Annotated in this window: 52 protein-coding genes and 1 pseudogene (1 of these 53 only partly in view); 31 read left to right on the forward strand and 22 right to left on the reverse strand. The window is 73.1% G+C overall.

Annotated features, from left to right (window positions below):
• The 3 genes from ACZ470_RS21625 to ACZ470_RS21635 all read right to left on the reverse strand — a co-directional run.
• Nucleotides 1-366 carry the 5' portion of an NHLP family bacteriocin export ABC transporter peptidase/permease/ATPase subunit gene (locus ACZ470_RS21625; protein ID WP_468429419.1) on the reverse strand. 1,857 nt of this gene lie to the left of the window's left edge, so the window shows 366 of its 2,223 coding nt (coding positions 1-366); the start codon lies at nucleotides 364-366; its stop codon lies beyond the left edge, outside the window.
• Nucleotides 363-1,169 carry a hypothetical protein gene (locus ACZ470_RS21630; RefSeq protein ID WP_468429421.1) on the reverse strand — a complete coding sequence of 269 codons (807 nt, stop codon included), beginning with the start codon at nucleotides 1,167-1,169 and terminating at the stop codon, nucleotides 363-365. The genes ACZ470_RS21625 and ACZ470_RS21630 overlap by 4 nt, the downstream gene beginning before the upstream one ends.
• Before the next feature lie 111 nt (nucleotides 1,170-1,280).
• Nucleotides 1,281-1,496: a type A2 lantipeptide gene (locus ACZ470_RS21635; RefSeq protein WP_190162488.1), complete on the reverse strand. Its 216-nt coding sequence runs from the start codon at nucleotides 1,494-1,496 to the stop codon at nucleotides 1,281-1,283.
• 567 nt (nucleotides 1,497-2,063) lie between these two features.
• On the opposite strand from ACZ470_RS21635, the gene ACZ470_RS21640 reads away from it, so the two are divergent.
• On the forward strand, nucleotides 2,064-3,305 hold the full coding sequence (locus ACZ470_RS21640; RefSeq protein ID WP_468429422.1) for a S1 family peptidase: 1,242 nt from the start codon (nucleotides 2,064-2,066) through the stop codon (nucleotides 3,303-3,305).
• Nucleotides 3,306-3,452: 147 nt separating this feature from the next.
• Here ACZ470_RS21640 and ACZ470_RS21645 read toward each other — a convergent pair whose 3' ends face one another.
• Nucleotides 3,453-5,594 carry a SpoIIE family protein phosphatase gene (locus ACZ470_RS21645; RefSeq protein WP_468429424.1) on the reverse strand — a complete coding sequence of 714 codons (2,142 nt, stop codon included), beginning with the start codon at nucleotides 5,592-5,594 and terminating at the stop codon, nucleotides 3,453-3,455.
• 177 nt (nucleotides 5,595-5,771) lie between these two features.
• Here ACZ470_RS21645 and ACZ470_RS21650 point away from each other — a divergent pair, with 177 nt between their 5' ends.
• From ACZ470_RS21650 to ACZ470_RS21680, 7 genes are all read left to right on the forward strand, one after another.
• Nucleotides 5,772-8,216 (forward strand): SpoIIE family protein phosphatase, encoded by a 2,445-nt coding sequence (locus ACZ470_RS21650; RefSeq protein ID WP_468429426.1) that lies wholly within the window; start codon nucleotides 5,772-5,774, stop codon nucleotides 8,214-8,216.
• Nucleotides 8,217-8,280: 64 nt separating this feature from the next.
• Nucleotides 8,281-8,700, forward strand: coding sequence for a CBS domain-containing protein (locus tag ACZ470_RS21655; protein ID WP_468429428.1), 420 nt, complete (start codon nucleotides 8,281-8,283; stop codon nucleotides 8,698-8,700).
• 135 nt (nucleotides 8,701-8,835) lie between these two features.
• The gene (locus ACZ470_RS21660) at nucleotides 8,836-9,015 is read left to right on the forward strand and encodes a hypothetical protein (RefSeq protein WP_468429430.1); all 180 of its coding nucleotides are present in this window, start codon (nucleotides 8,836-8,838) and stop codon (nucleotides 9,013-9,015) included.
• Between the two features lie 101 nt (nucleotides 9,016-9,116).
• Nucleotides 9,117-10,184: a glucose-1-phosphate thymidylyltransferase gene (locus ACZ470_RS21665; protein ID WP_468429432.1), complete on the forward strand. Its 1,068-nt coding sequence runs from the start codon at nucleotides 9,117-9,119 to the stop codon at nucleotides 10,182-10,184.
• Nucleotides 10,181-11,161, forward strand: coding sequence for a dTDP-glucose 4,6-dehydratase (gene rfbB / locus ACZ470_RS21670; protein ID WP_468429433.1), 981 nt, complete (start codon nucleotides 10,181-10,183; stop codon nucleotides 11,159-11,161). Before ACZ470_RS21665 ends, rfbB begins: the two co-directional genes overlap by 4 nt.
• Nucleotides 11,158-12,045, forward strand: coding sequence for a dTDP-4-dehydrorhamnose reductase (gene rfbD / locus ACZ470_RS21675; RefSeq protein ID WP_468429435.1), 888 nt, complete (start codon nucleotides 11,158-11,160; stop codon nucleotides 12,043-12,045). Before rfbB ends, rfbD begins: the two co-directional genes overlap by 4 nt.
• Nucleotides 12,032-12,835 carry a class I SAM-dependent methyltransferase gene (locus ACZ470_RS21680; protein WP_468429436.1) on the forward strand — a complete coding sequence of 268 codons (804 nt, stop codon included), beginning with the start codon at nucleotides 12,032-12,034 and terminating at the stop codon, nucleotides 12,833-12,835. Before rfbD ends, ACZ470_RS21680 begins: the two co-directional genes overlap by 14 nt.
• Before the next feature lie 287 nt (nucleotides 12,836-13,122).
• Here ACZ470_RS21680 and ACZ470_RS21685 read toward each other — a convergent pair whose 3' ends face one another.
• Entirely contained in the window at nucleotides 13,123-15,060 is a 1,938-nt protein-coding gene (locus ACZ470_RS21685; protein ID WP_468429438.1) for a glycosyltransferase family 2 protein, read from the reverse strand.
• Nucleotides 15,061-15,194: 134 nt separating this feature from the next.
• On the opposite strand from ACZ470_RS21685, the gene ACZ470_RS21690 reads away from it, so the two are divergent.
• Entirely contained in the window at nucleotides 15,195-15,695 is a 501-nt protein-coding gene (locus tag ACZ470_RS21690; protein WP_468429439.1) for a metallophosphoesterase family protein, read from the forward strand.
• A gap of 189 nt (nucleotides 15,696-15,884) precedes the next feature.
• On the opposite strand, the gene ACZ470_RS21695 is transcribed toward ACZ470_RS21690, so the two are convergent.
• A complete protein-coding gene (locus tag ACZ470_RS21695; RefSeq protein ID WP_468429440.1) occupies nucleotides 15,885-16,994 on the reverse strand; it encodes an XdhC family protein in 1,110 nt (369 codons plus the stop codon).
• A gap of 229 nt (nucleotides 16,995-17,223) precedes the next feature.
• Here ACZ470_RS21695 and ACZ470_RS21700 point away from each other — a divergent pair, with 229 nt between their 5' ends.
• Both ACZ470_RS21700 and ACZ470_RS21705 read left to right on the forward strand, forming a co-directional pair.
• The gene (locus ACZ470_RS21700; RefSeq protein WP_468429441.1) at nucleotides 17,224-18,882 is read left to right on the forward strand and encodes a multicopper oxidase family protein; all 1,659 of its coding nucleotides are present in this window, start codon (nucleotides 17,224-17,226) and stop codon (nucleotides 18,880-18,882) included.
• A 165-nt stretch (nucleotides 18,883-19,047) separates the two neighbouring features.
• The gene (locus tag ACZ470_RS21705) at nucleotides 19,048-21,021 is read left to right on the forward strand and encodes a GTP-binding protein (RefSeq protein WP_468429443.1); all 1,974 of its coding nucleotides are present in this window, start codon (nucleotides 19,048-19,050) and stop codon (nucleotides 21,019-21,021) included.
• A gap of 21 nt (nucleotides 21,022-21,042) precedes the next feature.
• Here ACZ470_RS21705 and ACZ470_RS21710 read toward each other — a convergent pair whose 3' ends face one another.
• From ACZ470_RS21710 to ACZ470_RS21720, 3 genes are all read right to left on the reverse strand, one after another.
• The gene (locus tag ACZ470_RS21710; protein ID WP_468429445.1) at nucleotides 21,043-22,302 is read right to left on the reverse strand and encodes a YncE family protein; all 1,260 of its coding nucleotides are present in this window, start codon (nucleotides 22,300-22,302) and stop codon (nucleotides 21,043-21,045) included.
• Between the two features lie 101 nt (nucleotides 22,303-22,403).
• On the reverse strand, nucleotides 22,404-23,306 hold the full coding sequence (locus ACZ470_RS21715) for an SDR family oxidoreductase (protein ID WP_468429447.1): 903 nt from the start codon (nucleotides 23,304-23,306) through the stop codon (nucleotides 22,404-22,406).
• Nucleotides 23,307-23,357: 51 nt separating this feature from the next.
• Entirely contained in the window at nucleotides 23,358-24,368 is a 1,011-nt protein-coding gene (locus ACZ470_RS21720) for an alcohol dehydrogenase catalytic domain-containing protein (RefSeq protein WP_468429448.1), read from the reverse strand.
• 229 nt (nucleotides 24,369-24,597) lie between these two features.
• Between ACZ470_RS21720 and ACZ470_RS21725 the strand changes: the two genes are divergently transcribed.
• The gene (locus tag ACZ470_RS21725; RefSeq protein WP_468429450.1) at nucleotides 24,598-25,494 is read left to right on the forward strand and encodes a LysR family transcriptional regulator; all 897 of its coding nucleotides are present in this window, start codon (nucleotides 24,598-24,600) and stop codon (nucleotides 25,492-25,494) included.
• Here the strand turns inward: ACZ470_RS21725 and ACZ470_RS21730 are convergent.
• Nucleotides 25,491-25,841, reverse strand: coding sequence for a hypothetical protein (locus ACZ470_RS21730; protein ID WP_468429452.1), 351 nt, complete (start codon nucleotides 25,839-25,841; stop codon nucleotides 25,491-25,493). The two genes, ACZ470_RS21725 and ACZ470_RS21730, sit on opposite strands and share 4 nt — an antisense overlap.
• A 129-nt stretch (nucleotides 25,842-25,970) precedes the next feature.
• Between ACZ470_RS21730 and ACZ470_RS21735 the strand changes: the two are divergent.
• A pseudogene (locus ACZ470_RS21735) lies at nucleotides 25,971-26,276 on the forward strand (CU044_5270 family protein); the annotation flags it as partial.
• Between the two features lie 18 nt (nucleotides 26,277-26,294).
• On the opposite strand, the gene ACZ470_RS21740 reads toward ACZ470_RS21735, so the two are convergent.
• Entirely contained in the window at nucleotides 26,295-26,660 is a 366-nt protein-coding gene (locus ACZ470_RS21740; protein WP_468429453.1) for a nuclear transport factor 2 family protein, read from the reverse strand.
• A gap of 119 nt (nucleotides 26,661-26,779) precedes the next feature.
• The gene (locus ACZ470_RS21745; RefSeq protein WP_468429454.1) at nucleotides 26,780-28,534 is read right to left on the reverse strand and encodes an ABC transporter ATP-binding protein; all 1,755 of its coding nucleotides are present in this window, start codon (nucleotides 28,532-28,534) and stop codon (nucleotides 26,780-26,782) included.
• A gap of 135 nt (nucleotides 28,535-28,669) precedes the next feature.
• Between ACZ470_RS21745 and ACZ470_RS21750 the strand changes: the two genes are divergently transcribed.
• The 7 genes from ACZ470_RS21750 to ACZ470_RS21780 all read left to right on the forward strand — a co-directional run bounded on the left by ACZ470_RS21750 (nucleotide 28,670) and on the right by ACZ470_RS21780 (nucleotide 34,270).
• Nucleotides 28,670-29,758: an S-(hydroxymethyl)mycothiol dehydrogenase gene (locus ACZ470_RS21750; protein WP_468429456.1), complete on the forward strand. Its 1,089-nt coding sequence runs from the start codon at nucleotides 28,670-28,672 to the stop codon at nucleotides 29,756-29,758.
• The gene (locus tag ACZ470_RS21755) at nucleotides 29,758-30,387 is read left to right on the forward strand and encodes an MBL fold metallo-hydrolase (RefSeq protein ID WP_468429458.1); all 630 of its coding nucleotides are present in this window, start codon (nucleotides 29,758-29,760) and stop codon (nucleotides 30,385-30,387) included. The genes ACZ470_RS21750 and ACZ470_RS21755 overlap by 1 nt, the downstream gene beginning before the upstream one ends.
• A gap of 104 nt (nucleotides 30,388-30,491) precedes the next feature.
• On the forward strand, nucleotides 30,492-31,406 hold the full coding sequence (locus tag ACZ470_RS21760) for an SDR family oxidoreductase (protein ID WP_468429460.1): 915 nt from the start codon (nucleotides 30,492-30,494) through the stop codon (nucleotides 31,404-31,406).
• A 49-nt stretch (nucleotides 31,407-31,455) separates the two neighbouring features.
• Nucleotides 31,456-32,265, forward strand: coding sequence for an SDR family NAD(P)-dependent oxidoreductase (locus tag ACZ470_RS21765; protein WP_468429461.1), 810 nt, complete (start codon nucleotides 31,456-31,458; stop codon nucleotides 32,263-32,265).
• A gap of 101 nt (nucleotides 32,266-32,366) precedes the next feature.
• Nucleotides 32,367-33,062, forward strand: a complete 696-nt coding sequence (locus ACZ470_RS21770; RefSeq protein WP_468429463.1) for a L,D-transpeptidase family protein — start codon at nucleotides 32,367-32,369, stop codon at nucleotides 33,060-33,062.
• A 142-nt stretch (nucleotides 33,063-33,204) separates the two neighbouring features.
• Complete coding sequence (locus ACZ470_RS21775; RefSeq protein ID WP_030863721.1) at nucleotides 33,205-33,390, forward strand: hypothetical protein; 186 nt, start codon at nucleotides 33,205-33,207, stop codon at nucleotides 33,388-33,390.
• Between the two features lie 55 nt (nucleotides 33,391-33,445).
• Complete coding sequence (locus ACZ470_RS21780; RefSeq protein ID WP_468429464.1) at nucleotides 33,446-34,270, forward strand: EamA family transporter; 825 nt, start codon at nucleotides 33,446-33,448, stop codon at nucleotides 34,268-34,270.
• Between the two features lie 21 nt (nucleotides 34,271-34,291).
• Here the strand turns inward: ACZ470_RS21780 and ACZ470_RS21785 are convergent, their stop codons facing one another.
• Both ACZ470_RS21785 and ACZ470_RS21790 read right to left on the reverse strand, forming a co-directional pair.
• Entirely contained in the window at nucleotides 34,292-35,671 is a 1,380-nt protein-coding gene (locus tag ACZ470_RS21785; protein WP_468429465.1) for a S1 family peptidase, read from the reverse strand.
• A gap of 132 nt (nucleotides 35,672-35,803) precedes the next feature.
• Nucleotides 35,804-36,853: a hypothetical protein gene (locus tag ACZ470_RS21790; RefSeq protein ID WP_468429467.1), complete on the reverse strand. Its 1,050-nt coding sequence runs from the start codon at nucleotides 36,851-36,853 to the stop codon at nucleotides 35,804-35,806.
• Between the two features lie 24 nt (nucleotides 36,854-36,877).
• Between ACZ470_RS21790 and ACZ470_RS21795 the strand changes: the two genes are divergently transcribed.
• Genes ACZ470_RS21795 through ACZ470_RS21805 form a run of 3 tightly spaced genes read left to right on the forward strand, consistent with a single transcriptional unit; the run spans nucleotide 36,878 to nucleotide 39,202 of the window.
• Nucleotides 36,878-38,077 carry a MalY/PatB family protein gene (locus ACZ470_RS21795; protein ID WP_468429469.1) on the forward strand — a complete coding sequence of 400 codons (1,200 nt, stop codon included), beginning with the start codon at nucleotides 36,878-36,880 and terminating at the stop codon, nucleotides 38,075-38,077.
• Nucleotides 38,070-38,801, forward strand: a complete 732-nt coding sequence (locus tag ACZ470_RS21800; protein ID WP_468429470.1) for a class I SAM-dependent methyltransferase — start codon at nucleotides 38,070-38,072, stop codon at nucleotides 38,799-38,801. The genes ACZ470_RS21795 and ACZ470_RS21800 overlap by 8 nt, the downstream gene beginning before the upstream one ends.
• Nucleotides 38,802-38,821: 20 nt before the next feature.
• The gene (locus ACZ470_RS21805; RefSeq protein ID WP_468429472.1) at nucleotides 38,822-39,202 is read left to right on the forward strand and encodes a PPOX class F420-dependent oxidoreductase; all 381 of its coding nucleotides are present in this window, start codon (nucleotides 38,822-38,824) and stop codon (nucleotides 39,200-39,202) included.
• 32 nt (nucleotides 39,203-39,234) lie between these two features.
• Here ACZ470_RS21805 and ACZ470_RS21810 read toward each other — a convergent pair whose 3' ends face one another.
• A complete protein-coding gene (locus ACZ470_RS21810) occupies nucleotides 39,235-39,651 on the reverse strand; it encodes a Zn-ribbon domain-containing OB-fold protein (protein ID WP_468429473.1) in 417 nt (138 codons plus the stop codon).
• Nucleotides 39,652-39,815: 164 nt separating this feature from the next.
• Nucleotides 39,816-40,538: a TetR family transcriptional regulator gene (locus tag ACZ470_RS21815; protein WP_468429475.1), complete on the reverse strand. Its 723-nt coding sequence runs from the start codon at nucleotides 40,536-40,538 to the stop codon at nucleotides 39,816-39,818.
• Nucleotides 40,539-40,665: 127 nt separating this feature from the next.
• Here ACZ470_RS21815 and ACZ470_RS21820 point away from each other — a divergent pair, with 127 nt between their 5' ends.
• Together ACZ470_RS21820 and ACZ470_RS21825 are read left to right on the forward strand one after the other, a co-directional pair.
• Entirely contained in the window at nucleotides 40,666-41,511 is an 846-nt protein-coding gene (locus ACZ470_RS21820; protein WP_468429477.1) for an ATP-grasp domain-containing protein, read from the forward strand.
• Nucleotides 41,512-41,585: 74 nt separating this feature from the next.
• Nucleotides 41,586-42,218 carry a peptidoglycan-binding domain-containing protein gene (locus tag ACZ470_RS21825; protein ID WP_468429479.1) on the forward strand — a complete coding sequence of 211 codons (633 nt, stop codon included), beginning with the start codon at nucleotides 41,586-41,588 and terminating at the stop codon, nucleotides 42,216-42,218.
• A gap of 4 nt (nucleotides 42,219-42,222) precedes the next feature.
• Here ACZ470_RS21825 and ACZ470_RS21830 read toward each other — a convergent pair whose 3' ends face one another.
• The 3 genes from ACZ470_RS21830 to ACZ470_RS21840 form a co-directional block, all read right to left on the reverse strand.
• Nucleotides 42,223-44,619: a SpoIIE family protein phosphatase gene (locus tag ACZ470_RS21830; protein ID WP_468429481.1), complete on the reverse strand. Its 2,397-nt coding sequence runs from the start codon at nucleotides 44,617-44,619 to the stop codon at nucleotides 42,223-42,225.
• Nucleotides 44,620-44,755: 136 nt separating this feature from the next.
• Nucleotides 44,756-45,124, reverse strand: a complete 369-nt coding sequence (locus tag ACZ470_RS21835; protein WP_468429483.1) for a hypothetical protein — start codon at nucleotides 45,122-45,124, stop codon at nucleotides 44,756-44,758.
• Nucleotides 45,125-45,419: 295 nt separating this feature from the next.
• The gene (locus ACZ470_RS21840; protein ID WP_468429485.1) at nucleotides 45,420-46,337 is read right to left on the reverse strand and encodes a MurR/RpiR family transcriptional regulator; all 918 of its coding nucleotides are present in this window, start codon (nucleotides 46,335-46,337) and stop codon (nucleotides 45,420-45,422) included.
• Nucleotides 46,338-46,507: 170 nt separating this feature from the next.
• Between ACZ470_RS21840 and ACZ470_RS21845 the strand changes: the two genes are divergently transcribed.
• Nucleotides 46,508-46,669, forward strand: coding sequence for a hypothetical protein (locus ACZ470_RS21845; RefSeq protein ID WP_468429486.1), 162 nt, complete (start codon nucleotides 46,508-46,510; stop codon nucleotides 46,667-46,669).
• Nucleotides 46,670-46,725: 56 nt separating this feature from the next.
• Nucleotides 46,726-47,142: a DUF3662 domain-containing protein gene (locus tag ACZ470_RS21850; protein WP_468429488.1), complete on the forward strand. Its 417-nt coding sequence runs from the start codon at nucleotides 46,726-46,728 to the stop codon at nucleotides 47,140-47,142.
• A gap of 193 nt (nucleotides 47,143-47,335) precedes the next feature.
• Here the strand turns inward: ACZ470_RS21850 and ACZ470_RS21855 are convergent, their stop codons facing one another.
• Genes ACZ470_RS21855 through ACZ470_RS21865 form a run of 3 tightly spaced genes read right to left on the reverse strand, consistent with a single transcriptional unit; the run spans nucleotide 47,336 to nucleotide 48,692 of the window.
• A complete protein-coding gene (locus tag ACZ470_RS21855) occupies nucleotides 47,336-47,461 on the reverse strand; it encodes a hypothetical protein (RefSeq protein WP_468429490.1) in 126 nt (41 codons plus the stop codon).
• 36 nt (nucleotides 47,462-47,497) lie between these two features.
• A complete protein-coding gene (locus tag ACZ470_RS21860) occupies nucleotides 47,498-48,013 on the reverse strand; it encodes a GNAT family N-acetyltransferase (RefSeq protein WP_468429492.1) in 516 nt (171 codons plus the stop codon).
• A gap of 16 nt (nucleotides 48,014-48,029) precedes the next feature.
• Nucleotides 48,030-48,692: a nucleoside/nucleotide kinase family protein gene (locus ACZ470_RS21865; protein WP_468429493.1), complete on the reverse strand. Its 663-nt coding sequence runs from the start codon at nucleotides 48,690-48,692 to the stop codon at nucleotides 48,030-48,032.
• A 93-nt stretch (nucleotides 48,693-48,785) separates the two neighbouring features.
• Between ACZ470_RS21865 and ACZ470_RS21870 the strand changes: the two genes are divergently transcribed.
• From ACZ470_RS21870 to ACZ470_RS21885, 4 genes are all read left to right on the forward strand, one after another.
• Complete coding sequence (locus tag ACZ470_RS21870) at nucleotides 48,786-49,523, forward strand: HAD family hydrolase (RefSeq protein ID WP_468429495.1); 738 nt, start codon at nucleotides 48,786-48,788, stop codon at nucleotides 49,521-49,523.
• A 219-nt stretch (nucleotides 49,524-49,742) separates the two neighbouring features.
• Complete coding sequence (locus ACZ470_RS21875; RefSeq protein WP_468429726.1) at nucleotides 49,743-51,239, forward strand: hypothetical protein; 1,497 nt, start codon at nucleotides 49,743-49,745, stop codon at nucleotides 51,237-51,239.
• 84 nt (nucleotides 51,240-51,323) lie between these two features.
• Nucleotides 51,324-52,169: a proteasome subunit beta gene (gene prcB, locus ACZ470_RS21880; protein WP_468429497.1), complete on the forward strand. Its 846-nt coding sequence runs from the start codon at nucleotides 51,324-51,326 to the stop codon at nucleotides 52,167-52,169.
• 118 nt (nucleotides 52,170-52,287) lie between these two features.
• Nucleotides 52,288-52,770 (forward strand): DUF5709 domain-containing protein, encoded by a 483-nt coding sequence (locus ACZ470_RS21885; protein ID WP_468429498.1) that lies wholly within the window; start codon nucleotides 52,288-52,290, stop codon nucleotides 52,768-52,770.
• The last annotated feature ends 101 nt before the right edge of the window (nucleotides 52,771-52,871 follow it).

The following is a 52,871-nucleotide window of genomic DNA, read 5'->3' on the forward strand; positions in this document are numbered from 1 at the left end:
GCCCATGCCGTCGTAGACGACGTAGTGGTTGAACTCCCAGAACAGGATGGCCGGCGCCGTCACCTCGGCGAGGGCGGCCAGGTCCATCTGCATGCCCTTGGCGGTCAGCCCGTAGCTCCGGGCCGCCTTCAGCAGGTTGCTGGCGCGCGAGCCGTCCCGCGAGACACCGCAGGCGATGCGCAGCTCCTCCAGCGGGACGTGGCGGCCGTAGTGGCCGAGCACCATCGCGAGGGAGGCGGCGCCGCACTCCACGGCCTCCATCTGGAGCACGGTGGGGGTACGGACCGTCTTCGCCCGGGACGTGGGCACCTTGCGCTTCGGCGGGGCCGCCCGGCGTCTGCCGCGGGTCTCCTGGGCGGTGCTCACGGCAGCAGCCAGTCGACGGGACGCCGGTCGGCCAGCCGGATCGAACCCGAGGCCAGGGTCATCGAGGTCAGCTCGAACGGCGGACCGTCCGCGGAGGACCACTCGTAACCGCTCTCGGTGCCGGAGGACTTCTTCAGCTCGACCGTGACGGCCACCGGCCGGCCCTCCTTGGTGAACTCCTCGCCGAGCTGGCTGTCCCCGAGGAACGCGGCGATCTGCTGCGCGGACTGGGCCGCGCGGTCCACCGACTTCACCTCGCCGTGCAGCACGCCGTACTCGTCGCTCGGCACCGACTGCACGGTCAGGTCGACGGAGGCGTGCGCGGGGATGCCGGCGGCGCTCTCGGCGGGGACGTACACCGTCGCGTACAGCGGGGCCCGCTCGCGGGCGACCTTCTCCACGGCGGCGACGTTCGCGCCGGTCTGGACGATCTGCCCGGCACTGGCGGCGAGCGCGGTGATCCGGCCCGCGTCCAGGGTGCGTACGACCGTGTCGCCGCGCGCGGTGCGCACCTTCAGGACGGGGGAGCCGGCCGGGAGGCGCTCGCCCTCCTTCGCGAGGACGGCGGTGACCTGGCCGGCGACGGGACTCTGGAGGACGTAACTGCCCTGCCCGTACGTGAGGATGGCGGGCGCGCCGACCGTGGACGACACCGATCCGGTGACCGCCCACACCGAGGCCGCGGCCATCGCGATGACCGTCACGGACAGCACCAGCCAGCCCTGGGGGCGGGCGAAGCGCACCGGGAGGTCGAGTTCCTCCGGTGACTGGAGCTTGGCGAGGGCCTGTTGGCGGAACTGCACGGGTCTTCCCTCACCTGCGTGAGCTGTGCGACGTGACTCGGGAACCGGTGACGCGCCGCGAAGTCCCGGAGCCGGCGGGCGGCTCCGGGACTTCGCGGCACAAAGGCGCGATCAGAGACCGGCGACCAGGTTCGTGACCGGGGCGGTGTTCAGACCGGTGACACCCTCGACGGTGCCGACGGCCGTGTCGACCAGGGCGGAGACCGGGGCGATGCTGTCCACCGCGCCCGTCAGGGTGTTCACGGCGTTCACGGACAGGCCGCCGGAGACGTTGTCGAGGTCGGCGTCGGAGATCTCGACGGTCTCGACCTGGGGGGTGGAGTTCATGATGGAACTTCCCTTCGTATGGATATTTCACAAGGGGGGAGCGGCCCCCTCTGGGGACAGATGAAGGCCGCGACCGCGGGCGCCGAACGCCCGTCGCCGGGAGCCCGGAACGGCCTTGCGGTGCGATGGATCAAAGCACGCGGCGGGCACGGGCTTCCAATCAACCAAACGTCTCACCAGGCAACTTGTGCCCCGCGCGGGGCCAAGCGTGCAGACGAGGGCACGGCTCGGCGGCGACTTCTTCACATGCCCCACCGCATCGACCCATCCGGCCACTTGCGCCCCGGTGGCCGGAATCCGGCACACCGGCCCAAAGGCGTGCCCCGGTCCGCCGGCTTGTGGACGAACCCCGGATCCGGTGACCGGGTTGGGCATTGGATGTGCAGATTCGCTGAAGCCGGGATTCCGCTCGCTGCTCGCCACCGACCGCTCACGGCCGGTCGCTGACCGTGATGTGCCACGGGGGATTGAACGCCCCTCGCGACACACGCGTACCAACAGCCATCCAGGCGCCCCACAGCTGCCGAACGTCGGCGCGACTCCGGTCCCCCCAGGAGGTCGAGAAGTTTGAGTCACAAGCGAATTCCGAAGCGCAAGGCCGCGATGGCGGTGGGCGGTGCGATGGCGCTCGGCGCCGCCGCGATCCTGCTCCCGAACGCCAACGCGTCACAGGACGGCGCGTCGGACGACGCCGCGGCGGCGCCGAGGACCCTGAAGGCGGGCGATGCCTCGGACCTCGCCTCGCGGCTCGCCGGGCTCCTCGGCGACGCGTTCGCCGGCTCCTACTACGACGGTGACAACCAGCAGCTCGTCGTCAACGTCGTGCCGGGCGACAACAACAACGTGATCGTGCAGGCCAAGAAGGCGGGCGCGGCCGTCCGCGAGGTCGGCAACAGCATGACCGAGCTGGAGGCCGGGGCGCGGACGCTGAGGACGCAGGCGACCATCCCGGGCACCTCCTGGGCCGTCGACCCGCGCACCAACAAGATCCTCGTCACCGCCGACAGCACGGTGACGGGGGAAAAATGGGACCGGCTGGAGTCCACCGTCGAGAGCCTCGGCTCCGGCATGGCCACCATCAAGAAGTCCGCGGGCACCTTCAAGACGTTCGTCTCCGGCGGTGACGCCATCTTCTCCGGCGGGGCGCGCTGCTCGCTCGGTTTCAACGTCACGGCGGCCGACGGCGGTCCGGCGTTCCTGACGGCCGGTCACTGTGCGGCCGGGGGCGACCAGTGGTCCGACGCCCAGGGAGGACAGCCCATCGCCACGGTCGACCAGGCGGTCTTCCCCGGCGAGGGCGACTTCGCGCTCGTCAGGTACGACGACCCCGCCACCCAGGCGCCGAGCGAGGTCAACCTCGGCGACCAGACGCTCGCCATCTCCCAGGCGGCGGAGGCCACCGTCGGCCAGGAGGTGTTCCGGATGGGCAGCACCACCGGGCTCGCCGACGGCCAGGTCCTCGGTCTGAACGCCACGGTCAACTACCCGGAGGGCACGGTCACCGGGCTCATCCAGACGAACGTCTGCGCCGAGCCCGGCGACAGCGGCGGCTCGATGTTCACCCAGGACGGCCTCGCCATCGGCCTCACCTCGGGCGGCAGCGGCGACTGCACCTCGGGCGGCGAGACCTTCTTCCAGCCGGTGACCACGGCCCTGGAGGCGGTGGGCGCGACCCTCGGCGCGGAGGGCGCCGGCGACGCGGACGCCGGCGACCAGGCAGGCGGCGAGGAGGCCGCGCCCGGTGAGGACACCGCGGCCGGTGACGCGACGGACCAGGACGCCGCGGACGGCACCGGTCCCGCCCACTGACACCACCGCACCCGGGCACCAGGGGGTGTCGTTTGGGTCAGGCCGGCTCCGGGCGGCGGCGCCTTGTCAGCCGACGCGACCCCGGCAAGATCCAAACGACACCCCCCGGGCGGCCCCGCCACCCACCGGTGGCGGGGCCGTCCGCCGTCAGTCGCCCGGCAGGGCCCGCAGCAGGAGCAGTGCGATGTCGTCCCGGCGGTTCGCCGCGTCCGCGCCCTGCCCGACCAGGGCGTCGGCGATGGCGTCCAGGGGGAGGTCACCGAGGTCGGTGAGACGGCGCCCCAGCTCGGCGAGGGCCTCCTCGAAGTCCGTACCGGGCGATTCCACCAGACCGTCGGTGTAGAGGACGAGCAGCGAACCGGGGGAGAAGTCGACCTCCGTCGACGGATACGCCGCCGAGCCCTCGATGCCCAGCAGCGGGCCACCGGCCAGATCCAGCACCCGGACCCGCCCGTCCGGCCTGCGCAGCAACGGCGGCGGATGACCCGCGCGGGACATCACGGCCCGCCCGCGCGCGGGATCGAGCCGCATGTACAGACAGCTCGCGAACAGCTCCGAACCCAGGTCCAGCAGCAGCCGGTTGGTGCTGCGCATCACCTCCTCGGGCGGCTGCCCGACGGCCGTGTACGCGCGTACCGCCGTACGGAGCTGCCCCATCAGCCCGGCCGCCGTCACGTTGTGCCCCTGTACGTCCCCGATCACCGCCGCCGCCATCCCCTGCGTCGGCACCAGGTCGTAGAAGTCGCCCCCGATCTCCATGCCCTGAGTGGCCGGCAGATAGCGCGCCGCCGCCTCGATCCCGGCCAGCGACGGCAGCGTGTGCGGCAGCAGCGCCTCCTGCAACCCGTGCGCGAGCCGGTGCTTGGCGTCGTACAGCAGGGCCCGCTCCAGCGCCTGGGCGATCAGCCCCGCCAGACTGGTCAGCACCGCCCGCTCCTCCGTCGCGAAGTGGTGCGCCCCCGCGTACGACAGCACACACGTCCCCACCGGCCGCCCCGAGGCGATCAGCGGCAGATACGCCCACGCCGAGAACTCGGAGGGATTCACCAGCAGCGCCGGATACAGACGTTCGATCTCCGCACGGCTCTCGAAGAAGGCCGGCACACCGGACCGCAGCACCTGGCTGCCCGGCGTGGGCTCCGACAGCGGCATCCCGTCGAACCGCTCCACGACCCGCGCGTCCGCGTACCCCCGGTACCCCAGCACGCGCAGCCGGCCCGCCCGGGACCCGAGCAGCACCAGCCCCTGACTGCCCACCGCCGGCACGATCTCGTCGGCGACCAGCTGCACCACGTCGTCCACCCCCACCGCCTCGGTCAGCGCACCGGCCAGGCTCAGCACCTGGCTGATGGTGACCAGCCGCGGCCGGCCCTGGCCGGGTGGCGGCGCCGCCCGGTTCATCTCCGCCACCGCCCGCGCCCGGCTGATCCGCACACTGAGTCCGTTCGTACTCGGATACAGACGGAACGACAGCCACTCGTCGGGCGGGCGCAGTGCCACGAACGAGGTGACGTGCTGGCTGAACAGCGCGGCCCGGTACCGGTCCTCGTACACCGGATCGTTCAGCCACGGCACCGACGCCCACATGTGGGCCCCGAGCAGCCGGTTCGCCGGGACGCCCAGCAGTTCGGAGGCGGCGGCGTTGGCGAAGCCGACCCGCCCGTGCAGATCGAGCGAGCACAGCCCGTACGGCAGCCGGGACACCATCCGCGCCGCCTCCACCGTGCCGAGCGTGCCGGCCATGCCGCCCACCACCGGCGCCGCCAGCAGATCCGGCTCCGGTGCCAGCGGCAGGCTCCGCTCGGCGGCCCGCTCCAGCCGCACCGCCAGCCGGTCGCAGGCGGCGGTCAGATGATCGCGCTCCCAGTCGGACAGCTCCGGTGGATGCGTACCCGGCCAGGTCACGAAGACCGCCCCGTACACCTTGGCGGCCGTCGCCACCGGCAGCGCGGCCAGCGAGAAGGGGTAGGGCAGCACCATGGCGATCCGGGGATAGTGGCGGGCCATCTCCTCCTCGCCGCCCACCCAGACCAGCCGCCGCTCCCGCGCCGCGTCGGAGACCGGGATCGGCGCGCTCAGCGCCACCCGCTCCCACGGCGCCGCGAAGGCGCGGGGCAGCCCGGCCATCACCGCCATCTCCAGCACCGGCTCGTCCGAGGAGAGCACGTACACCGCCCCGGCGTGTGCGTGCACCTCGTCCATCATCGAGGCCAGCGTCAGCGACAGCAGCGGACGGCCGACCGGCGCCCGCGCACCCTCCGCCCGCGCGGACGTCTGCCCCTCGGACACGCCGACCACCTCCTCGCACGGCCGTGCCACCGACCCCGGGACCCAATCTCCCCCCTGCCGGGCCGTCGCGCACGACGAGCGGCGGGGGAACCCCCCGAACCCCTCCGCGCCCTCCCGCGCACGCCGGGAGCCGCCGAACGCGCACAGGGGCTGCGCAGGTGTCCCATAAGCGCTGTAATGGCCAACGTGGTCAGTGAGGGCGCTGCGGGACGCAGCACGAGAACGCCGCGTGCGGAAGGCGCCCTGAGGTCGATCGCAGCCGACCAGGAGTCACCCGAACGGGTGCGCCGCATCCTGGAGCAGGCCCTCGTCTTCGCCGGTGCCGCGTTCGCCGGCGTGTACCGGCCCAGCGCGGACGGCGAGCTGCTGTACCTGGCGGAGTCCGCCGGACTGCCGAGGACCCTGTGCGGCGTGCGGGACAGCTACCCCGCCGCCGGACGTGCCCCGGTGGCCGAGGCCCACCGCGGACGGCCCGTGTGGCTGGGACCGGACGACCTGGCCGCTCAGGCGCAGTCACGGCGCGTACCCAGCCGCGACTTCCACCTGGCGGCGCTGCCCGTGAGCGGCGACGGCGGCTGTCTGCTCGCGGTCGGCGAGCGCGCCGGCGGCTTCGACGCCGACGACCGCGCCTGCCTCGGCCTCGTCGCCGACGCCCTGGCCTTCCCCGCGCCGCCCGCCACCGCGGAGGGCACCGACCTGCGTGCCGGGGACTTCAGCCTCGCCATGGACACCGGGCGGGTCCGGGTCGGCGAGGACATCCTGGAGCTGTTCGGCATCGACCCGGACGACTTCGACGGGCGGGTGGAGACCCTGCTGAGTCTGACGGTGCCGGAGGACCTGCCCTCGCTGATGTCCGTCGTCGAGGCCGACCACATGACGATCGGCGACCGCGAGCTGGAGTTCCGGGTGCTCCAGCCCGCCGGCCCGCCCAAGTGGCTGCGGCTGCGCGGCCGGCTGGTACCCGGCGGCGAGGGGCGCCCCGCCCGGCTCGTCGGCTCCGTCGCCGACGCCTCCACGCTGCGCTCCGACATCACGGACGTGGCGCGCGTCCAGCGCCTCGCCGCGGCCCTCGCCACCGCGGTCACCGTCCACGATGTCGGCAAGGCCGTGGTCGCCGCGCTGCGCCGGCCGCTGCGGGCCGACCGGATCGCCCTCGCCGAGCTGGAGAGCGAACGGCTCGTCGTCACCGTCCTCGATCCACCCGAACCGGAGGCCTGGCCGGAGCTGTGGCGCGCGGAGTGGCGCACCGAGTGGCCCGACGCGCCGGTGCGCACCATGCCCACCCTCGCCGCCGCCCTGCGCGAGGGCCGCGCCGGCATCTGGCCGGCGGGCTCCCCGCTGGAGACCGCCCTCGCCGAGGTCGGCCCCGGCGGACTGGCCGTGCTCCCGCTGCCCGCCGGGAACCGCATGGCCGGCGCCTGCCTGATCGGCTGGGACGCCCCGCACGACTTCGGCCCCGACGAACGCGCCCTGCTCACCGCCGCCGCGGGCCTCGCGGGACAGGCCCTGATGCGCGCCCGCGCCTTCGACGCGGAGCACGAGCTGGTCGGCATGCTCCAGCGCCAGCTGCTGCCGCGCCGCCTGCCCCGGCTGCCCGGCGCGGTCGCCGTGGCCCGCTATCTGCCCAGCACCGCGGGTCTGGAGCTGGGCGGCGACTGGTACGACGTGATCCCGCTGCCGGACAACCATGTCGCCCTCGTGATCGGGGACGTCCAGGGCCACAGTGCCGGCGCCGCCACCCTCATGGGCCAGATGCGCACCGCGCTGCGCGCCTACGCCGTCGAGGGACACCCCCCGGACGTGGTGGTGTCCCACGCCAACCGGCTCCTCATGGACATGGAGACCGACCTCTTCGCCACCTGCTGCTACGTCGACGTCGACATGGAGGAGGGCTTCGCCTGGTGCGTCCGGGCCGGCCATCTCCCGCCGGTGCTGCGTCACCCGGACGGCCGTACCGAGATCGCGGAGGCCGAGGGCGGCCCTCCGCTCGGCGTGGTGCGGCAGAGCGACTTCCCCATGAGCCCCCTGAGGCTACAGCCCGGCACGATGGTCGCACTCACCACGGACGGCCTGGTCGAGTCCCCCGAGTCCGACATCGACGAGGGCATGGACCGCTTCGCCCGGCAGCTGGCCGCCGCCGACCCCGCCCACCTCGGGCCGGTCGCGGACGCCCTGCTCGGCAAGGCGCCGCGCAGCGACGACGTCGCCCTGCTGCTGTTGCGCTACGACGGCATGGCCTCCCGCCCGCTGCGGGAGAGCTGGACGGTGTGGCGGGTGCCCCAGGCGGTCGGACACGCCCGCCGCTTCACCCGGCGCACCCTGCGCTCCTGGGGCGTGACCGAGGACATCGACGCCCCGCTGCTGGTCGTCTCCGAACTGGTCACCAACGCCCTGGTGCACACCGACGGCCAGGTCCGCCTCGACATCTCCCTGGTCAACGACCGGCTGCGCCTCGCGGTCGCCGACGCCTCCCCCCGCACCCCCGTGAAGCCCACCAGCATCGGCTGGGAGGCCACCGGAGGGCGGGGCATCCTGCTCGTCGAGGCCGTGTCGGCGGCCTGGGGAACCCTCCCGGTCAGCGGGGGAAAACAGGTGTGGGCCGAGTTCGTCCTGCCGCACTGACATCGGACGGCTCCACCGGGTACCCAGGACACCACCCGGAACGGAACAGGAGGGAGGCACACTCATGGCACAGCACGTCCGCGACATCATGACCGGCCCACCGGTGACCGTGGGGCCGCAGACGTCCGTCGCACAGGTCGCCCGCATCATGCGCGACCGCGACCTCGGGGCCGTCCTGGTGACCGACGGCGACCGGCTGCGGGGACTGGTCACCGACCGCGACCTGGTGGTGCGGTCGGTCTCCCGGGGCGACGACCCCGAGGACACCACCGTGGCCGGCGCGTGCAGCGACGACCTGGTGACCGTGGCACCCGACGACGACCTGGACCACGCGGTGCGGCTGATGCGCGAACACGCCGTGCGCCGCGTCCCGGTGGTCGAGGGCGGACGCCCCGTCGGCGTCGTCACCTTGGGCGACACCGCCATGGAGCGCGATCCGGAGTCGGCCCTCGGTGACATCAGCGTGGCCCGGCCCAACACCTGACCAGCCGGGCCGGACGGGAACTCCCCGGCCGGGCCCGGGCGTTGAGGACACCCGAACTCCGTACGGCGGCCGGTGGTTTGGCCGGCGCGCCGGCGGGGACCCGCAGGGGAGCGGATCAGAAGGAAGATGATGGGCGTGACCTCGGAGACCAGTGACGAACCTCGTCCCCGCCGGCCGGAGACCGGCTGGGCGCGAGCCCGGCGACTGCGCGGCGGGGACCCGCTGCGGACCTGCCTGCCGGCCGTGGACCGCGACACGACCTCCACCACCTCGAACACGCGCGTGGAGGGAAACATCGTGAGGGGTGAGGATTAGCAGGTGACCGGGTGACTCACCGGTCCTTTCACCGGGTTTTCGTAATGAACGAGTAAAGCAAATGATGTTCCGGCTGCCGGAACCCGACTATGGTGAGTCAGATGAAGGCTCTCGTGCTGTCCGGCGGTGCCGGAACCCGGCTGAGGCCGATCACCCACACCTCGGCCAAACAATTGGTGCCCGTGGCCAACAAGCCCGTGCTCTTCTACGGGTTGGAGTCCCTGGCGGACGCGGGCATCACCGATGTCGGAATGATCGTGGGCGACACGGCCGCGGAAATCGAGGACGCGGTCGGCGACGGATCGAAATTCGGTCTCCAGGTGACCTACATCCCCCAGGAACAACCCCTGGGGCTGGCCCACGCCGTGCTGATCGCCCGCGACTGGCTCGGCGACGACGACTTCGTGATGTATCTCGGCGACAACTTCATCGTCGGCGGCATCAACGGCCTCGTCGAGGAGTTCCAACGGAACCGGCCCGACGCGCAGATCCTGCTCACCCGCGTCGCCGACCCCCGCTCCTTCGGAGTCGCCGAACTCGACGCCACCGGCCAGGTGATCGGCCTCGAGGAGAAGCCGGACGAGCCCAAGAGCGACCTCGCCCTCGTCGGCGTCTACCTCTTCACCCCGGCCGTCCACGAGGCGGTGCGCGCCGTCAAGCCCTCCTGGCGCGGCGAACTCGAGATCACCCACGCCATCCAGCACCTGATCGACTCCCGCGCCGACGTGCGCTGCACCGTCATCCAGGGCTACTGGAAGGACACCGGCAACGTCGTCGACATGCTGGAGGTCAACCGGTCCGTCCTCGAAGGCGTCGAACGCCGCATCGACGGCCGGGTCGACGACCGCTCGGAGACCATCGGCCGGGTCGTCGTGGAGGAGGGCGCGCGGATCGTCAACTCACGCGTCGTCGGCCCCGCCGTCATCGGCGCCGGCACGGTCGTCAGCGACTCCTACGTCGGCCCCTTCACCTCCGTCGCGGAGAACTGCCGGATCACCGACAGCGAGCTCGAGTTCTCCATCGTGCTGCGGGACTCCTCGATCGACGGCGTCGGCCGCATCGAGGCCTCGCTGATCGGCCGGCACGTGGAGGTGACTCCCGCCCCCAGCGTCCCCAGCGCCCACCGACTCGTCCTCGGCGACCACAGCAAGGTGCAGATCCATTCATGAACCTCCTCGTCACCGGCGCCGCCGGCTTCATCGGCTCCCGCTACGTCCGCGGGCTCCTCGCCTCCGACACGCCCGACGCGCCGCGGATCACCGTGCTGGACGCGCTCACCTACGCCGGCACCCTCGACAACCTCGAACTCGGGCACCCCCGGCTGGAGTTCGTCCAGGGCGACATCCGCGAGGCCGACCTCGTCGACACACTGATGGCCCAGGCCGACCAGGTGGTCCACTTCGCCGCCGAGTCCCACGTCGACCGCTCCATCCGCACCGCGTCCGACTTCGTGCTCACCAACGTGGTCGGCACCCAGGTCCTCCTCGACGCCGCCGTCCGCCACGACGTGGGCACCTTCGTGCACGTCTCCACCGACGAGGTCTACGGCTCCCTCGCCGTGGGCTCGGCCACCGAGGAGCACCCGCCGGCGCCCAGCTCCCCGTACTCCGCCTCCAAGGCCTCCTCCGACCTGCTCGCCCTCGCCCACCACCGCACCCACGGCCTGGACGTCCGCGTCACCCGCTGCTCCAACAACTACGGGCCGCACCAGTTCCCCGAGAAGGTCGTCCCCCTCTTCGTCACCAACCTCCTCGACGGCAAGAAGGTCCCGCTGTACGGCGACGGCCTCAACGTCCGCGACTGGCTCTACGTCGACGACCACTGCGCCGGCATCGAACTGGTCCGCACCAAGGGCCGCGCGGGCGAGATCTACAACATCGGCGGCGGCACCGAGCTCACCAACAAGGAACTCACCGGCCTGCTCCTGGAGGCCTGCGACGCCGGCTGGGACATGGTGGAGTACGTCGAGGACCGCAAGGGCCACGACCTGCGCTACTCCGTCGACTGGACCAAGGCCCGCGACGAACTCGGCTACCGCCCGCGCCACGACTTCCGCGAGGGCCTCGCCGAGACCGTCGCCTGGTACCGGGACAACCGCGCCTGGTGGGAACCGCTCAAGCGGCGCATCACCGGGGAGCGGACATGAGATGGCTGGTCACCGGCGCGGGCGGGATGCTCGGCCGGGACGTCGTCGCCGCACTGACCCGGCGCGGTGAGCAGGTCACCGCCCTCGACCGCACCGCCCTCGACATCACCCGCCCCGGCGCCGCCGACCGGGCGCTCGCCGGGCACGGCCCGGACCTGGTGGTCAACTGCGCCGCCTACACGGCCGTCGACGACGCCGAGACCGACGAGGAACGCGCCACCCTGGTCAACGGCGAGGGACCCCGCCTGCTCGCCCGCGCCTGCGCCGCCCACGGCGCCCGCCTGATCCACGTCTCCACCGACTACGTCTTCTCCGGCGACACCCGCACCGCCCCCTACCCCGAGAACCACCCCACCGACCCCCGCACCGCCTACGGCCGCTCCAAGCTCGCCGGTGAACGGGCCGTACGGGAGGAACTGCCCGGCGAGAGCGCGATCGTGCGCACCGCTTGGCTCTACGGGGTGCACGGCGCTAACTTCGTGCGGACGATGATCGGTCTCGAAGCTCGCCGCCCCACCGTCGACGTCGTCGACGACCAGCGGGGGCAGCCCACCTGGAGCGCGGACGTCGCCGAGCACCTGGCCGACCTCGGCCCCCGCCTCGGCGACGGCACGCACGGCGTCTTCCACGCCACCAACTCCGGCGAGGCCACCTGGTACGACCTGGCCCGGGAGGTGTTCCGACTGATCGGCGCCGACCCGGAACGGGTACGGCCGACCACCACGGCGGCCTTCCCGCGGCCCGCGCCGCGCCCCGCGTACAGCGCCCTCGCGCACGACCGCCGGCAGGAGATCGGCCTGCCCGCACCGCGCGACTGGCGTGCCGCCCTGCACGAAGCACTGCCCCGCATCCGCAAGGAGAGTCCCCTTCGTGAAACGCCATGAGTTCCTCCGGGAACTGCACAAGGTCAGCGCCAACCGCAACTACCTGGAGATCGGCGTCAACGACGGCCGCAGCCTGCGCCTGTCACGCGTCCCCAGCATCGCGGTCGACCCCGCCTTCAAGGTGGTCTCGGAGCTGAAGTGCGACGTCCACCTGGTGAAGGCCACCAGTGACGACTTCTTCGCCCGTGACAACCCGCTGGCCCACCTCAAGGGCGGCCGGCACCCCCTGCGCAATCTGCGCCGGGGCCGGAGCCCGATCGGGCACTGGCGCCGCACCACGCTCGACCTGTCCTTCATCGACGGCATGCACCTGTTCGAGTACGCCCTGCGCGACTTCATGAACGTCGAGAAGCACTCCGACTGGTCGAGCGTGATCGTCCTCGACGACATGCTGCCGCGCAGCGTGGACGAGGCCGCCCGGGACCGGCACACCACCGCCTGGACCGGCGACGTCTACAAGATCACCGAGGTGCTGGCGCGCTACCGCCCCGACCTGGTGACCGTTCTCGTCGACACCCAGCCCACCGGCCAGCTCGTCATCTTCGGCGCCGACCCCGCCAACACGGTGCTGCACGACAAGTACGACGAGATCATGACCGAGTACAAGGTGCCCGACCCGCAGAAGGTGCCCGAGGCCATCCTGGAGCGGGCCGGGGCGGTGCCCCCGGAGGCGCTGCTGGAGGCCGGGTTCTGGCGGGCGCTCGCCCCGGCCCGCAACCGCGGCCTGCCGCGACGCGTGGGCTGGGAGCCCCTGCGCCGTGCCCTGGAACAGGTCGGCGTCAGCCACTGAGCCCCCTGCCGCGCGGCCCCTCGGGGCCCGCGCGGCAGCTCTCGCACGAGGACGGCGGGCCCAGGGCGTGTCCGCACAGTCGCGCCTGCCCCGGGACGGTGGCACGCCCTCTCGCCGCACCGGGCGGACACCCGAGTACGACCAGTACGCGGGCGTCCGCCCGGTACTTCCCCAGCCGTCGGTCGGGGGACCCCTGGAGCACGCACCAGACGCCGCGAGGCCCGCCCTCCGGGCGGACGACGCGACTTGCGGACACTCCTATGGGCGCTCCGCCCCGGCCCGCCCCGTCACCGCATTCGGCCGACCAGCGGGGACACCCTCGCACGGGCGGCACGCAGTGCCCGTCGGGCGGTCCGTACCAGTTTCCGCACCGCGCCGGGACGCGGGACGGGCACCACCAGCATCCTGCCGCCGGCGGCGCGCAGCGCGAACGGCAGCGCCGCCGGGCCGGGGCGCGCGGCATCCGGGTCCAGGCTCAGGGCGACCCGCCAGATCCCCCGGGACAGCCCCGCGGGCAGGGTGACCTCCAGCAGGGAACCGGGTCCGTCCGGAGCGCCGCTGAGCGTGCCCGGCGCGTGCAGCGCCCTGCCGGAGGAGCTGAACCGGACCCCCACCCGGGCACTGCCCGAAGCGTGCAGCGGCAGTCGGGCGCTCAGCCGGGTCCCGGAGACGGTGACATGCGGCCGCCGCACACCGTCCAGGCCGATCCGCCTGCCCCTGACGCCCGTCTCCAGCGACAGGTTCCCGTGCGGTTCGGTCCAGTACGGCAGGACCGCGCGGCCGCCGGCCACACCCGCGTACGGCTCGGGACGCGTGGCACGCGGGGCGGGGCCCAGCCGGCACTCCTTGGTCCAGCCGCCGAGCTTGACCCGCACGACGGCGTCCCACACCCCGTCGCCGGGCAGCCCGGCCGGATCGACGGTCGCGGTGGCCCGCAGCACCAGCCGCACCCGCTCGCCGCCCTCGACGGGAACCGTCTCCCGGGTGAACTCCACGGGCTGGAAGTACTGGGCGGAGCTGGACCGTTCACGCAGCAGCAGATCGGCCGTGGCCTGGGGGAACCGGGCCGCGGTCTCCGCGCCGACCCACGCCACCGCCTCCTCGACGTCCTTCGGCGGGTCGGCGAGCGGGGTGCGGGCGGCGTCCGCGGGGAAGGTCATCGGCTCGCGCGCGGAGGTGTACTCGGCGGTGAATCCGAGGTGCAGCGTGCCGTTCCGCCACTCCACGCCCGTGGGTGTCGCCGTCGGGGCGACACCGGCCTCCCACTCCGCGAACGCCACCACGTCGTCGTACCGGTCGGCCTCGGTGAGGGCGGCGACGACCTGCTGCGTCGGCTGCAACCCGGCCGCGACCCCCGGGCCGAACCGTTCGACGACGACCTCGTGGATCTCCGCGAACAGCTCCCTGCGGTAGTCGTCCGGCAGCCCCAGCAGCCGCCGGGCCCGCAGCCGCTCCACCATCTCCACCCGCAGCCAGCGGCGGAACAGCCGGTCCCGCACCGGCCCCGGCTCGGTGTACCGCTCGACGACGTCGAGCGCCTCCCGAAGGTTCTTGAAGTACCCCACCGGGTCGAAGCGCTGGAAGCCGGCGTTGGAGGCGTCGTCGCGCCGGATGTGGTAGTAGCAGACGTAATCACTGAGCACGGACACGTTGTCCGCGCGCAGGAACGCCTCGGTGACGAAGACGTGGTCCTCCAGCCGTCGCCGTCCCTCGGGGAACCGCAGCCCGATACGGTCGAGGAACTCCCGGCGGAACATCTTGTGCGGGGTGAGGCTGTCGATCAGTGGCGCGTTCGCGACCGTCGCCCGCGGATGGTTGCGGCGGAACAGCTCCACCGGCACCCCGCGGTTCTTGCCGGCCATCTTCCCCACGACGACATCGGCGCCGTTGGCCACGCCGTAGTCGTACATCCGCTCCAGGGCCTCGTCGCCGAGGTAGTCGTCGTTGTCGACGAACATCACGAACTCGCCCCGCGCGGCGTCGATCCCCACGTTGCGGGGCTTGCCCGACCAGCCGGAGTTCTCCTGGTGGATCACCCGCATCCGTGAGTCCTCGGCGGCGAGCCGGTCGAGCCGGGCCGGTGTCCCGTCCGTGGAGCCGTCGTCGACGAAGATCGCCTCGTACTCGTCGGGAGGCAGCGACTGCCGTTGCAGCGAGGAAATGCAGTCCTCGATGTAGACGCCCGGGTTGTACACGGGAACGATGACGCTGACCTTGACCGGCATCTGGATTTTCGGGCCCTTCGGATCTCTCGCCGTCGAACGTGCGGGCTTGGTTTGCGTGGCCCGATCGTAACGCCCGCGCGGTCGGTTGAGGCGTGGCGCGCCGTCCGCGGCGCGACCCCGCCTACTCTTCGCTGGTGCGACTTCTCCTGATGTCCGACACCCACCTGCCCAGGCGGGCGAAGCGGCTGCCCGCGCCACTGCTGGACGAACTCCCGCGCGCCGACGTGGTGTTGCACGCGGGGGACTGGGTCGACACCGCCACCCTCGATCTGCTGGAGAGCCGCAGCCGCAGACTCGTCGGCGTGTACGGCAACAACGACGGGCCCGAACTGCGCGCCCGGCTGCCGGAGGTCGCGTACGCGGACCTCGGCGGGCTGCGCTTCGGTGTGGTCCACGAGACGGGCCCGGCGCGGGGCCGGGAGGCCCGGTGCGCCGCCCGCTTCCCCGAGCTGGACGTGCTGGTGTTCGGGCACAGCCACATCCCGTGGGACACCACCGCTCCCACGGGACTTCGTCTGCTCAACCCGGGATCGCCGACGGACCGCCGCCGGCAGCCCCACTGCACCTATATGACAGCCACGGTGGCCGGGGGCCGGCTCACGGAGGTGGAACTCCACCGGCTGCCCCGGCGCTGACGGTCCGGGCCGCTTCGTATCGGTGGAAGCGGCCCGGGCGCTGCGAGTAGTTGCTCTCTCTCACGGACCTCCTTCCCACGATCGGAGGTGATAACGGGCGACTACCCCTCCTCCGCCGGACTCACACACCCGGTTTCACGGGTTCGCCCCACCCGGTCACCGTCGTGTCGTCGGTGGGAATCACGGGAGTCAGGAGGCTGGAGGGGCGGGATGGACCGCGCCCTGCGTCACGGAGAGCGGCGCGCCCGTGCCGCCCCAGCGCAGTGCGACGATCTCGGCGGCCACGGACACGGCCACCTCCTCCGGCGTACGGGCGCCGAGGTCCAGCCCGACCGGGGAGCGCAGCCGGGACAGTTCGCCCTCGGTGAGTCCGGCCTCGGCCAGGCGCTCCGTGCGGTCGGCGTGGGTGCGGCGGCTGCCCATCGCGCCGATGTAGGCGGCCGGCCGGCGCAGCGCCTCCTCCAGCAGCGGCACATCGAACTTCGGGTCGTGGGTGAGCACACAGATCACGGTGCGGTCGTCGGTCGCGGTGTCGCGCAGATACCGGTGCGGCCACTCGACGACCACCTCGACGCCCTCCGGGAAGCGCCGCGGCGTGGCGAAGACCGGGCGGGCGTCGCAGACGGTGACCCGGTAGCCGAGGAAGGCCCCGATGCGGGCCACGGCCGCCGCGTAGTCGATCGCGCCGAAGACCAGCATGCGCGGTGGTGGCGCGAAGGAGTGCAGGAAGACACCCACCGCGTCCTCACGGCGCTCGCCCCGTGGCCCGTAGTGCCGCAGTCCGGTGGCGCCGAGGGCCAGTTCGCCGCGCGCGTCGGCGGTGACGGCCGCGTCCAGCCCGGTCGTCCCCAGGCCACCCGCGACCCGGTCCGGCCAGACGGCGAGGGCGGCACCGCGCGGCGCGGGTCCGCCGGTCACCGTCGCCACGGTCACCGGCTCGCCCGCGGCGACCGACTCCGCGACGGCACCGAACGCCGGGTCCAGCTCGGGCGTGACCGGACGCACCAGCAGGGTGATCTCGCCGCCGCAGGTCAGACCCACCGCGAAGGCGTCCTCGTCGCTGTAGCCGAAGGTCTCGAGCCGGGCCTCGCCGTCGGCGACGACCTCCCGCGCCAGCTCGAACACCGCGCCCTCCACACAGCCCCCGGAGACGCTGCCCACCACCTCGTCGTCCGGGCCGACCGCCATCGCCGCGCCCGGACCGCGCGGCGCGCTGCGGCTCACCCCGACGACCGTGGCCAGGCCGAACGGTACGCGGGAGGCGTACCAGCGGCCGAGCACAGGGAGAATGTCACGCACGATCCGCTCCTTCCCCGGGCTACCACGCTCCCACCCGTCCGCCGGCGCCACCACCGCACCCCGCGCCGGGCCGCGCCGCCGTGGTGTCGGTGCTGGTCGCAGTGTCCGTGTCGGGGCAATATGTGGCGAGTTGTCCGGTACATCGTTGCCGCGCATCCCTCGGCGCGCTCCGCGCCGCAGACCGATCCCCACCACGCACGCGCGAGCCTGTCGCGCCGGGAGTGCACCCATGTCTGACCAGCCGGCCCCCAGCGGGCTGACCACCGCCCGCACCGAGTCCGACCGCACCGTCCGCCGGAACGCCTCGCCGGGCACGGAGTTGACGCGGCGCCGGGTCCTCGGGCTCGGCACCGCCCTCGGGCTGGTCGCGGCGGGCGGTACCGGCGGCACCGCGACGGCGGCCACCGGCAGGCAACTGCGCAGCGCCGTACCGCTGCCCGAGCCGTACACCGTGCCGCTGCCGCTGCCGCCCGTCCTGGCCCCGGCCGTCACCTCCGCGGGTGCCGACCGGTACGAGATCACCCAGCGCCAGGTGACCGCGGAGATCCTCCCGGGCGTGCCGACGACGCTGTGGACCTACAACGGCACCTACCCCGGCCCCACCATCGAGTCCCGTCGCGGCCGGCCGGTCACCGTGAGGCACCGCAACGAACTCCCCGTGCCCACCGCGGTGCACCTGCACGGCGGTCGCACACCGGCCGAGTCCGACGGCTACCCCACCGACCTCGTCCTCCCGGACGGCTGGCCCGACCCCGCGTCCCACCGGCGGCGGCACCCCCACGGCGCTCACATGGCCCACGACCCGCACGCGGTGACGACCCGGGTGACCCGCGAGTACACGTACCCGCTCGACCAGCGGGCCGCGCTGCTCTGGTACCACGACCACCGGATGGACTTCACCGCCCCGGCGATCTGGCGTGGCCTGACCGGCATGCACATCGTCCGTGACGCGGTCGAGGACGCCCTGGACCTGCCCCGCGGCGAGCGGGAACTGGCGCTGACGATCGCCGACCGGGCGTTCGCCGCCGACGGGTCCCTGGCCTACCCGGCCCTCGACCCGGAGCTGCGCGACCGGCCCGGGGTGAGGGAGCCCTACGCGGCCGGTGTCCTGGGCGACGTGATCGTGGTCAACGGGGCGCCGTGGCCCGTCCACGAGGTCGACGCCGTACGCCACCGGCTGCGGTTGCTCAACGCGTCCAACGCACGCCACTACCGGCTCGAGGCCGTCACGGACGACGGACGCCGCCTCGACCTGGTGCAGATCGGCGCCGACCAGGGACTGCTCGCCGCCCCCGTCACCCACACCAGCCTGCCCCTCGCACCGGCGGAGCGGTACGACGTGGTCGTCGACTTCACCGGACTGCTGCCCGGTACCCGGGTGCGGCTGCGCAACCGGCTCGGCAGCGCACGCACCCGAGAGGTCATGGCGTTCCACGTCGCGCGCACGGCGCGCGACCACAGCCGGATCCCCGGGACGCTCGCCGACGACCTGCCCACCTGGCGGCGTTCACAGGCGGCCACCGTCCGCGAGTTCACCTTCCGCGCGGGGCACTTGGAACAGGGACAGGGCTGGTTCATCAACGGGCGGCCCTTCGACCCGTCCCGCACCGACGTCCGCACCCGGCGCGGCGCAGTGGAGGTGTGGCGCCTCACCGCCGACGTCCACCATCCGGTCCACCTCCACCAGACGGGGTTCCGGGTGCTCTCCCGCGACGGGCGCCCGCCGCTGCCGCACGACGCCGGCCTGAAGGACACCGTGTCGCTGCGACCCGGGGAAACGGCGGAGATCCTCACCCGCTTCGACGGCTACCGCGGCCGCTACCTCTTCCACTGCCACAACGCCGAGCACGAGGACATGGGCATGATGGCCAACCTCGAAGTGGTCTGAGCCCCGCCCGCACCCACCGTGCCGGCTTAATGCGTTGCGGGCGTCCCCGCCGGTCTGTTGCACTGCCGGGGACGACACAGCCGAGGTACCAAGGAGCAGCAATGCGCGCACCGTTCATGTCCCCCCAGGAAGGATCGGCTCGCTCTCCGAAGGACATGACGCTTCGTGCACCTGCTCAATCTTGGAATCCTCGCCCATGTCGACGCCGGTAAGACCAGCCTGACCGAGCGGCTGCTGCACTCGGCCGGAGTGATCGACGAGATCGGCAGCGTCGACGACGGCAGCACCCGCACCGACACCCTCGCGCTGGAGCGGCGGCGGGGCATCACCATCAAGTCCGCCGTCGTCTCGTTCCCGCTCGACGACGTCACGGTCAACCTCCTGGACACGCCCGGTCACCCCGATTTCATCGCCGAGGTGGAGCGCGTGCTCGGCGTGCTCGACGGGGCCGTGCTGGTCGTGTCCGCCGTCGAGGGCGTACAGGCGCAGACGCGGGTGCTGATGCGGACCCTGCGGCGGCTGTCCATCCCGACCCTGCTCTTCGTCAACAAGATCGACCGGCGCGGGGCACGGGAGACGGAGCTGCTCCGCTCGGTCTCGGCGCGCCTCACTCCGGCCATCGTGCCCATGGGCACCACCGGCGCGCTCGGCACACCCGAGGCCCACTTCGTGCCGGGCGGCTCCGCGGCCGCCCTCGACGTCCTCACCGACCACGACGACGACCTGCTCGCGGCCTACGTGGACGGCACCCTCACGGACGGGCACCTGCGCGCCGCCCTGGTCGAGCAGACCCGGCGGGCCCTCGTCCACCCCGTCTTCTTCGGCTCCGCCATCACCGGTGCCGGCGTCGACGCGCTGCTGGCAGGCGTCAAGGAACTGCTCCCCCCGGCCGACGGCGACCCCGACGGCCCACCGTCCGGCACGGTGTTCAAGGTCGAGCGGGGGCCGGCGGGGGAGAAGGTCGCCTACGCGCGCATGTTCTCCGGCACGCTGCGCACCCGCGACCGGGTCCCGTTCGGCGGCACCCGTGGGGCGGAGGGCAGGATCACCGGGATCAGCGTCTTCGCCGACGGTACGGACACGCGTACGGACGCGGTGCGGGCGGGCGGTATCGCCCGGCTCCGGGGACTGGCGGACATCCGCGTCGGCGACGCGATCGGCGAACCCCGCGAGGAGCACGGGCGCTTCTTCGCGCCGCCCACCCTGGAGACCGTCGTCGTGCCCGCACCGGACGCCGACCCGGGGGCGCTGCACCTCGCGCTCACCCAGCTCGCCGAACAGGACCCGCTGATCGCCGTGCGCCACGACGAGCGGCGGCGCGAGACCTCCGTGTCGCTCTACGGCGAGGTCCAGAAGGAGGTCGTCCAGGCCACCCTCGCCGAGGAGTACGGGCTCGACGTGACCTTCCGCGGGACGACGCCGCTGTGCGTCGAGCGGCCGACCGGCACCGGGGCGGCCGTGGAGTTCGTCAAGAAGGACGCCAACCCGTTCCTCGCTACGGTCGGCCTGCGGGTCGACCCCGCGCCGCCGGGCTCGGGCGTGGACTTCGGACTGGAGGTGGAGCTGGGCGCGATGCCGTACGCCTTCTTCAAGGCGGTCGAGGACACCGTGCGCGAGACGCTCGAACAGGGGCTGCACGGCTGGCGGGTCACCGACTGCACGGTCACCATGACCCACTCCGGTTACTGTCCCCGGCAGAGCCACGCCCACCAGGGCTTCGACAAGAGCATGTCGAGCACGGGGGCCGACTTCCGGGGCCTCACCCCGCTCGTGCTGATCGAGGCCCTGCGGCGGGCGGGCACCGTGGTGTGCCGGCCGATGCACCGCTTCCGTCTCGAGGCCCCGGCGGACACCCTCGGCGCCCTGCTGCCGGTGCTGTCCGGGCTGGGCGCCGTACCGCGGACCACGCGGACCCGGGGTGAACTCTGCGTCCTGGAGGGCACGGTGCCCGCGGCGCGGGTGCACGAGCTGGAGCAGCGGCTGCCGGGGCTGACCCGGGGCGAGGGCGAGCTGGAGAGCGCCTTCGGGCACTACGCGCCCGTCACGCACGGCACGGTGCCCCGGCGCCCGCGCACGGACCACAACCCGCTGAACCGGAGGGAGTACCTGCTCAACGTGGTGCGCCGGGCGGGCGGTTGAGAGCCGCCCGGCCCGCCCCGGTCAGTTCCCGGAGGTGCCCGGCCAGCCGGCCTCCACATGACCGAGGCGCACCCGTTGCGGATGGTCCCCGACGGGTACCGACACGGTCTTCTCACCGGTCGCGAAGTCGATGGCGGTGACCCGGTCGGCGCCGCTCTCGGAGACCACGCAGGACTTCCCGTCACCGCTGACCGTCGCCCAGTACGGCTTGGACGCGGCGACGAGCGGACCCTGCTCCAGGGTCGCCCGGTCGACGACGGTCGCGTAGTCGTCCATGGTGCCGGCCACGCACAGCTTGGTGCCGTCGGGCTTCATGGTGATGCCGTGATGGCGGGAGTCGTTGACCCAGGTGGTGCGGTCGTCGCTGGTGGCCGGGTTCTTCGGCAGGGTCTTGGTGCGGGTGATCCGGTCGGTGGCGACGTCGTACTCGAAGAAGCCGTTGAAGAACGACACCTGGAAGTACAGCTTCGACTCGTCCGGTGAGAAGGCGGCCGGGCGCACCGCGTCCGAGTGGTTCCTCAGGCCGGCGGCGTCGAGCCGTTCCCGCATGTCGATCACCTCGACCTGCTCGAAGGTGGTCGCGTCGACGACCGTGACACGGCGGTCGCCCTTGGTCCAGTCCAGCCAGGTCGCGTCGAGCGCGGTGTTCACCTCGCCGATGGACATGTTCCAGATGTACTTGCCGTCCCGGCTGAAGACGTTCTCGTGCGGCTTGTCGCCGGTCTTGAAGGAGCCGAGTTCCTCACCGGTCCCGATGTCCAGGACGTGCACCGTGTTGGAGGTCGAGGCCGATACGGCGACGCGCCTGCCGTCGGGGGAGACGGCCATGTGGTCGGAGCGGTAACCCGACACGGGGAAGCGCCAGTTGACCCGTCCGGTGGCGAGGTCGAGGGAGACGACGTCGGCGAAGCTGGGCCGGGAGACCACCACCGAGGTGCCGTCCGGGGTGGAGTACATGTCGTCGACGAACTGGTCGTGCCCCTCGCCGACGCTGTTGCGGATGGCCATGAAGTAGATCCAGTGGATCGGGTCGGCGTTGATCTCGGCCATCCGCTCGGCCTTGTCGGGGACGACGTCGATCCGGCCGAGCCGCTCGAAGTCACCGGAGGACTCGATGACATCGGCGGTGCCGTCCCAGTTGTTGCCGACGAACAGCACCTCGCGCAGGGGCGCGGAGGAGCCTGCGGACGGTTCGGCGGCGGTGGCGGCGGTGGGTGCCGTGACGGTGAGGACGAGCGCTGCGGCGATGGCGTACAGGTGCCTGGTTCTGCGGACCGGCATGACGGCTCTCTCCAGAATCCGGAAGCGCGTGCTCTGAGATTCAACTTACTGAAAAGTAAGGAAGGGAGCCGTCGGCCACAAGAGCGCGTACACGACAAATATCAGGTGCCCTCGGCCGTTCGGGTGGTGAGGAGGTCGGGGAAGCCGATGCGGGCGTAGAACTCGGTGCGGACCCGGTCGGCCAGATCGCTGACCGTCTCGGAGCCGTCGTCGACGGGGTCGATCGTGACGCGGAAGGGCCGGCTGCCCTTCGGCGTGTCGACGACCGCGACGATCGTGCGGGCGACCTCGGCCACGTCCGCGTCCGGCGGCGCCAGGGCGGCGAGCCGCTTGCCGATGTCGTCCATCAGACCGGAGTACAGGCCCTCGTACTCCTCGGCCGTGGCCGTGTCCCGTGGATGCATCGCGTGGGCGAAGTGGTTCGTGCCGGAGGTGAAGGAGCCGGGGACGACGAGCGCGGTGTCGATGCCGAAACGGGACAGCTCGACGGCGTAGCTCTTCGCCAGGTGGTCCATCGCCGCCTTGGCGCCGAAGTACGGGGCGAGATACGGGGGAGTGCCCCCGTAGGTGCTGGAGGAGCCCACCCACACCAGCAGTCCGTCCCGGCGGGCCCGCATCTGCGGGAGCACGGCCCGGTTGACCCGCTGGGTGGACAGCACATTGGTGTCGTAGATCTCGGCCAGCTGCTCGGGCGTGAAGGCCTCGGCCGGACCGAGCACCATGTGGCCGGCGTTGTGGACGACGACATCGATCCGTCCGGCCTCGGCGGTCACGGTCCGCACCGCCGCGTCGACGGACTCCTGGCTGGAGACGTCGAGTTCGACGGTGCGCAGGTCGACCGCGTGCGTGGCGGCGTGCGCACGGGCCTCGGCGACCGCCGGGGCGTTCCGCCCGGTGGTCTGCCGGATACCGGCGTAGACGGTGTGCCCGGCGTCCGCGAGGGCACGGGCGGTCAGCGCGCCGAAACCACTGGAGGCGCCGGTGACCAGAACGACGTGGGACATCTCGCACTCCTGACGAGTGGCGGGGAACGGGGGAGGGGTGGGAACGGGTCGTTACGCGAAGGCGATGACGCTGCGGCCCCGGGCGGTGCCCGCGGCCATCGCGTCCAGGACGGCCGGCGCCTCGTCCAGACCGATCGGGGTGACCTCCGGCAGGATGCCGTGCGCGGCGGAGAAGGCCAGGGTGTCGCGCAGGTCGTGGGGTGAGCCGGACGGCGAGGCCACCACATGCAGCCGGTTGAGCACCATCGGCATGGTCGGCAGCACCAGCGGCTCCGATCCGTAGCCGCACAGGACCAGCGTCCCGTCGGGGGCCAGACCGCCGAGCGTGGCGGCGGCCGCCTCGGTCGACGGAGCGCCGTTGAGGACGAGGTCCGCGCCGCCGTCCCACGCCTTGAGCGCCTGCGCGGGGTCGGTCTCCCGGGCGGCGACGAAGAGCTCCGCGCCCAGCGCCTTGGCCTGGTCCTCGCCGCGCCGTGACCGGCCGACCACAGCGACCCGCGCCCCCATGGCGACGGCGTACCGCACCGCGAGACCGCCCACGCCCCCGGCCCCCACCACGGCGACCCGGGCGCCGGCCCGCACCCCGCCCTGCCGCAGCCCGTTGAAGGCGGTCAGCCCCGCGCACATCAGCGGCGCGGCGGCCACCGGGTCCAGACCCGCCGGCAGCGGGGTGACGAAGCCGGCCTTGAGCAGCGCGTACTGGGCGTATCCGCCGTCGGCGACGACACCGGTGACGGCCTTGCCCGGACAGAGGATCAGGTCGCCCCGCACGCAGTAGTCGCAGTGCCCGCACGAGTCGTACAGGAACTGCGCGCCCACCGCGGTGCCGACCTCGGGGAAGGTCACGCCGGCGCCCACGGCCGTCACCACGCCGGTGATCTCGTGACCGGGCACGACCGGGAAACGGGCGAACGGGTAGTGGCCCCGCAGCAGGTTCAGGTCCGAGAAACAGACACCGCAGGCGGTGACCTTGACGACGACCTCGCCCGGACCGGGCTCCGGGACGTCGAGATCCTGTAGGGCGAGCGGGGCACCGGCCCCGGTGGCGACGGCGGCACGCATCACGGACATCCTCCGGGAGTTCCGGGCGGGCGAACGGAGGCCGCCCGCGGTCGGCGCCGCGGGATACGGTGGGAGGACACCCGGTCGGGAGGCAGCGGCCCGACCGCGGGGATCACGCCCTTCGCGGCATGTGACCAGCGTGGCGCGCCGTTCCCCAGGGGTCCAATGCTTCTTGTGGCGCGGACGATGACGGCGGCGCATCGACGCAGGAAGCCGGGAGGCGGGCGACATGAGCGGCGAGCCGGTCGATCTGGATCTGCGCAGACTGCGCTCCTTCGTCGCCGTGGCCGAACGGCTGCACTTCGGGCAGGCGGCGGCCGCCCTGCACGTCACCCAGCCCGCCCTGTCCCGCCAGATACAGCAGCTGGAGCACGACCTCGGCGTCGCCCTGTTCACCCGGAGCAGTCGCGAGGTCGCGCTCACCCCCGCGGGCGAGCAGTTCCTCCAGGACTCCAGGGCCCTGCTGGCCGCCGCCCGTGCCGCCCGGGACCGCGCCCGGCGCATCGCCACGGGCGAGCATCTGCTCAAGGTCGGCTTCATGCTCAGCTCCGAGATCACCGCGCCGCTGCACGCCTTCTCGGCGCGCCACCCCGAGGTGCGCATCGAACTGGTCCGCCTGCGCTGGTGGGCCCAGTCGAAGGACCTGCTCGACGGCACCGCCGACGTGGGGTTCGTCCGCCTGCCCGTCGACTCCGACCGGCTGAACCTGCTGCCCCTGTACCGGGAACGGCTCAGTGCCGTCCTCCCCGACCGTCACCCGCTGGCCGGCAAGGACGCCCTCGATCTGCACGCCCTCGCGGAGGAACCGCTGCTCCGGTACGCGGGCGCGGAACCCGCCTGGTCGGCCGTGTGGAACGCCGATCCCCGCCCCGACGGCACGCACCCGCCGCACGGTCCGGACGTCCACGACATGGAGGAGATCCTGGCGTACGTCCGGCCCGGACGCGGCGTGGTGCTGGTGCCGGAGTCGGTGGCGGCGGTCTTCCCCCGCCCCGACATCTCCTACGTCACGGTCAGTGATGTCCCGCCCGGTGTGGTGGCCCTCGCCTGGGACGCCTCCCGCCCCTCAGCCCTCGTCGAGCACTTCGTGGCGGCGGCACGAAGCACCCTCGCCGACAGGACCTAAGCGGCGGACAGGGCGACGAGAGCGAACCCGACGGCCAGGGCGCAGCCCAGCAGCGTGCAGCCCAGCAGTCGCCGTCGCAGCAGCCGGTAGCGCGTCTCGTACTGCGCCCGCAGCTCCTCGGCCCGCTCCACGGTGCGCCGCCACGACGTCCGGCTGAGCGCCAGATACCGCTCGGTGAACTGCCGGTCCACCTCGTCCCGTTGACTCTCCGTCAGCCAGCCGAGCCCGGCGGTGAGATCGGCCGCGGCCGTACGGGCCTCGGCGCGGGCCGCATCGACGAGGAGGTGCCCCTCGGTCTCGTTGAGCAGCGCCTCCATGTCCACGGAGGCGCCCTTCCCGCCGGTCACCGGACGCTCAACTCCCGCACCGGCCGCGGCGGGGTGTGGTGCAGGTCGAACGCCGGGGACTCGCTGCGGATCCGCGGCAGGGTGCGGAAGTTGTGCCCCGATGGCGGGCAGGAGGTCGCCCACTCCAGGCCCGAACTCCTCGACTCCACCGCACAGTTGCTGGACCACTGGACACTCGGCGCCCGCGAGTCCGCCGCGCTCGCCCGGCTGCTGGCGGACGCCGAAGGGCTGCGGCCCGCGGGCGAGGTGACGGACCGGCTGGGCCGGCCCGGCCAGGCCCATGTGTACGACGGCGGCTCCGGCGTCCGCCACATGCTGATCCTGGACCCGTCCACGGGCGCCGTCCTGGGCCTGGAGCAGACGTTCACCACCGATCAGCCCGAGTACCGTGTGCGCGCGGGCGACGTGATGCAGTACCGGGCCTGGACGCGGTGAACGTCCCTGCCGTCGGCCCTACTCGTCCCAGGCCTGGATCATCACCTGCCCGGTGATCTTGCCGTCCCGCAGCGTGAGCATCGACTCCGAGAGCACCCGCACCCCGTCCGGGTACCGGCAGCTCTCGCAGTAGGCGGCGTGATCTCCCTGGACGACGCACGCCTCGAGCGTGTGTGTCATGTCGCGGCTGTAGACGTCGTCCAGCATGGCGGCGATCTCGTCCCGGCCGTGCAGGACCTTGGGGTGGCTGGGCTGGGTGTTGCGGTCCACGATGCGCATTTCCGCGTCGTCCGCGTAGAGCGACATCAGCGTCGCCGACGTGTCCGCCTCGATGCCCCGGCGCAGCGTGTCGGTGCCGAAGACGGGGTGTGCCGCGGTGGTCATGATGACGTACCTCCTCCGAGGCCGCGGCCCGTGGCTCCGGCGGGCCGGGACGGCCTCTCCTACGAGCGTCCTCCGGCCCGGCGGGCAGGGCAAGCCCGGCCCCGCGCCCTCCGCGCCGCTCACTCGGCCGCCGCCAGGAACTGCGTGGCCGCCAGCTCCGCGTACAGCGGATCGGTGGTCACCAGTTCCCGGTGCGTGCCGACGGCACGGACCCGGCCCGCGTCCATCACCACGATCCGGTCGGCCGTCGTCACCGTGGACAGCCGGTGCGCGACCACCAGGACCGTCGTCGTACGGGCCACGTCGGCGACGGTGTCCCGCAGCGCCGCCTCGTTCACCGCGTCCAGCTGCGAGGTGGCCTCGTCGAGCAGCAGCAGCCGGGGCCGGCGCAGCAGGGCGCGGGCTATCGCGACCCGCTGCCGCTCACCGCCGGACAGCTTGGTGCCGCGATGCCCGACGAGGGTGTCGAGCCCGTCCGGCAGCCGGGACACCAGACCGTCGAGCCGGGTCGTCTTCAGCACCCGCGTCAGGGTGCCCTCGTCCGCCTCGGGATTGCCCAGCAGCAGGTTGTCCCGCAGGGAGCCCGACAGCACCGGCGCGTCCTGCTCGACGTACCCGATGGCGGCCCGCAGCCGCGACAGTTCCCAGTCCGCCAGATCCCGCCCGTCCAGTGTGATCACGCCGGAATCCGGATCGTAGAACCGCTCGATGAGGGAGAACACGGTGGTCTTGCCCGCGCCGGACGGGCCCACGAACGCCGTCATGCCCCGGGCGGGCACGGTGAACGTCACCCCGTGGTGGACGTACGGCAGGTCGTCTGCGTACCGGAAGCGCACGTCCTCGAAGGCGAGCGCGGCGGGCGCCTCGCCGGGCGCGGGCAACCCCGCGGGCCCGGCCGCCGGTTCCGCGGGCAGCCGCAGCGCCTCCTGGATCCGGGCGAGGGCGGCGCTGCCCGTCTGGTACTGCGTGATCGCGCCGACGACCTGCTGGATCGGCGCCATCAGATAGAACACGAACAGCAGGAACGCCACCAGCGTGCCGATGTCGATGGCGTCCGTCGCCACCCGCGCCCCGCCCACCGCGAGCACCGTGATGAACGCGATCTGCATCGCCAGCCCGGCCGTGTTGCCCGCCGCGGCCGACCACTTGGCGGCGCGCACACTCTGCCGCCACGACTCCTGCGCGGCCTCGTGCAGCGCCCGCTCCTCGCGCGGCTCGGCACCGGACGCCTTCACCGTGCGCAGCGCGCCCAGCACCCGTTCCAGCGAGGCTCCCATGACACCGACCGCGTCCTGCGCCTGCCGGGAGGCCCGGTTGATGTGCGGCACGATCACGCCGAGCACCGTCCCCGCCAGCGCGATCACGCCCAGCGTGACGCCCAGCAGCACCGGGTCCACGAAGCCCATCAGCGCCACGGTCGCGAGGAGGGTCAGACCACCCGTGCCGAGCCCCACCAGCGAGTCCGTGGTCACCTCGCGCAGCAGGGTGGTGTCGGAGGTGATGCGGGCCATCAGATCGCCCGGCTCACTGCGGTCCACCGCGGTGATCCGCAGCCGCAGCAGATACGACGACAGCGAGCGCCGCGCCCCGAGCACCACCGACTCGGCGGTGCGCCGCAGCACATACGAACCCAGAGCCCCCAGCACCGCGTTGGCGACCACGAGCGCCGACATCAGCAGCAGCGCGCCCGTGATCCCCCGGTCGCCCGAGAGGTCGTCGATCAGGTCCCGGGCCACCAGCGGCAGCATCAGCCCCGTCGCCCCGGTCAACAGCGACAGCAGGGCGCCGCCCAGCAGGGCCCACCGGTGCGGCCGCACATACCCGAGCAGCAGCCGCCATGCGGGCGGGCCGGAATCCTCTGCTGCGATGCTCACGTCAGCCCCCCTCGGCGTCGGACGGACGTTCAGGCTACGTCGCCCGGGCGGACCCGCCGCACGGCGGGCGGCGGAAGCGATCATTCCCGCGTAGGGTCGGGGGAACGGACACCGGCCGACGAAGGAGTCAGCAGCATGGCGCAGGAAGTACGCGGCGTGATCGCACCCGGCAAGGACGAGCCGGTGCGGATCGAGACGATCGTCGTGCCCGATCCCGGCCCCGGTGAGGCGGTCGTCCGGGTCCAGGCCTGCGGGGTGTGCCACACCGATCTGCACTACAAACAGGGCGGCATCAGCGACGACTTCCCCTTCCTGCTCGGCCACGAGGCCGCGGGCGTGGTCGAGTCGGTCGGCGACGACGTCACCGACGTCGCGCCCGGCGACTTCGTGATCCTCAACTGGCGTGCGGTGTGCGGGAAGTGCCGGGCCTGTCTGCGCGGGCGGCCCTGGTACTGCTTCGACACCCACAACGCGAAGCAGAAGATGACGCTCGCCTCCACCGGTCAGGAGCTCTCCCCGGCCCTGGGCATCGGCGCCTTCGCTGAGAAGACCCTGGTGGCCGCCGGACAGTGCACCAAGGTCGACCCCGCCGTCTCCCCGCAGGTCGCCGGGCTGCTCGGCTGCGGGGTGATGGCCGGCATCGGCGCCGCGATCAACACCGGGAACGTCGGCCGGGGCGACTCGGTCGCCGTCATCGGCTGCGGCGGCGTCGGGGACGCGGCGATCGCGGGGTCCCGGCTGGCCGGAGCGGCGAGGATCATCGCCGTCGACATCGACGACCGCAAGCTCGAGACCGCGCGCTCCATGGGCGCCACCCACACCGTCAACTCCCAGGAGACCGACCCCGTCGAGGCGATCCGCGAACTCACCGGCGGCTTCGGCGCCGACGTCGTCATCGAGGCCGTCGGCCGCCCCGAGACCTACCAGCAGGCCTTCTACGCCCGCGATCTGGCCGGCACGGTCGTCCTGGTGGGCGTGCCCACCCCCGAGATGAAGCTCGAACTGCCGTTGCTGGACGTCTTCGGCCGCGGCGGCTCCCTGAAGTCCTCCTGGTACGGCGACTGTCTGCCCTCCCGGGACTTCCCCATGCTGATCGACCTCCACCTCCAGGGACGCCTGGACCTCGGGGCGTTCGTCACCGAGACCATCCAACTGGACGAGGTGGAGAAGGCGTTCGAGCGGATGCACCGCGGCGACGTGCTGCGTTCGGTGGTGGTGCTGTGATGACCGCCCGCATCGAACGACTCGTCACCTCCGGGCAGTTCAGCCTCGACGGCGGCACCTGGGACGTCGACAACAACGTGTGGATCGTCGGCGACGACCACGAGGCGGTCGTCATCGACGCCGCCCATGACGCCGACGCCATCGCGGAGGCGGTGGGGGACCGGCGCCTGACCGCCATCGTGTGCACCCACGCCCACAACGACCACATCGACGCCGCCCCCGCCCTCGCCGAGCGCACCGGCGCCACCATCTGGCTGCACCCCGACGACCTCCAGCTGTGGAAGCAGACCCACCCGGACCGCGACCCCGACTCCTGGCTGGTCGACGGCCAGGTGATCGAGGCCGCCGGCGCCGACCTCACCGTGCTGCACACCCCGGGACACGCGCCGGGCGCGGTCTGCCTGTACGACCCGGGACTGGGGACCGTCTTCACCGGCGACACCCTCTTCCAGGGCGGGCCCGGCGCCACCGGCCGCTCCTTCAGCCACTTCCCGACGATCATCGACTCGATCCGGGACCGGCTGCTGACCCTCCCGCCCGAGACGAAGGTCCTCACCGGCCACGGCGACCCGACCACCATCGGCGCGGAGGCCCCGCACCTGGAGGAGTGGATCGCGCGGGGCCACTGAGAGGCCCGCCCGGGTGACCCGCGCGAAAAAGGTGACAGAGGATGTCCGGCTTACCCGTCACGCTCGAAGCGACAGCGGAGAGATTCGGTGACGGGAGGCCGTACATGTCGGAGCAGCTGAAGGGCAGGGTCGCGCTGGTGGCCGGGGCGACCCGGGGCGCCGGACGGGGCATCGCCGTGGAACTGGGCGCGGCGGGCGCGACCGTCTACGTCACGGGCCGCACCACCCGCGCCCGCCGCTCCGAGTACGACCGCCCGGAGACCATCGAGGACACCGCCGACCTGGTGACCGAGGCGGGAGGCCGGGGCATCGCGGTGCCGACCGACCACCTCGAACCGGGGCAGGTGAAGGCACTCGTCGACCGCATCGCCGGTGAACAGGGCCGCCTGGACGTCCTCGTCAACGACATCTGGGGCGGCGAGACGCTCTTCGAATGGGACGCGCCGGTCTGGGAGCACGACCTGGACAAGGGCCTGCGCCTGCTGCGCCTCGCCGTGGAGACCCACGCCGTCACCAGCCACCACGCGCTGCCGCTGCTGCTGCGCACCCCCGGTGGACTGGTCGTCGAGATGACCGACGGCACCGCCGACTACAACCGCGACACCTATCGCGTCTCCTTCTTCTACGACCTCGCCAAGTCCTCCGTCCTGCGCATGGCGTTCGCCCTCGCCCACGAACTCGGCCCGCGCGGAGCCACGGCCGTCGCCCTCACGCCCGGCTGGCTGCGCTCGGAGATCATGCTGGACCACTTCGGCGTACGCGAGGACAACTGGCGCGACGCCCTCGGAGCCGTCCCCCACTTCGCCATCTCGGAGACCCCGCGCTACGTGGGACGGGCCGTCGCCGCCCTCGCCGCCGACCCGGACGTGGCCCGCCTCAACGGCGCCTCCCTCTCCAGCGGCGGTCTCGCCCGGGAGTACGGATTCACCGACCTCGACGGCAGCCGCCCCGACGCCTGGCGCTACCTCGTCGAGGTCCAGGACGCGGGCAGGCCGGCGGACGTGACCGGCTACCGCTGATCGTGTCCGCCCTCTGCCGTGGTGATCACGCGGCGGCTACCTTCACCCCATGACGACGGACACGGAGCGTTTCGCGGGGTACGGGGTTCTCATCACCGGGGCGGCACGCGGCATCGGCGCGGCCACCGCCCTGCGGTTCGCCCGTGAGGGCGCGCGGGTCCTGGTGGCCGACGTGGACCCGGACGAGGCGGAGCGCACGGCGTCGGCGCTGCGGGAGCGGGGGCTGGGGGCCGAGGCCCACGCCTGCGACGTGGGCGACCGGGCCTCGGTGGAGGCGGCCGTCGCGTACGCCGTGGACGCCTTCGGGTCGCTCGACGTCCTGGTGAACAACGCCGCGCACTGCACACCGGACGCGCCCCGCTTCGAGGACGAGACGGACGAGGAGTGGGCCGCGGATCTGGACGTCACCCTCACCGGCGCGTACCGCTGCTGCCGCGCCGCACTCCCGCACCTCGCCGCCTCGGGCCGGGGCGCGATCGTGAGCGTCGGCTCCGTCAACGGCCTCCAGGACTTCGGCAACCACGCCTACAGCGCCGCCAAGGCGGGCCTGGTCTCCCTCACCCGCACCCTCGCCGGGCACGCGGGGCCCCGCGGGGTGCGGGTCAACCTGGTGGCACCGGGAACCGTCCGCACACGCGCCTGGGCGGGCAGGGACGACGACCTGGAGGCGGCCCGGCGCGTGTATCCCCTCGGCCGGGTCGGCGAACCCGAGGACATCGCGGCCGCCGTGACCTTCCTCGCCTCCCGTGACGCGTCCTGGATCACGGGCACCACCCTCGTCGTCGACGGCGGCATCACGGCGGTCAACGCGGGGTTCCGGCAGGCGCTCAGCGGCGCGGGAGCCGGCGAACCGTCCTGATAACGGTCCGATCGCCCTTACAACCGATTTTCCCGTTGGGTCGTCTACCTGGCAGAGTGCGCAGGCCATGCGCTCACTTCTGCGGAAAGGCAAAACGGACCATGGGGGATATACGTAGACGGAGTGCTGTCGTGCTCGGGGTCACCTCGCTGGTGGCCCCGCTCACGCTCGCGCTCGGCGCGGCACCGGCGCAGGCGGCGAGCTGCACCACTTCGGCGGGCCCGTACCAGAAGAAGGTGGAGAAGTTCCTCGGCCGTCCGGTCGACGGCAAGCAGTCCGCCGCCGACTGCAAGGCCATTCGCGCCTTCCAGACCAAGCACGGCATCACGCCGAACATCGGGTACGCCGGTCCCGTGACCTGGGGCGTGATGGACCTGATGAACAAGCAGAAGGCCGTCGGGAAGAACCCGAACAAGTCGGGCAAGTGCCCCACGAACAAGGGGCGTATCGCCTGTGTGGATCTGACGCTCCAGCTCAGCTGGATCCAGGACGGCAAGAAGCTCGTCCACGGTCCGGTCCCGGTCCGCACGGGACGCGACGGGTACGAGACCCGCACCGGCCTGAAGAAGATCTACTGGCGCAACATCGACCACGTCTCGACCATCTACGACGTGCCGATGCCCTACAGCCAGTTCTTCGACGGCGGCCAGGCCTTCCACTCGGCGGGTGTCAGCATGTGGAACCCGCCCGGCTCACACGGCTGCGTCAACATGACGAAGACCGAGGCCAAGAAGTACTGGTCGCTGCTGAAGAACGGCGACGACGTCTACGTGTACGGCCGCAAGCCGGGCACCTGATCCCCGCGGGCGCCCGGCCGGCCGGGCGCCCTCCGGGTGTGAACTCGCCCACGTTGCTTGGCAGATGGACGTGATCAGCAACACTGTCGGAAATGTCCGATGAGCGTGCGATTACTCACAGCGTCTTCACGTCCGGCGCCGTATGCTTCACGGCATGTCCACCACTGTTGAACCCTCCTCCGAGCGATCGGCTGCCGAGGTCAACGAGGAGATCCGGGCCCTGTGGCTCCGGTCGGGCGGGACACTGAGCGTCGAACAGCGCGAGGAGTACCAGCGCCTGGTCCAGGAATGGGCCTCAGCCCTCCCGCAGCCGGCCAGGGCCGCCTGAGCGGTTCGCAGCCGGCCCCGGCTTCGCGTCCCGTCGGCTGGGCACCCGTGAGCGAATGGGTGCCCTTCTCGCACTGACCTCCGCCCTCTGCTACGGCATCGTCGACTTCGCGGGCGGCCTGCTGTCCCGGCGCGTTCCGCACGCCGCCGTCACCTTCCTCGGCCAGATCGGCGGGCTGCTGCTCGCCACGGGCGCCGCCCTCCTCCTGCCCGCCGACGCGGTCGCCGGCTCCGACCTGTTCTGGGGCGCCCTGTCCGGCACCGGCAGCGCCACGGCGATGCGCTTCCTCAACCGTGGCCTGAGTCACGGTGCGATGAGCGTGGTCGTTCCCGTGAGCGCCGTCACGGGGGTCGCGCTGTCCGTCCTGTGCGGTGTCCTCCTCCTCGGTGACCGACCGGGCGTCCTGGCCTGGGCGGGCATCGCCGTCACGGTGCCCGCGCTGTGGTGGGTGTCCGGCGGCGGCACCCGTGTCGGCCGGGAGGCCACCGACGGGCTGCTGGCCAGCGTCGGCGTCGCCGTGCAGTACGTCGCCCTCGGCCAGGCCGATCCCGCCGGCGGGCTCTGGCCGGTCGCCGCGGGCCGCGTCGCCGCGGTCCTCGTCCTGCTCCCCGACGCCCTCCGCCGCCCCGAGACCGTTCGGCTGCCGGTGCGGCCGTGCGCCCAGGCCCTGCTGATCGGCGCGGGCGCCGCCCTCGGCCTCGTCCTCTACCTGCTCGCCGCCCAGCGGCAGATGCTCGCCGTCGCGGTGGTCCTCGCCTCCCTCTACCCCGCCCTCCCGGTCGTCCTCGGCCTCGGTGTCCTGCACGAACACGTCTCCCGGCGGCAGGCCGCCGGGCTGCTGGGAGCCGGTCTGGCGACCGTGCTGCTCACGGTCGGCTGACCGGGCGCACCGGCCGCCCGCTCAGCCCCACATCGCGGAATAGTGCCGCTGGTACGCCTTGCGGTCCTGCTCCGCCCGTATCCAGCGGGACGCCACCAGGGCGACCAGGCTGCCCCCGATCACCAGCAGCCCGGGACCGACGTTGCGCGGGTCGGCCAGCCGGGAGAGCAGCGTCGACGGGTCCGGGACGATGCCCCGCACCGGAGTCGACGACCCCGGCGAGGCGGCGTCCGGAGCCGCCGCGCCCCGCGCCTCGGACGGCGCCGGAGAAGGCGCCGCAGCGCCGCCGTCGGCCCCGGGCGCCACGATGAGCCGTACGCCGAGCTGCGCCAGCGCCTTCGTCACCGGCTGGAAGTACGTCGTACCGCCCGTCCGGCAGTCACCGCTGCCACCCGACGTGACACCGAGCGCGATGCCCTCGGAGAACATCGGGCCGCCGCTGTCCCCGGGCTCCGCGCACACATTCGACTCGACGAGTCCGCTGACCGTCCCCTCGGGATAGTTCACCGTCGCGTTGAGCGCGGTCACCTCGCCGTCCCGCAGACCACTGGTGCTGCCGCTGCGGAACACCCGCTGCCCGACCGTCGGATCCGCCACCCCCGTGATCCGTACGCCCTTGCCGTCGCCGACCGCCACCACCCCGGCGCCCTCGCCCGCCCGGCCGCCGGCGTACTCGATCAGCGAGTAGTCGTCCCCGGGGAAACTGCTCCGGACCGTCGTCCCGACCTCCTGTCGGCCGCGGCCGTCGGCGAACCAGACGGACCCGTCGGGCCCGCAGTGCCCCGCCGTCAGGATGAAGTCCCGTTTCCCGTCGGTCACGTTGAAGCCCGCCGAGCACCGGCCGGCCGTCGACAGAATGGGCCGCGCCCCGTTGAGACGGGTGGTGAACGCGCCCTCGCTCCGCTCCATACGGACGAAACCGCCGATGCCGTCCGCCACTTCGGTCAGCTCGGACCAGTCGTCCGCCGACACCGTGCTGTCGCCCCGGACCACGACCTCGTTGGACCGGTAGTCCATGGCCCACGCCGTACCCGGCACACGCGGCGCCGAACTCAGCGTCCTCGTCGCCGACTTGAGGTCGTCCATGCTGTGCCGCACCATCCTCGGCTCGGCTCCGGCCCCCCGCACCGCGGCCGCCGCCTCCTCGTCGGTGACCGCGACGACCGTCCCGCCGTCGTCGGCGATCCAGCTGCCCGCCGTGCGCGAGGTGCCGAGCTCCGCCACCAGGCCGGCGCCCGGTCCGGCCGCCGCAGTCTCCTCGGCGGTGGAGTACGGGACGGCGTCGGGCGCCCGGGGCTCACTGGCGACGGCGTGCGTGACCATCGTGGCCCCCAGGAGGAGTCCGCCGACGGCCGCCAGCCGTGTCACTCGCCGGACGACCCGTCGTCGTGCGTGCCTCATGCGTGGCTCCCGAACCTCAGCGGCACGGTGCGAACACCGCGGGGGCGCCTCCCGAGTCGAGGGCCCCCTTCCCATACGGGTCCGGGCCCCGGCGCGTTCAGCGAGGTCCCGGTCGAATCCGCGACCTACGGGTCAACGCGTTGTTCGCGCACGAGGGTTGGCCCCCACGCCGAGCACGGCCGCGCTGCGGGCGTCGCCCCACACGGACGCTTCGTCCACATAGGGCCGCAGCAGCACGGTGAGCGCCGGGTCACCGCGGCCGTTCAGCTCGTCGGAGGCCACCTTCCGGGCGATCCCGGCGAGGAAGTCCGCGAGCTGCACCCGCGGATCCTCCCGCGCGGCGACCAGCCGCACCTCCTCGAGGGCGATCCCGTCCCGCCGGGCGGTCTCCTCGACCCACGCGATGCGCTCGGGAGTGAGGAGGTTCTGCCGGTCGTGCACCAGCCGTACGGGACGCCCGCCCGCGCTCCAGTACGCGGCCGTGGAGACGATTGCCGGAAGCAGCGGGTTGAGCACCGGTATCCACGCGGCCGGCCCGTCGGGCAGCCCCGCCCGGTACGCCTCCGCGCGTTCCCGCCGCGCCGCGAGCCGCTCCAGGATCAGTACCGCCGGCGTGCCCGCGTGGCCCTGGCGCAGCTCGTCCACGGTGTCGAAGAAGCGCGCCACGGACGCCCCCGGCTCACCGCCGTCGCGTACCCGCAGCACCTCGTTCGCGGCGCGGAGGAACCGCGTCCACCCCTCCGTCCCGAACGTCCGGGGCCCCGCCCGGAACAGGACGACCGCCTCACCGGGGCCGTCCTCCCCGGGGTCGTCCTTCCCGGGGTCGTCGAGCAGCAGCGCGACCACCCGGTCCACCACGAAGAACGCCTTCTCCGTGAGATGCACACGGGCCCGCCCGTGGATCGGCCCGCCGGGCGCCAGCAGCCACTCCAGCACCGCCCGGTGCTTCTCCCGCAGCAGATGGGTCGCCTTGTACTCCGAGGCCGGTGAGCGGATCCGGTCCCGGATCTCCCGTACGGCGCCGGCCGCGGCGGCGACGGACACCCGCACGCCGGCGTGGGCGAACACATCGGTGTTCCCGCCGGTGAGGTTCTCGCCGTCCGACCCCGACTCGTCGCAGGCGATCTCCAGCGGCGCACCGCCCCCGACGGCGCCCGCCCCGTTTTCCCGATGACCACTCACGCCACGGCCCCCTATCGTGTGCACATGACCAGGATCCCGCACGAGACGTCCGGTGAACCGAATCCGCTGCGCGCCCTCGACCTGGACACCCTGCGCCGCCGCACCAGCATGAAGTGGCGCACCCACCCCGACGACGTGCTGCCCCTGTGGGTGGCCGAGATGGACGTACCCCTCGCCGAACCGATCGTCCGCACCGTCACCGCGGCGCTGGAGCTCGGCGACACCGGCTACCCGGCGGGCACCGCCTACGCGGAGGCGCTGGCGGCCTTCGCGGACAAACGGTGGGACTGGGGCGGGCTCGCCGTGGAGCGCTCCGCGATCGTGCCCGACGTCATGCTGGGCGTGGTCGAGATGCTCAAGCTGGTCACCGGGTCCGGGGACGCGGTCGTGGTGAACCCGCCGGTGTACCCGCCCTTCTACGACTTCGTCCGGCACATGGACCGCCGGGTGGCCGAGGCCCCGCTCGGCGCCGACGGGCGGATCGATCCCGACGTCCTGGAGGACACCTTCCGGCGGGTGACGGCCGGCGGCGCCCGGGCCGCCTTTCTGCTGTGCAGCCCGCACAACCCCACCGGCACCGTGCACACCGCCGACGAGCTGACCGCCGTGGCGGCCCTCGCCGAGCGGTACGGCGTACGGGTCGTCGCCGACGAGATCCACGCGCCGCTGGTGCTGGGCGACACCCCGTTCGTGCCCTACCTGAGCGTGCCGGGCGGCGAGCGCGGTCTGTCGCTGATGTCGGCGTCGAAGGCGTGGAACATGGCCGGCCTCAAGGCCGCCCTCGCGGTCGCGGGACCGGAGGCGGCCGAGGACCTGGCGCGGATGCCCGAGGAGGTCGGCCACGGCCCGAGCCATGTCGGCGTCCTCGCCCACACCGCCGCACTGCGTGACGGCACCGCGTGGCTGGACGCCCTGCTCACCGGCCTCGACGCCAACCGCCGGCTGCTCGCCGACCTCCTGGCCGAGCACCTGCCGGCGATCCGCCACCGGCCGGGCGACGCCACCTATCTCGCCTGGCTCGACTGCCGGGCCCTCGGCCTGGGCGACGATCCCGCCGGTGCCTTCCTCGAGCACGGCCGTGTGGCCCTCACCCCCGGCCTGCCCTTCGGCACGGGCGGCGCCGGCCACGCGCGCCTGAACCTCGCCGCCTCGCCCGAGGTGCTCGAGGAGGCGGTTCGGCGGATGGCGGTCGCCGTGGAGCGGGCCGAGGGCACCCGTGGCTGACGAGTGCTTCGGTCATCCGCGGCTCGCCGCGGTCTACGACCCGCTCGATCCCGACCGGGGCGACCTCGACGCGTACCTCGGCATGGCGGAGGAGTTCGGGGCCCGGCGGGTGCTCGACATCGGCTGCGGAACAGGCGTGTTCGCCCTGCTGCTGGCCGACCGCGGCATCGAGGTCGTCGGTGTCGACCCCGCCGGGGCCTCCCTCGACGTGGCCCGCGGCAAACCCGGCGCCGCACGGGTCCGCTGGATCGAGGGCGACGCGACGGCGCTGCCGCCGCTGCGCGCCGATCTGGCCACCATGACGGCGAACGTCGCCCAGGCCATCGTCGGTCCCGACACCTGGCACGGCACCCTGAGAGGCGCCCACGCGGCACTGCGGCCCGGGGGACGACTGGTGTTCGAGACCAGGGATCCGGCCCGGCGGGCCTGGGAGGCGTGGACCCGGGAGGACTCGTACGGCAGGACGGACGTACCCGGCGTCGGCACGGTCGAGCACTGGCACCAGGTGACCGACGTGGACGGCCCGTTGGTGACGTTCCGTACGACCTATGTGTTCGCCGCGGACGGAGCGGTGCTGACATCGGACTCCACGCTGCGCTTCCGCGAGCGGGAGGAGGCCGAGGCGGACCTCGCCGCGCACGGCTTCGTGGTGGAGGGAGTACGGGACGCCCCCGACCGCCCGGGCCGGGAGTTCGTCTTCGTCGCCCGCCGTCCGGCCGCCTAGACACCCCCTAGACTTCCCGCATGGACGAGGAGTTGCCGAACCGGCTCGGATCCGGGAAGTACCTGCTGGTCACCAGCTACCGCAAGAACGGTACGCCGGTCGCCACGCCGGTGTGGGTGGTGCGGGACGGTGACGCGCTCGGGGTGTGGACCGTCGCCGACTCGTGGAAGGTGAAGCGGATCCGCGCCCGTGGCGACGTCCTCGTCGGCCCGTGCGACGTACGCGGCAACCCGACCGGTGACCAGGTTCCCGCCACCGCGGAGATCTGTGACGCGGCCACCACCGCCCGCTACCGGCGGCTGATCGCCCGCAAGTACGGCCTGGTGGGCCGGCTGACCCTCCTCGGCAGCCGCCTCCGCCGGGGCGTGGACGGCACGGTCGGCATCCGCGTCACCCTCTGAGTCCCGCCTGCCGGGCCGTGCCCGGCGGTCCGTCAGGTCCAGGCCCGGAACGGCTCGTCGACGAGCTGGAAGACCGGCTCGCCCCGCACCGGGTCCTTCGCGGTCGACAGCCGCACCCGGTCACCGCTGTGGATGCCGATGGGCGGCCCCATGACCCGGCCGCGCACCACGAAGCCCTCGGCCATCTCGATCAGGGACACATTGCGTGCCGCCGGGGTGTTGCGGTGCAGCACCGTGGAATGACGGACCGTCCCGACACCCTCGCTGCGCTCCGTGCGCAGGTCGCTGCCCTGGCAGACCGGGCACAGCAGCCGGTGGTACATCGCGGTGCCGCACCAGGTGCAGCGCTGGTAGAGCATGGCCTCCGCGTGGTCCGGGCCCTTGGGTTCGAGGACGCCCGTCGCGGGGCCGGGTGCCTGCTGAGCGACGCTTCCTGAGTGGTGGTACACGCTGGTCAACTCCCTGCACTCGGCCGGAAATCCCGCGTGCGCGGTCACCCGGCACGCGCGTGCAGGTGCGCCGTGCCACCGTGCACAGCCACAGAGTATGGCACTCAGTGCCAGGCGTAAAGGCACTCCGTACCCTCAATATGCGACGGCCGTTCGTCCCTGGGTCACCCGCGTCCGAGCGCGGTCTCCAGTTCCTGCACCACGCGCCACAACGGCGCCTCCCGCCGCGCGACGACCACCACCACGTCCTCGGGCCCCTCGCCGGCCGATGCGACGGGCGCGGCGCCGAACGCGGCCCGCACATGCTCCAGCGCGTGGTCCACCGCGGCTTCCGCGTCCCCCTTCCCGTCCGAACGCAGCCAGGAGCGCAGCGCGTTGTTGTGCGCCGCGACCACGGCCGCCGCGATCACATCGGCCCGGAGGATGCCGTCCCGCAGGCCGGCGAAGCGCGCCCGCAGATATCCGGCCAGTGCGCGCTCGTACCGCCAGACCACGGACAGCTCGTACGCCCGCAGCCCGGGCACGCTCCTGGTCAGGCGGTAGCGCTGCACGCTGAACGCCGGGTTCTCCGCGTACATCAGCAGCACCAGCCGGGCCGCGTCGCACACCCTGCGCACCGGTTCGTCGTCCTCGGAGCCCGCCGCCAGGAACGCCGTCATGTCGGCCAGGCACCGCTCGTGGTCCGGAAAGACCACGTCCTCCTTGGACGGGAAGTAGCGGAAGAAGGACCGGCGGCCCACCCCGGCGAGCGCCACGATGTCGTCGACCGTGGTCTGTTCGTACCCCCGCTCCAGGAACAGCCGGAACGCCGCCGCGACCAGGGCGTCCCGCATCGGCGGCTTCTCGGCCCTGTCACCGCGGCCGGGCGCCGCACCGCTGGAGCTCATGCACGGAACGTAGCACCGGGAGGGCGCGGATGGCACTCAGTGCAGGACTGTGAGGAACCCGGTACCGCCGAGCCTTCGGGCGCGGGTCGTTCCTATGATCGACCCACCGTCGTTCCGAGGAGCCCGTATGCCGCCCGCCCGCCCCCGCGTCCTGTACGTCACCGACCTGGCCTACCCGGCCCGCGGGCGCCGCTACTGCGACGAGGACATCTTCCTGACCTCCCGGCTGCGCGAGCACGTCGACCTCGCCCTGTGCCATCCGCGGGACGCCGTCGCCCTGATGGACGCCTTCGACGCCGTCGTGGTCCGCAACAGCGGCCCCGTCCTGGCGTACCGGGACGCCTACGAGGCCTTCCGCGAGCACGCCTCGGCGACCGGCAGGCCGGTCTACAACCCGCTCACCGGCCGCGGCGACATGGCGGGCAAGCAGTACCTGCTCGACCTGACCGCCGCCGGCCGTCCGGTCATCCCCACCGTCGGCCGGCCGGAGGACCTGCACCGGCTGCCCGCCGCCGAGCGGTACGTCGTCAAGCCCAGGCTCGGCGCCGACTCCATGGGGCTGCGCGTCGTCCCCGCGGACGAGGTGCGCGGCCTCGTCGACGGCGACGTCCTGGTGCAGCCGTACATCGACTTCGCCTACGAGGTCTCCTTCTACTTCGTCGACCACGACTTCCAGTACGCCCTCCACGCCCCGCACCCCGAGCGGCGCTGGCAGCTGGAGCCCTACGAACCCACCCCGGACGACCTGGCGTTCGCGTGGGCGTTCATCGACTGGAACACCCTCGACCACGGCATCCAGCGGGTCGACGCCTGCCGCGCCCCCGGCGGCGAACTGCTGCTGGTCGAACTGGAGGACCTCAATCCGTACCTGTCCCTCGACGCCCTCGACGACACGGGCCGGGAGGCGTTCGTGTCCGCCATGACGGCATCCCTGCGCCGCTTCCTCCGGGACTCCGCCGGCCCGGGGCACTGAACCCGCGCGGCCCCCGCCACGTATCCCTTCCCGCGGACGGATCGACTCCGCCGCGCGGCACGGAAGGAGACGACGTGACGACACCGTCCGAGCCCGGGCGGCCGCCCGACGGACCGCCCCTCGAACCCATCCGGGTCCTGCGCCCGCGCCGCACCGACGCCCTCGCGGAGCTGTTCCGGGAGTTCGAGCGGGAGCAGCGGGGCGGAAACGAGTCGATGCCGCCGCCCCGGCCGCCGAACGGGTCCGAGGACCGGACGCGGGGACTCCCGCCCCTGCCCGCGGGGCCGCCGCCGACGTCCCGTTCCTCCTCCGGAGTGCGCCGCGCCGCCCTGGCACTGGCCGTGGCCGCCGCCGCGGTGACCGGATTCGGCGGCGCGCTCCTGCTCACGCAACGGGACGCCGGCGACCGCGCGGCACCCGCGCCCGCACCCACCGCGACCGTCACCGGGGCGCCGCGCGCCCCCGCCGGCCAGGGCTTCCTCAGCGAGGGCGACTCGGGCCCCGAGGTGACCGAACTCCAGCAGCGGCTGCTGCGCGTCCCGGACGTCTACCGGTCCGGTGCCACCGACGGCCGCTACGACGCGACCCTCTCCGCGGCCGTCGCGCGCTTCCAGCTCTGGTACGGCGTCCAGGGCGACGAGACGGGCGTCTACGGCGACGACACCCGGCTCGCGCTGGAGTCGCGCACCGGTTCCGCGGGGGACTGACCCGCTACCGCTCCGCCGGCACCCGGATGTCCAGCACGCACACGTCGTCGCGGCGCTCGTCCTCCAGCATCACGTCCAGCAGCGCGCCCAGGGACCCGGTCTCGTCGCCGGGGTGCGCCGCCACGGCCTCGGCGAGCCGCGCGAGGCCCACGTCGATGTTCTCCGGCGGCCGCTCCACCAGGCCGTCCGTGTACAGCAGCAGCCGGTCGCCCGGTTCGAGGCGGCACTCGGCCTCCTCGAAACGCGGCGTGGTGGTCCCGCCGAGCAGCATGCCGCCGGGGCGGCGGAGATAGGTCACCTCACCGTCGCGCAGCAGCAGGGGCGGGGTGTGGCCCGCCTGGGCCCAGACCAGACGCCGTTCCGCGGGCCGGTAGCGGGCCAGGATCATGGTCGCCGTGCCGTGGGTGTCACGGGAGTGCAGCAGCAGGGTGTTGAGCCGGGCGAGCGCGCCGGTCAGCGAGGAGCCGGTGATGACCATGCCCTTGGCGGTGAACCGCAGCTGGGCCATGGTGGCGACGGCGTCCACCCCGTGTCCGGCGACGTCGCCGACGACGAACAGGGCGTCGCCGTCGGGCAGTTCGATGGCGCTGAACCAGTCGCCGCCGACGTGGATGCCCGCCTGGGCGGGAAGGTAGACGACCTCCACGCGCAGCCCGGCCAGGTTCACCTCCCGCTCGGGCAGCGGCAGCAGCGCGTTCTGAAGCCGGGCCACCAGGGTCCGCTCGGCCTGGAGGACGTCGTGCTGGGTGAGGATCGCCCGCTCGGTCTCCACCAGGGCGAGCTCGGCCCGGCGCCGCGCGGTCAGGTCCTGGAGGACGCCGTGCACCTCAACGGGCGTGCCGTGCATGTCGGCCACCGCTTCGGCGACCAGACGCAGATGCCGGACGCCGCGCGTGCCGCGGACCCGGAACGGGGCGTCCAGCGGCAGCCCTTCGTGGAGGAGGCCGTCGACGGCGTGCCGCAGCGCGGGCCGGTCCTCGGCCAGCGCGAGCCCGGGGAGGTCGACGAGCCGGACCGGCCCGTCCGCCGGGTCCCGGCCGAGGATCGCGAAGACCTGCGTCGACCAGGACCCCTCGGACGTGTCCAGGGACCAGTTCGCCCAGCCGAGGTTTCCCAGTCGCTGGAGGTCGGCGAGCCGCTGCTCCTGCCGGTCGGACGAGGCGCGCCGGACCCAGGTGACGAGCAGCGCGTCGTCCAGGGGGGTCACCCGCACCGTGTACATGGCCAACTCGGTGACGCCGTGCGCCACCTCCTGATGGGCGAACGGCTCGCTCTCGTACGTCTCCCCGCCGGCCAGGGTGTTCAGGCAGCCCTGCCACACCGGCGTGTCCGTCACCTCGGGCCACACCTCACGCAGCCGCCGCCCGGCAGGGTCGGACCCGCTGCCGCCCAGGAGGTCGGCCGCCTGTGCCGTCACGGCCTCGACCCGGAAGTCCTCGGGCCCGCCGGAGGCGCCACGGAGCGGGGTCAGCAGCAACGCCGCGACCGGCAGCACCGCGAACAGCGCCCCCACGGCGTCGGGGAGCGGGCCGGCGGCCGGCTCCGAGGGGGCGGAGAAGGTGCGCAGCCGGCCGGCGCACAGCCGGACGACCCCGCGCAGATGGGTGCGGTCGCGCGGGGTGAAGGCGCCGGGGCGCTCGCGCAGCACGCCGACGCAGAGGTCGCGGCCGTCCCCGGCGGGCACCGGCAGCCAGGCCCGGGACCGCCATCGTCCGGGCGGATCGCCGATCAGCAGGTACCGCGCGCTGTCCGCGGCGAAGTCCTCCAGCCAGCGCGGTTCACCGGCCTCCAGGGCGTCCAGCACGGCGACCCCGCTGAACGGGGGCACCTGGCTCCACCGGGCGGCCAGCCGTTCGTCGACACCTGCGTGCCCGAGCAGTTCGGCGCCGCCGCCGGGCCGGCGGGCGTAGATCATGACGGAGTCGGCGCCCAGGTCCGGCCCGAGATGCTCCAGCAGGCACCGGGCCAGTTCCTGGGGTGTGCCGGTGCGCACGAGGAGCCGGGCGAGGCGGCCCAGGGCGGCGGCCACGTCGTCGGGAGCCGGGGATGCCACCGAGGGGTCGGCCTCGACGGGGGCCGGTGCCGCGCCCCCGGTCTCCTCGGCCGGCCGGCCGGCCGGCTCACCGGGCCGGGCGGGTGCCATGGCTCCCAGGGTGATCCAGCACTCCTCCAGCAGGGTGCGGCGGGCCGCCTTGGCGCGCTGGAGCAGCGTCTCGGCCGCGGCCTCCGTGGAGCAGCCGTCCAGTGCCATGACGACGCCCTTGGCCCGCTCCACGACGGCCGAGGTCGCGGCCTGCTCGCGCAGCCGGTCCATCTCGGCACGCTGCCGGGCGACGACCCTGGTCAGTTCCACCAGGTCCGGCGCGGCTCCGGGGTCCACCGGGACAATGGGCTCCCTCATCACGCGATGAGCATCGCACACCTCTCCGGGTTCGTTGACCGGCTTGTTCGCCCGGATTCCGGGAGGGGCCGGGATCAAACGGGAACAGCCCGGATCAAAGGGGCGCGGACGGCGCGTGCCCGGCGGGGTCCGCTGGTCAGCGGCCGGATTCGGCCAGGGCCTGGGTGACCGCCCGCACGCTGCGGGCGATGTGCTGGAGCTGCGTGACCTCGGCCGCGTAGAGCTTGATCGTGTGCTCGATGACCCCTTCGCGCAGTCCCATCCGGGGCAGGTCTGCCCGGGCCGTCTGGAGTGCCGTGCGGGCCACCCGGATCTCGTGTTCGACCTGGACCTGGGCGTGCCGGGCCAGCAGGACGGGGTGCCGGATGAACGCCGGGTAGCTCGCGTAGCGCGCGGGCACCAGCTCGCGCAGCCATTTGGCCGCCGAGCGTTCCCAGTCGTAGCTGCCGGGGGTCTTGACCTGGCAGGGCCAGTCGGGACTGAGACGCGTGGTGGTCACGGGCATGATCATCGCTTCCGGGTGTGCGGCGCCGCCGGCGTGGACGACGGGATGGGGCGGCCCCGGCCTAGGGGATGACCGGGGCCGCCACGAGGAGCCGGGCAGGGGAAGCCCGGCTGAACACCCTGACCTCCGAAGCGGGTAGGAGCCGGCGGCTTCGGGTGTTCGCGAAGGCGCCCGGTGCTGAGCGGCCGGGTCGCGTGAGCAGTATTTATATATGCCATGTGGTTTGCAAGACGTATGAAAACATTCATGCGTGCTGCGATCGGCGCTCCGGTGGGACGCCCGGCCGGGGCGGGGCTCAGTCCCTCAGGAAGAACTGGTGCTCGTCGGCGACGCGCTCGTACTCGTCGAGCCGCGCCTGTGTCCGCTCCGGATCCGCGTCCGTCATGGCCTGGAGCAGCGCCGCGCACATCACGCCCGGCGCGGCGTACGAGTCGAACACCAGCCGTGATCCGGTGCCGGTGGCGAAGGTGACGTCCGCCTCGTCCGCGATCGGGCCCAGCGCCAGATCGGTGATCAGCGCGACCTTCAGCCCGGCGCTGCGCGCCACCCGTACCGCCGTCAGCGTCTCCTGGGCGTGCCGCGGCATGGAGAACGCGAGCACCCAGGTGCCGCCCGCCTCACGGGACTGGAGCAGCGCGTCGTAGGCGACACTGCCGCCCAGCGTCACGAGCCTGACGTCGGGGTGGATACGGCGGGCGGCGTAGGCGAAGTACTCGGCCAGCGAGACGGAGATGCGCAGTCCCAGCACGGTGAGCGGCGTGGACGCGGACAACCGGCGGCCGACCTCGATGAACCGGTCGGCGTCGGCGAAGTCCCGCCGCAGGTTCTCCAGGTTCTCGATCTCCGCGTCGACCGCCGCCTGGAGTTCGTTGCCCCGGATCTCCTCGGCGGGGCCCCCGGCCCGGGTGCCGAGCGTGATCGACTGGAGCTTCTCCCGCAGCGCGGGGTAACCGCTGAAGCCGACCGCCGACGCGAACCGGGTCACCGAGGGCTGGCTCACCCCGACCCGGTCGGCGAGATCCGTGATCGACAGGAACGCCGCCTCGGTGATGTGCTCGATCAGATACTGGGCGATGCGCCGCTGCCCGGGGGAGAGCCGGGGCCGGTCGAACAGCGTGCGGAGCTGGGCCGTCGGGGACACCTCCGTGTCCTGGCCCGCCTTCCCCGAGGTGATCGCGGATGCCTGTGCGCGTGCCTGCTGCGGCGATCGCACCGGTGCGCCTCCTTCGTCTCCCACGAGGGTTCAACATAGCCCACCCACCGTGGTGACCAGGCTTCTCCGGGAGAGCGACGGACCGCTTCACCGGGGATATCCGCGGCGTCCGTGGGAACCCGCCGACACAGCGAGACAGAAACCCCCTGACACACCAGGAGCCACCGGACATGACCGTCCCCGAGGAGAACCGGCCGAAGACCCGGGACACCGACGACGTCGTCGAGCGACAGGAGGAGAACGAGACGCGCACCCGGGGCGGCACCGGCCGCACGATGCGCGAGGCACTGGAGGAGGCGGAGATCGGACCCGAGGACTTCGAGGAACGCTGACCCCGCACCACCCCTCCCGTTCCCTCGACGCGACTACGTTTCGGCAGGTGAAAAACATGGGCGCCCTGAGCGCGCTGGAAGAGGCCCTGGAGAACCGATGGGAGGCGCTGTGGGCGCGGATGTTCGGCCGGGAGCCGGTCGAACTCGTCGACGCCCTGCGGCGCGAGTGCGACAGCAACGCGGTGGTGTGCCGGGCCGGCCGGGTGATGGTCCCCAACGCCTACGACGTGGAGCTGGCCGCCCCGGTGCACGAGGAACTGACGCGGCACGGCAGCCGCGTGGGGCAGGCGCTCACCGACCGCCTCGCCCGGCACGCCGCCCGCCACGGCTACGAATGGGCGGGCCCGCTCGCCGTGCACGTCCACCGCTCCGCCGAGGAGGTCCCCAACGGCCGCTACCGCGTGGCGAGCAGCGTGATGCCGCATGTGAGCGCCGACGGCTTCCAGCGGGCCGGGCAGCCGGGGCCGCTCTGACGGCGCGGGCCAGCGCCGGTGGCGCCGATCCCGATCAACCCGGCCGGCCGGCACGTCCGGCGTGGCCGGCGAGCCGTGGGCGATCACGTCGGGGGAGAGGCGGTACAGCGCGAGCGCGGCCACCGCACCGGCACCCTCGGCCGGTTCCGGGCGAAGGCGAACGCGACCAGCCCGAACAGCAATGTCAGGACGATCACCGGCAGGCGCGCCGCCGCCGTGGGCCGTTGCCCGACTCGTACAGCAGACGCCGCCCCAACTCGCCCCGGTCGCCGTCGAACACCGAGCCGAGGTGCGGGTCGGTGGCCCCAGTGGCGATCACCAGCTTCTCGAGCGGCGGATGCCCACCGCAGGCCGCCTACCCGGGCACCGAGGACTTCCGGTGCCCGAGAACCGGGGCCCGCGCGGCGAGTTCCTCGAGCGGCGCGCCGGTCAGCCGGCACACCGTCCACTCCTCCAGCAGCTCCGCGCCGAGTGCCTTGTAGAACGCGATCGCCGGTTCGTTCCAGTCCAGCACCACCCACTCGAAGCGCTCGAACCCGCGCTCCCGGCAGATCGCCGCGAGGGCCGCGAGCAGTGCCCTGCCGTGCCCGGCGCCCCGGGTGTGCGGGCGGACGTAGAGGTCCTCCAGATGCATCCCGCGCGTCCCGGTCCAGGTCGAGAAACGGGGGAACCACAGCGCGAACCCCATGACCGAGCCCGTGTCGTCGTCCTCGGCGATCAGTACGGAGGCGGCGGGGTGCGGGCCGAACAGGGCCGCGCGGAGCTGCTCCTCCGTGGCCCGGGCCTGCTCGGGGGCCTTCTCGTAGGCGGCGAGTTCACGGATCATCGCGCGGATCTCGGGGACGTCGTGCACGGTGGCTTCTCTGATCACGGTAGAAGAGCCTGCGTCATCCGGCCGTACCCCGTCCAGCCGGTTCCGGCGGCCGGACCACCAGGTCGGCCCTGTCCCGCGTCGACGCGACCAGCTCGGCGTTGAGCCGGTCGCTGCGCTCGACCCACGCCACCGCCTCCGCGTGGCTCTTGCCGAACTCCTCGTGGCGGGCGATCAGCCGCCGCAGCCGCTCCTCCTCGTCCAGGACGCAGAACCACACCTCGTCCAGCTGCGGCCGCACCCGGGCCCAGGCACCGGCGTCCAGCAGCAGGTAGTTGCCCTCCGTCACCACCAGCCGGACGGCAGGCGGCACCGGGAGCGCCCCCGCGATCGGCTGCTCCAGCACCCGCTCGAAGCCGGGGGCGTACACGACCTCGTCGTACGCCTCCTCCCGCAGCCGCCGCAGCAGTGCCGCGTAACCGGCCGCGTCGAAGGTGTCGGGGGCGCCCTTGCGGTGCCGGCGGCCGAGGCGTTCCAGTTCGGCGTCGGCGAGATGGAAGCCGTCCATGGGGACCTGGGCGGCCCACGGCTCCCCGGTGCCGTTCAGCTCCCGCACCAGCCGCTCCGCGAGGGTGGACTTCCCCGCGCCGGGGCTGCCGGCGATGCCGAGGATCGCGCGCCGGCCGTCGCGCGGGAGGGCGCGGGCACGCCGGAGGAGTTCGTCGAAGGTCGGTGCCACGGCACAGAGTGTGTCACCGGGGAAGCCGGCGGTCTGCGCCAGGTGGCCCGCGCCACTCGTCGTTCCGTGCCCGGATGGGGAACGGTGTCCCGTATGACGGATCTGGGTCTGCCCGAGGGCATCCTCGCCTGCCTCTTCGACCTCGACGGCGTGGTCACGAAGACGGCCGTCGTCCACGCGGCCGCCTGGAAGGACATGTTCGACGCCTTCCTCCGCGAGCGGGACGGCGACGCCTTCCGACCCTTCACCGACGCCGACTACGACGAGCACGTCGACGGCCGCCCGCGCGCCGACGGTGTACGCACCTTCCTCGCCTCCCGCGACATCCGGCTGCCCGAGGGACACCCCGACGACCCGCCCGACGCCCCCACCGTGAACGGCCTCGGCAACCGCAAGAACGAGCTGCTGCTGGCGAGGATCCGCACCGACGGCGTGGAGGCGTACGCAGGCACCCTTCGCTATCTGGAGGCCGTCCGCGCCCGGGGACTGCGCACCGCGATCGTCTCCTCCAGCGCCAACTGCCGTGACGTGCTGCGCTCGATCGACGCCGAGGGGTTCTTCGACGTACGGATCGACGGTGTGGTCGCCGCCGAACGCGGGCTGCCCGGGAAGCCCAAGCCCGACACGTTCCTCGCCGCCGCGGCGGACCTCGGTGTCGAGCCGTCCCGCGCCGCCGTGTTCGAGGACGCGCTGGCCGGCATGGACGCGGGCCGCGCCGGGCACTTCGGGTACGTCGTCGGCGTGGACCGGGTGGGACAGACCGACGCGCTGTACGCGCACGGCGCCGACCGGGTCGTGACGGACCTGGCCGAACTCGGGGGTGCGAAGTGATCACCCGGCGCCGAGACGGAGCCCGTCGAAATCCCCGCCGGAACCGGCGGCGGGGACGGGGCGGATGAGGCGGTTGGCCGTATTCCGCCCTGCGGGCCCGTCGTCCGCGGGTTAGTTTGTCCGTGCTTTCCGGAAGCCGGTCTCCTTCGTCCTCGGTCCTTGGAAACGCACGGACCGAGGAACCCGGGACCCATGACGCGCGGGAACGAGGGACGGACGATGACCGACGGCACCGGTGCCCTGCTCGCCGGTACCCGGCGACGCGAGCAGCGGTCCGGACCGGGAGGCTCCCGGCACACCGGCGTCAGCAGGCCGCTCGCCGTACTGGCCGCGGTCTTCGCGCTCGCCCAACTCGCCCTCGTCCGCCCCGTGCTGGGTCTGGGCTGGGACGAGATCGTGTACATCAGCCAGGTCACCTCCCACCACCCCGCCGCCTTCTTCAGCGCCCCCCGCTCCCGCGGCGTGTCCCTGCTGGTGGCGCCGGTCGCGTCCTGGTCCGAGTCCACCGCGCTGCTGCGCGTCTACCTCGCCCTGCTCTCCGGCCTCTCCCTCTACCTGGCCCTGCACGCCTGGCGCGGCCTGTTCCCCACCCGGGTCCTGGTCACCGCCGGCGCCTTCTTCACGTCCCTGTGGGTGACCCTCTTCTACGGTCCCCAGGCCATGCCCAACCACTGGGTCGCCATCGGCGCCCTGGCCGCCGTCGGCTGCTTCCTGCGCCACCGCGCGGACCCCTCGGCGGTCGGCCCACTGTGGGGGATGGCGGCGGGGACCGCGCTCATGGCGTGGATGCGGCCCACCGACGCCGTCTGGGTGACGGTGCCGCTGCTCGTGCTCGCCCTGGCGGGCCGGCACCGGCGGGCACTGCTCGCCCTCGCCGGCGGCCTGGCGGCGGGAGCGGTCCCGTGGGTGGTCGAGGCGTACACGGCGTTCGGCGGGCTGGGGGAGCGGCTGGCCGAGGCCTCCCGCGTCCAGGGCGGGCTGGGGTGGCACATCGCCGTCGACGACCAACTGCGCAGCCTGGGCGGACGCGCCCTGTGCCGGCCGTGCACCGGATCGATGCCCCACCCGGTGATCACCCTGTGGTGGTTCGTTCTGCCGCTGCTCGTCGTCCTCGGGCTGATCGTGGCGGTGCGGGCCCGCCGCACCCTGCGCACCCTGGTGCCGCTGGCCTGCGCCACGACCGCCGCGCTGCCGTACCTGTTCATGATCGAATACGCGGCGCCCCGCTTCCTCCAGCCCGCCTACGCCCTGCTCGCGATCCCGGTCGCCGACGCCCTGTGGTACCTGGTGACGGCGCCGCGCGGGAAGTGGCGGCCCGCCGTCAGGGCCCTGGTCGCGCTCGGGCTGGTCGGCCATCTCACGGTGCAGCTGACCGTGCTCGTCCACACCGTCGACCGCAACATCGACAGCCGTCGCGACTGGGCCCGCACGGCCGACGAGCTCCACCGGCTCGGCGTCCGCCCGCCCTGTCTGATCACCGGCCACGAGGCGATCCCCATCGGGTACTACACCGGCTGCTCCTCCGGCTCCACCGCCGGGAACAACGAGAACACCACGGCCGCCGAGATCCTGCGCACCGCGGAGCGCGTTCCGGTCGCCGCGCTCACCGGCCCCGGCGGCACCCCGCCCGGGTACGCCCGCTCCTGGCCCGTCCACCGGATCGGCGACCTCCAGGTCCGGGTCGCCCCGGCGCCCGGGCCGGACGGTCCGGGGTGACGGCGCCGGGTTTCCCGCCCGCCCGGTCCAGGTAGGAGTCGGGTGTTGTCGGTGCGCGTGGTGGCGAACAAGGGGGGAAGCGGCATGGCGATGAGCGATCACGAGGGGCGGCTGGGGGAGGAGTTCTTCACTCCGGGCACCTCGTCCTTCACCGAGTTCCTGGCGGCCCACCGCCCCGAGCTGCTGGTCACCCGCACCCTGCCCGAGGGCGTCCGCGCGGCGGAGGTCCCGCACGGCACCACGATCCTCGCCCTCACCTACCGCGACGGCGTACTGATCGCCGGCGACCGCAGGGCCACCATGGGCAACCTGATCGCCCAGCGCGATCTGGAGAAGGTGCTGCCCGCCGACGACCACACCGCGATCGCGATCGCCGGCTCCGTGGGGATCGCCCTCGACATGGTCCGGCTCTACCAGGTCGAACTCGCCCACTTCGAGAAGATCGAGGGCATCCCCATGACCCTCTCCGCGAAGGCCACCCGGCTGGCCGCCATGATCCGGCAGAACCTCGCCCAGGCCATGCAGGGCCTCGCCGTCGTCCCGCTGCTCGCCGGCTACGACACCGGCGCCCCCGGGGGAGGGCGGGGCCGCCTCTTCTCCTTCGACGCCGCGGGCGGCCGCTACGAGAAGTACGGCTTCCACGCGGAGGGCTCCGGCTCCCCGTACGCCAGGGGAGCCCTGAAGAAGCTCCACCGGCCGGACATGCCCCGCGAGGAGGCCGCCCTGGCGGCCCTGGAGGCGCTCTACGACGCCGCCGAGGACGACTCCGCGACCGGGGGCCCCGACCTCTCCCGGCGCATCTTCCCGGTCGTGTCCGTCATCACCGAGGACGGCTACGAGCGGCTCGGCGAGAGCGAGACGCGGCGGCTGAGCCTCGCCATGGTCGACCGGCGCCACACCCGTCCGGACGGGCCGAACGCACCCCTGTGACCCCGCGCGGAGGCCGTCCGTCACCGGACGCACGAGGTTAGGGAGCGCGTGACGGGAAACGCGGACCTGACACCACCCGGGACGAACGAGTCGACGCAGCGTGACAGGGAGGAAAGCCATGGGCACCGAACCGATGGGGGACGACGCGTACCAGCCCACCGGGAGCAACGAGGAGCAGGAGGACGCCGCGCCGCTCGACATGCAGGACGCCCTCGACGAACGGACCTACGACGACACCCTCGACGAGGGCTACTCCCCGCCGGAGAAACCCCTCGGCGTCACCAAGTACGGCACCACGGCCGGTGAGCAGCACGACGGGGAGACCCTGGACCAGCGGCTGGCCCAGGAGGTGCCGGACGGCTCCGCGCCCGCCGGGGACGAGGTGGGCGACCTCCCCGGCGGCGAGGGCGAGCCGGTCGACCCGGAGTCGGGCACCGGCCGCGCCGGACGTCTGGTGGCCCCGGACGAGGGCGCGCACGCCGACACCACGAAGGAGACCGTCGCCGAGGACGTGGGCGTCGACGGGGGCGCCGCCGGCGCGGAGGAGGCCGCGGTGCACGTCGTCGAGGACGGGACGGCCCTCCCCGAGGACGGAACCTGACCGGCCCGGGTCCCTGAACGGCGCCGGGGGGGGGGGGGGGGAGGGGGGAGAGGGGGGGGGGGGGGGGGAAGAAGCCCATGCGCGGAGGAGGAGAGGGGGAG

The sequence above is a fragment of the Streptomyces sp. NPDC031111 genome, from assembly GCF_055570675.1.

Bases quoted from the DNA above. Each gene is read 5' to 3' on its own strand.
- ACZ470_RS21635 (WP_190162488.1), bottom strand. From the start codon at position 1,496: ATGAACTCCACCCCCCAGGTCGAGACCGTCGAGATCTCCGACGCCGAC.
- ACZ470_RS21650 (WP_468429426.1), top strand. From the start codon at position 5,772: ATGGCCAACGTGGTCAGTGAGGGCGCTGCGGGACGCAGCACGAGAACG.
- ACZ470_RS21655 (WP_468429428.1), top strand. From the start codon at position 8,281: ATGGCACAGCACGTCCGCGACATCATGACCGGCCCACCGGTGACCGTG.
- ACZ470_RS21665 (WP_468429432.1), top strand. From the start codon at position 9,117: ATGAAGGCTCTCGTGCTGTCCGGCGGTGCCGGAACCCGGCTGAGGCCG.
- rfbB (WP_468429433.1), top strand. From the start codon at position 10,181: ATGAACCTCCTCGTCACCGGCGCCGCCGGCTTCATCGGCTCCCGCTAC.
- rfbD (WP_468429435.1), top strand. From the start codon at position 11,158: ATGAGATGGCTGGTCACCGGCGCGGGCGGGATGCTCGGCCGGGACGTC.
- ACZ470_RS21685 (WP_468429438.1), bottom strand. From the start codon at position 15,060: ATGCCGGTCAAGGTCAGCGTCATCGTTCCCGTGTACAACCCGGGCGTC.
- ACZ470_RS21700 (WP_468429441.1), top strand. From the start codon at position 17,224: ATGTCTGACCAGCCGGCCCCCAGCGGGCTGACCACCGCCCGCACCGAG.
- ACZ470_RS21710 (WP_468429445.1), bottom strand. From the start codon at position 22,302: ATGCCGGTCCGCAGAACCAGGCACCTGTACGCCATCGCCGCAGCGCTC.
- ACZ470_RS21715 (WP_468429447.1), bottom strand. From the start codon at position 23,306: ATGTCCCACGTCGTTCTGGTCACCGGCGCCTCCAGTGGTTTCGGCGCG.
- ACZ470_RS21720 (WP_468429448.1), bottom strand. From the start codon at position 24,368: ATGCGTGCCGCCGTCGCCACCGGGGCCGGTGCCCCGCTCGCCCTACAG.
- ACZ470_RS21725 (WP_468429450.1), top strand. From the start codon at position 24,598: ATGAGCGGCGAGCCGGTCGATCTGGATCTGCGCAGACTGCGCTCCTTC.
- ACZ470_RS21740 (WP_468429453.1), bottom strand. From the start codon at position 26,660: ATGACCACCGCGGCACACCCCGTCTTCGGCACCGACACGCTGCGCCGG.
- ACZ470_RS21750 (WP_468429456.1), top strand. From the start codon at position 28,670: ATGGCGCAGGAAGTACGCGGCGTGATCGCACCCGGCAAGGACGAGCCG.
- ACZ470_RS21755 (WP_468429458.1), top strand. From the start codon at position 29,758: ATGACCGCCCGCATCGAACGACTCGTCACCTCCGGGCAGTTCAGCCTC.
- ACZ470_RS21760 (WP_468429460.1), top strand. From the start codon at position 30,492: ATGTCGGAGCAGCTGAAGGGCAGGGTCGCGCTGGTGGCCGGGGCGACC.
- ACZ470_RS21765 (WP_468429461.1), top strand. From the start codon at position 31,456: ATGACGACGGACACGGAGCGTTTCGCGGGGTACGGGGTTCTCATCACC.
- ACZ470_RS21770 (WP_468429463.1), top strand. From the start codon at position 32,367: ATGGGGGATATACGTAGACGGAGTGCTGTCGTGCTCGGGGTCACCTCG.
- ACZ470_RS21775 (WP_030863721.1), top strand. From the start codon at position 33,205: ATGCTTCACGGCATGTCCACCACTGTTGAACCCTCCTCCGAGCGATCG.
- ACZ470_RS21780 (WP_468429464.1), top strand. From the start codon at position 33,446: ATGGGTGCCCTTCTCGCACTGACCTCCGCCCTCTGCTACGGCATCGTC.
- ACZ470_RS21785 (WP_468429465.1), bottom strand. From the start codon at position 35,671: ATGAGGCACGCACGACGACGGGTCGTCCGGCGAGTGACACGGCTGGCG.
- ACZ470_RS21795 (WP_468429469.1), top strand. From the start codon at position 36,878: ATGACCAGGATCCCGCACGAGACGTCCGGTGAACCGAATCCGCTGCGC.
- ACZ470_RS21805 (WP_468429472.1), top strand. From the start codon at position 38,822: ATGGACGAGGAGTTGCCGAACCGGCTCGGATCCGGGAAGTACCTGCTG.
- ACZ470_RS21815 (WP_468429475.1), bottom strand. From the start codon at position 40,538: ATGAGCTCCAGCGGTGCGGCGCCCGGCCGCGGTGACAGGGCCGAGAAG.
- ACZ470_RS21820 (WP_468429477.1), top strand. From the start codon at position 40,666: ATGCCGCCCGCCCGCCCCCGCGTCCTGTACGTCACCGACCTGGCCTAC.
- ACZ470_RS21830 (WP_468429481.1), bottom strand. From the start codon at position 44,619: ATGAGGGAGCCCATTGTCCCGGTGGACCCCGGAGCCGCGCCGGACCTG.
- ACZ470_RS21835 (WP_468429483.1), bottom strand. From the start codon at position 45,124: ATGCCCGTGACCACCACGCGTCTCAGTCCCGACTGGCCCTGCCAGGTC.
- ACZ470_RS21845 (WP_468429486.1), top strand. From the start codon at position 46,508: ATGACCGTCCCCGAGGAGAACCGGCCGAAGACCCGGGACACCGACGAC.
- ACZ470_RS21850 (WP_468429488.1), top strand. From the start codon at position 46,726: ATGGGCGCCCTGAGCGCGCTGGAAGAGGCCCTGGAGAACCGATGGGAG.
- ACZ470_RS21870 (WP_468429495.1), top strand. From the start codon at position 48,786: ATGACGGATCTGGGTCTGCCCGAGGGCATCCTCGCCTGCCTCTTCGAC.
- ACZ470_RS21875 (WP_468429726.1), top strand. From the start codon at position 49,743: ATGACCGACGGCACCGGTGCCCTGCTCGCCGGTACCCGGCGACGCGAG.
- prcB (WP_468429497.1), top strand. From the start codon at position 51,324: ATGGCGATGAGCGATCACGAGGGGCGGCTGGGGGAGGAGTTCTTCACT.
- ACZ470_RS21885 (WP_468429498.1), top strand. From the start codon at position 52,288: ATGGGCACCGAACCGATGGGGGACGACGCGTACCAGCCCACCGGGAGC.